The sequence below is a fragment of the Vibrio sp. 10N.222.54.E6 genome (genome assembly GCF_041473955.1).
In the GTDB taxonomy this organism is placed as follows: domain Bacteria; phylum Pseudomonadota; class Gammaproteobacteria; order Enterobacterales; family Vibrionaceae; genus Vibrio; species Vibrio tasmaniensis_A.
This window is the reverse complement of sequence record NZ_JBFRTD010000023.1, coordinates 107,829-165,499: the sequence shown is the minus strand read 5'-3', so window position 1 is coordinate 165,499 and position 57,671 is coordinate 107,829. Positions and strand designations below refer to the sequence as shown.

The following is a 57,671-nucleotide window of genomic DNA, read 5'->3' as shown; positions in this document are numbered from 1 at the left end:
TCACATTGGTTTGGCCGTGACAGTGATTGGTATTGCGATGGTGCAAAACTACAGCATCGAACGTGACGTACGCTTAGCACCAGGTGAAAGCTACCAACTTGAAGAGTACAGCTTCCTGTTTACAGGAGTTCGTGACAAAGATGGCCCTAACTACGATGGTTACATTGCTGACTTTGAAATTACCAAAGAAGGCAAATACATCAACACGCTTCACGCTGAAAAACGTTTCTACACAACCGCTAAGTCGATGATGACAGAAGCGGCGATTGATCGTGGCGTAACGCGCGACCTTTACATCGCAATGGGTGAGCGTTTAGACGACAATAAATCTTGGGCTGTGCGTATCTACTACAAACCATTTGTACGTTGGATCTGGGCTGGTTCTCTGATTATGTCGATTGGTGGTGTTATTGCTATCAGTGACCGTCGTTACCGCTTCCGTAAGCCAACGAAAAAGTCTACTAAAGAGCAGGAGGCTTAATTCGAATGAACAAGAAGATTTTATTCATTCCATTGATTGCGTTCATGGTTCTAGCTGGAATCTTTGCGACTCAATTGATGCGTAACCAGTCGGGTGATGACCCGACTAAACTTGAATCGGTATTGATTGGTAAGCCAGTACCTGAGTTCGGTTTAGAAGACTTAGAGCAACCGGGTAAGTTCCATGATCAAGCTATCTTTAAAGGTGAGCCACTGCTTCTAAATGTGTGGGCGACTTGGTGTCCTACTTGTTATGCAGAGCACTCTTACTTGAATAAGTTAGCGGGTCAAGGCGTTAAGATTATTGGCCTTAACTACAAAGATGATCGCAATAAAGCGGTAGGTTGGTTAAAAGAGCTGGGCAATCCATACTTGATCAGCCTGTTCGATGGTAACGGCATGCTAGGTCTTGACCTTGGTGTGTATGGCGCTCCAGAGACTTTCCTCATTGATGCTAACGGCGTAGTTCGTTATCGCCATGTTGGTGACGTGAACCCAACTAACTGGGCATCGACGCTTGAGCCGATGTACCAAGAGTTGTTGGAGGAAGCGAAATGATTAAGAAGACACTGATTGCTCTATTCGCTACATTTGCTATTTCGGCGACTGTTTCTGCTGCGCCTATCGAATTTCATGAATTTGATACCGTTGATCAAGAGCAGCAGTTCAAAGAGCTAAGCAACACGCTGCGTTGCCCTAAATGTCAGAACAACACCATTGGTGATTCGAACGCAGAGCTTGCGGTTGATTTACGCCAAAAAGTGTATGAAATGACAAAAGATGGCAAGTCGAAGCAAGACATCATTGATTACATGATTGCTCGCTACGGTAACTTTGTTACTTACAACCCACCACTCACATTAGCCACATCAATCCTTTGGGTTGGTCCGTTTGCGGTAGTCGTGTTTGGTTTCGGTTTGATCATTTTACGAAGCCGAAAGTCAAAGTCGAAAGCAGTAGAGTCAGATAAAGACTGGGATGCAGACAAAGAAGCTCGTTTAAAAGCGTTACTCGATGAAGAGAACGACGGAGATAAGAAGTAATGACTCTATTTTGGATTTCTACCATTATCCTTTCGCTAGCAGCTATTTTCTTAATTGTTCTGCCCTTCATAAATAAGAAGGCGAACAATGATGAAATGCTTCGCGACGAGTTGAACAAAGCATTCTATAAAGATCGTCTCGTTGAGCTCGAAGTAGAAGCAGAAGAAGGCCTTGTTGATAACCAACAAGAGCTGATCGCTGATTTGAAACAGTCTCTACTTGATGATGTACCTGCGCAGAAAGAGATGAAGAAGACCCAAATCTCAACATTGGGCGTCGTAGTACCATCTATTGTCCTAGTCGTGGTTGTTACATATGGTATGTACTTTCAGTTTGGTGCTTTGGATAAAGTCCAACACTGGCAAGAAGTGAGTTCAAACCTTCCTGAGTTGTCTAAAAAGCTAATGTCATCGGAAGGTGGTGCATTAACGGATGATGAATTAGAAGATTTGACTCTGGCACTTCGTACTCGTCTGCACTATCAACCAAAAGATTCGACAGGTTGGTTACTATTAGGTCGTATTGCATTGGCTAACCGCGACGCGGAAACTGCGAAAGATTCGATGCAAAGAGCTTACAAGCTTGAGCCAAAGAATGAAGATGTTCAGCTAGGTTATGCACAAGCATTGATGCTTTCACCTGATGATGCGGATCAAAACCAAGCTCGTTTAATTTTGAGCCGTTTGATTCAAAACGACTATGTTGATCTTCGTGTGTTCTCGTTGCTAGCGTTTGATGCGTTTGAGCGTCAAGACTACCCAGGTGCTGTTAAGTACTGGAGCATCATGCAACAGATGATTGGTCCACAAGACAGTCGCTATGAAATGTTGTCGCGCAGTATTGAAAGTGCACAGAAGAAAATGGGCAATGCTATGGGCGTTGACCAAGGTAAAACTGTTGCTGTAACGCTTGAGTTATCTGGTGATGTGAATGCTGCCCCTAGTTCAGTGTTAGTTGTATCAGTGCACAGTGCTGACGGCTCACCAATGCCGATTGCTGCGGCTCGTTATCCGCTAGGAACTTTCCCTCGTACTGTCGTTCTTGATGATGGCAACAGCATGTTGGAAGGGCAGAAGTTGTCCAGCCTTGAAACTCTAATGGTTAGAGCTAGGCTTGATACAGATGGTAACGTTTCAACTCGAGACGGTGATTGGTACGGTGAAAGTGAAGTGGTTGAACTGGGTGCCCCAGTTACCATTGATATCAATAAGCAATATTAATCATTACTTTGCATAGGTGTTAGCTATTCCGATTTATTAAAAAACGGTATAGACTTACGCAACCAATTGAGGCCAGCGATTGCTGGCCTTTTTTATTATTCCTTATGGAAAAGGTGATATGTCTATCAGTGTTTTAAGACTTTCGAGTTTACTCTTCATCGCAAGCTTAACGGTAGGTTGTTCGAGCGTACCAGATGAAAGCAATGGTGGTGATAACCTCGAAACCTCTGAATATGTCGAAGAGTCCCATCCGAACGACCCTTTTGAAGGTTTCAACCGAGCGATGTGGGATATCAACTACGAGTATCTCGACCCTTATTTGGTTCGACCTGTTTCTCTTGCCTATGTTGACTATACCCCTGTACCAATTCGCTCTGGTATTTCCAATTTTTTAGCCAACTTAGATGAGCCATCAAGTATGCTCAACAATCTCATTATGGGTAATGGTGGGAAAGCGCTTGATCATTTCAATCGTTTTTGGATTAACTCTACCTTTGGTCTTCTTGGTCTGATTGATATTGCTAGCGAAGCGGGGATCACCAAATATGACGAAAAGTCGTTTTCTGATGCGATTGGTCATTATGGGGTAGGGAATGGACCGTATTTTATGCTGCCGGGATATGGCCCTGTGACGACCCGACAAGTAACAGAGCAAGTGGATAGCTTATATGTACCTTTGTCTCTGTTTACCTTTTGGGCAAAGTTAGGGAAGTGGGCCTTTGAAGGTATGGAAACACGTGCTCAGTTGGCCTCGCAAGAAGCCTTATTAGATGACTCTCCAGATCCATATGCTTTGACTCGTGATATTTACATCCAACGTCAAGATTTTAAAGCTGAGATCGAGCCAGAAGAGGTTGATCTTGAGGAGGAAGATTTCATTGATGAGTATCTCGAAGATTACTAAATACAAAGCTTAGATAAGCAGATAAGAGAAAGGCTCGATGTTAATTCAACATCGAGCCTTTTTAATGTTTTCTACTTTTCTACTTTTCTACCTTTCGGTAAGAAGGTAAGTAGATAATTAGGTAACTAGCCTAGAAGCGGTAGTTAGCTTGGATACCGACTAACCAGATGCTGCCTGTCACTTCGCCTTCGAAGCTACCACCAAAGTAATCTGCTTTTGGATCTTTTTCATGCATTTTCGCGTCTTTCGCTAGAATGTAAGTGAAGCCTGCATCCAGAGTTAGCTGTTCAGACCATTGGTAGCCCGCACCAATACTTAACCAAGTGCGGTCTGTTTCTGGGATCGTCGCAGTACGGTGCTCTTCGCTTACCGCTGAAGTATCGTAGGCAATACCAGAACGTAGTGCTAGTTTAGGTGTCATTTGGTAAGTAGTACCGATTGCAAAGCGGTAGTTGTCTTCCCAGTTCTCTTGCTTGATCTCTACACTTTTTTCACCAGGGAAATCAGCAACAAGCTCTTTAAAGCTGCTCCAGTTTGTCCAGTTAATACTCGCGTGAACCGCTACAGTGTCTGTCAGCTGGTGGAAGCTAGCAAGTTCAGCTGTTGCCGGAAGAGCGAGATCCATTGAACCACTTTTGTGTGCTTCTGGGTTTTTAGGGTTGAAACCAAAACCTTTAGCGTAACCTTCTAGAGTTAGATCTACTTCTGATTTGTAGGTGAAGCCTAGGCGGTTGTCTTCATTAATATCCCAAGCGGTACCAACTTGCCAGCCCCATGCCTTGTCATCACCTTCCATGTATTTCAAAGAGGTACCAGACTTCACTGGAATAAGAGAGTTTTTAGTTGATACTGCGCCAAAGCTACCTTCAGCTATGATGTAACGTACGCCACCACCAATAGAAACACTCTCTAGCACTTGGTATGCAGCATTCAGGTTCAGCTCCATAGTAGTCACACTTGCTTCGTTACCATGGTTTGCACCGCCGAAGTCTTTACCTAGGTCCGTAGCCATGCCGTAGTTAGTACCAGCAGCAAAGCCTAACGCAAATTTTTCGTTGTACTTATGAGAAACATAAAAGTTTGGAATAAAAGCACTGTGCGCGAAGTCACTAGAGTTAGATGTTGTTTTTCCGCGAGGAGTTGTAGAAGTCCCTTCAATATCAATATTTGGGTCAACGTAGATACCACCCACAGAAACCTGTGTGCCCTCTAGGTAAGTCAGCATAGCAGGGTTACGCCATTGCGCGTCTGCACCGTCAGCCATTGCTGCTTCACCAGCGTAAGCACGACCTAAGCCTGTTGCTGAGTATTCTGCTAGTTGAAAACCTGCCGCGTTAGTGACGGTAGAAGTCGAAAGTAATCCTACTGCCACTGCAGCAGATAGAAGAGTTTTATTCATTTTCATTATTATGTTCACTGAATCATAAGTATTTAGTGGCGTGATTCTACTTTTAGAGTTATTACTTTAAAAATGAAATTCGAATAAAACAGTGTTTTAGGGATTAAATGAGCAAATGTGTTTAATTATTAGAGAAATCATCTAAATGTTTCGGCTGTGTTGCGAAGTTTGAGCGTACACCTGTAGCTGTATATTTGCTCTGCAGGCTACAGTTGTAAGCTTAAATTTAGGTTGGTCAGTGGTTTAGGAAAACAAAAAAGGGTCGCACAATGCGACCCTTTGGGATTATAGCTAACTTTATATTAGAAGCTGCGGCTGTACTGAAGACCTAATAGGATTGCATCAGCATGTGTCGTCGCTGTTAGTGGTGTACCTGAAGAGGTTTCTGAAACCTTCACATCGTCACCTAACAAGTATGTAAAGCCGAAGTCTACGTTTGAAGCAGTGTCAATGTGGTAAGTGAAACCAGCAGAGAACCACTGACGGTCTGAATCCGGAACAGAGATAGATGTCAGTTCGTCTTGCGCACTGGTGTCATACATGTAACCGGTACGCAGTGTCCACGTATCGTTTAGGTAGTAAGTACCACCAATTGCGTAGTGCCAACCATCTTGCCATTTGTATTCTTTATTGTAGCTACCATTTGCCCCACCAACTGGTGATGTTGCTAGATCTAAGTTTCTAAATTCGATCTGGTCGAAGTCACCCCAGCCGATCCATTGTACAGAGTAGTGAACTGCGAACTTAGTATCTTCAATTTTGTGGAAACCAGAGAATTCAGCGATGTCTGGTAGTGGTAGCGTGATTTCTTGGCCCTTGTCATCTTTAGCGGTGATTTCAGGGCTATAACGGTACGCTAGACCAAAACGGTTGTTTTCATCTAATTCGTAAACGGTACCAACATTAAAGCCAACAGCCCAACCATCAGCTTTGTCGACGTTTAATAAAGAGGTGCCTGCCGGTGGAATTCCCTTAGATGGATTTCCTTTACCAAAACCAGCACCAGCGGTACGTTTCATCGTACCTTGACCATAAATAAGGTCTAAACCTGCACCGAAGCTCCATTGGTCGTCTAGTCGGTAAGAACCAGCAAGACCAAAGTTAACGCTCTTAACATCAGTTAAGCCGCCGTACTCAGCTGCCGGATAGTTGTCGTCAAACTCTGTTTTAGTACCGAAGTTTGAGTAGGCATTGATACCCCAAGCAAATTTATCATTTACTGGAACGATAAGGTGGATGTTAGGCGCGATTGATGTGTCACCTACATCATCAGTATTATTTACTGGCACTTGACCACCAACGTAGTTAACGTCGTTGACTTCAATCATTGAAGTGATGCTTTCAAAACCAAGAGATAGCTCAGTTTTATCAAATAGTGCCATTGCTGCAGGGTTACGTGCCATTACTGACGCGTTATCTGCGATTACTGCATCACCAGCAAAAGCACGGCCGATGCCTGTTGCTGATTGTGCGTTAAGTTGGAAACCTGCTGCCATCGCTTGCGAAGACGCCAGTGTAATTGTTACTGCTAAAAGAGACTTTTTAAACAGACGCGTGTTGTTGGTAGTCATTCATTTATTCCTTTATATATCCGCCTCTACAGGGCGATTAATTTGAGCAATTGCTCAATGTTGGCTGATCCTATTCGGAAGTATACGATATACAAATCCGACCATTGGAAATTTTGAGGGTAAAATTATGGAAATGACGCCTATCTGGCACGAAAATGGAGAGAAATGCTGTTTTTTAGAGTTTTAACTCTAGAGGTATTGGTGTGGTGAATGGTTTTGCGATTTATTGATAAATAAAGCCCAGCAATATCAGTGGTATACTTGCTGGGCCTTTTGTTACGGGGCTTTGAGAGCAAATTAGCTCATTGGTTTGATCATTTTTGTCAGCTTTTCGGCGATTTTAGAGACATCCTCGCCATCTTCCCCTACAAGGATCAAACTGCTGCCATCGATCGGTGTTACCGAGCCTGACATGCCTTTTTCATCAAAGTCGATAGACTTGTCAGTCGGAATGCCAGTTAAAAACAGCGTGACTTTGCCTTTTTCGCCTTGGAAAACCATGTGCATTGCGTTGGATTTGCCAAAACCACAGTGGTTCAGGTAATAGACGTGGTAAGGGAAGGCTTCATCAAACTGAAAAGCAAACGGGTTCATTTTTGCGTTGATTTGTTGAGATGATACATTTTCATCAAGTGCACTAACGAAGCTCTTTTCATCAACAACATGTTTCATTGCAGTATCCGCCAAGCTTGCTTGAGCTGGAGATACCAACGCGTTGCTCCAGTTGACTTGACCAACCAATAAACCTGCAACGAATGCCACAGAAGCAGCCATTGCCATCGCTCGTCGAGCAAACGTAGGCCTTACTACTTTGCTCTCTTCGCTTGAGGTCTGATTGAATAGGATACGATCTGCCAGATCGTCTGGCACATCCACATTCAATGCTGAATGGATTTGCTTATCAAGTGATAGTACATCGTCTAAGAAATTACTATTGGCTTCACTATTCGCTGCTGCATCAATAATGTCTTGTGTACGTTGCTTAGGTTCCGACAATACACGACGACGAAATTCCAAATCATCCATTATGTTGCCCCCTCTCTGCCTCTTCTGTATCCAGCATCTCTTTCAACTGATTTCGAGCTCTGAATAAACGTGTCATCACCGTATTTTTGTTAAGATCGAGAATATCGGCGATCTCATCACCACTAAAACCACCAATCACTTGTAAGAAGAGGGGTTCACGGTATTCGATTTCAAGTTTCATGATCTGCGCTTGCAACCATTGGTGTTGATGATGTGGGTCATCACTGATGCTAGCATCGTTACCATGATCGTCGATATCAACCAGATCAAATTGTTTGCGTTCAAAACGTCGAGCATTCTCGCGGCGCAAGATAGTAATCAGCCATGACTTTGCGGCTTTTTCATCTTGTAGGCTATCGAGTGACTTCCATGCACGAAGGCAAGTTTCTTGAACTAAATCTTCGGCAATGCTTTTGTCTTTGCATAGCCAATAGGCATAGCGAAAGAGGTCACGATGATAGGCGCGCACGAGTGCTTCGTATTTTCTTTGTTTGTCCATATCAGAGTTGACCGGACGCTTGGCTGTTTTCTTTCCAAACATTTTTATTATTGACACACGAGCCTCCATAATTGCTCTGCGTATAGCTGTCTTCTATACGTTGTGCTTCGTTATATATGCTGTTTCGTTTTTAGGGCTAACGTCGGCAGGAAGTCGTAAAATCACATTAAAATTGATCTACTTCAAAATTTAAGCCCTCGAAAACGCTATAGTACACCTTGTCGTCTAGTTAGTCATTCGTGGCTAGCATGTTGAGCAAGACGACACTTCCTTTTGAAGGCTGACTTTACTTTCTCCTAATCAGGAAACTGATTATTTCAATTGGCGTTAAGTTAATTGCTTTATATACATTCCGACCACACAGTTTTGTGTGGTTTTTTTTGCCTTAAGAAAAACATCCCTTACATAGCGATAACAGCTTTGCTTGCAATAGTTTAGTATCTTACGACAACCTTTCCCCCAAAAAGGTTCGCCTGAATGTTCAGTTAGATTTTCAAGCAGTGGGATACTCGTATCACGTTTATTTAAACGCCCGTTTGATTTAATTAACAACTTGTTTACAATGCTTCAGGTCAGACCTCTTAACCTTAAGGAGAAACCATGGGCAAACAGGAAGTCAAAACGCGTTCTGGAGAACGTGTTGCCGTTGTCGCTGGACTACGAACCCCATTCGCTCGTCAGAGCACAGAATTTAGCCAAGTGCCTGCGGTTGACCTAGGCAAAATGGTGGTGAGCGAAATGCTTGCAAGAACTGATGTCGATCCTGCGCTTATCGAACAAGTCGTGTTCGGCCAAGTAGTGCAAATGCCAGAAGCTCCGAACATTGCACGTGAAATCGTGCTGGGTACAGGTATGGACATTAATACTGATGCCTACAGTGTGACGCGAGCATGTGCGACTAGCTTCCAAGCTGCAGTCAACGTGACCGAGAGCATTATGGCTGGCACGATTGATGTTGGTATTGCGGGCGGCGCGGATTCTTCTTCTGTATTGCCAATCGGTGTTTCGAAAAAGTTAGCGGCGAACTTATTAGCACTGAGTAAAACGAAAACCATAGGTCAAAAACTGAAGATTCTTAAAACATTTTCAGTCAAAGATTTGATGCCAGTACCACCAGCAGTCGCAGAATACTCGACAGGTTTGTCTATGGGACAAACTGCTGAGCAGATGGCTAAGACACATGGTATTACTCGCGAAGCTCAAGATGCACTTGCTCACCGTTCTCACTCTTTGGCTTCTCAAGCATGGAAAGAAGGCAAGATTAAAGACGAAGTGATGACGGCATTCCCCGCGCCTTATAAAAAGTACCTAGCAGAAGACAACAACATTCGCCACGACTCGACGGTTGAAGGTTACGCTAAATTGCGCCCTGCATTCGACAGACAATACGGCAGTGTAACGGCAGCCAATGCCACGCCTCTCACCGATGGCGGTGCCGCAGTGATGTTGATGCGCGAAGGAAAAGCGAAAGAGCTAGGCTTAGAAGTGCTTGGTTACATTCGTGGTTACGCGTTCTCAGCGATTGGTGTTGAAACGGATATGCTGATGGGGCCGACGTACGCGACCTCTCAAGTATTGAAGAACACAGGACTAGAATTGTCAGACCTAACACTTATCGAGATGCATGAAGCGTTTGCAGCTCAAGTTCTGGCTAACGTCAAAATGTTCGCAAGCGATGAATTTGCTCAGAAGAATCTTGGCCGTGACAAAGCGATCGGTGAGATTGATATGGAGAAATTCAACGTGCTGGGTAGCTCAATTGCTTACGGACACCCGTTTGCTGCGACTGGTGCACGCATGATGACTCAAACACTGCGTGAACTTAAACGTCGTGGTGGTGGCCTAGCATTGAATACTGCTTGTGCGGCTGGTGGCTTAGGTGCAGCAATGATCTTGGAGGTGGAATAATGTCTACGACTCTTGATGTGAAAAAAGAAAAGAAAGCAGTCAAAAAAACGGATTCAAAGCCAGTGACTGTATCTAAAAGTGACAAGACGGTTTCAAACGATGAAGCCGTAAAACTGGCGACCGCGTTTTCTTTAACTATCGATGACCAAGATATTGCATGGCTTGCGATCGATGTACCAAACGAAAAAATGAACACGCTACAAGCGGCGTTTGCCGAAGAAATGAAAGCAATCTTCGAGCAGTTGAAGGAAAAGCAAAGCCGAGTTAAAGGCTTAATCGTTCATTCATTGAAGCCAGATAATTTTATTGCTGGCGCTGACGTACGAATGCTTGATGCTTGCAAGACAGCAGATGAAGCGCAATCTCTTGCTCGCCAGGGGCAGGAGATGTTCCAAGCACTTTCTGATTTGCCTTATCCTGTTGTTGCAGCGATTCACGGCCCATGTTTAGGTGGTGGCTTAGAGCTGGCACTATCGTGTGATTACCGCGTATGTACTGATTCAGATAAGACTCGCTTAGGTCTGCCAGAAGTCCAGCTTGGTCTGTTACCCGGCTCTGGTGGTACGCAACGTCTTCCTCGTCTTATCGGTTTACTGCCTTCTCTTGACCTTATTCTTACGGGTAAGCAACTGCGCGCTAAAAAAGCGAAATCGCTAGGTGTCGTGGATGCTTGTGTGCCAGAAACTATCTTGCTGGAAGTTGCTAAGAGCTTTGTTGAAAAGAACTCAGGCGGGAAAAAAGGTAAGCGCTTGGCGTCTAAAAGCCAAGCTTCGGCCAAAGAAAAAATAATTTCACGTACGGGTCTTGGTCGCAAGGTTATTTTTGAACAGGCTTCAAAGAAGACCAATCAGAAAACACGCGGCAATTACCCTGCCGCTGATGCGATTCTTGATGTGATTCGTTATGGCTTAGAGAACGGCTTTGATAAAGGTCTTCAGTACGAAGCGAAGCGTTTCTCTGAATTGGTGATGACCGCAGAATCCAAAGCCCTTCGTTCGATTTTCTTTGCCACCACTGAAATGAAAAAAGAACATGGCGCAGACGCAGAACCAAAAGCGGTTAAGCGTGTTGGTGTACTGGGCGGTGGTCTTATGGGCGCTGGTATCAGCCACGTCAGTGTTGCTAAAGCGAAAGTACCGGTTCGTATTAAAGATGTGTCTAATGAAGGTGTGCTCAATGCGCTTAACTACAACTACAAGTTGTTCGATAAGCAGCGTAAACGTCGTATTCTGAGCCGAGCTGGCCTTGAAAGTAAGATGCTTCAGCTTTCTGGTGGTATCGACTTTACAAGCTTTAACCATACTGATGTTGTGATTGAAGCGGTATTTGAAGATCTCGGCCTTAAGCAATCAATGGTTGCAGACATTGAAGCCAATGCTAAGTCAGAGACTATCTTTGCGACCAACACGTCTTCACTGCCAATCCACAAAATTGCAGAGAAAGCGCAGCGACCAGAAAACGTGGTTGGTCTTCACTACTTCAGCCCGGCAGAAAAAATGCCGCTAGTAGAAGTCATCCCTCATGAAACAACGTCAGAAGAGACGATTTCGACGGTTGTTGCATTAGCGAAAAAGCAAGGTAAAACGCCGATTGTTGTTAAAGATACGGCTGGCTTCTATGTGAACCGTATTCTTGCTCCATACATGAATGAAGCGGCGCATCTGTTATTGGCAAATGAGCCGATTGAAAAGCTCGACAGCACATTGGTGGACTTCGGTTTCCCGGTTGGCCCAATTACTTTGTTAGACGAGGTGGGTGTTGATATTGGTGCGAAGATCATCCCGATTCTGGTTAATGAATTAGGCGAGCGTTTCCAAGGTCCTGATGTGTTCGACATTCTTTTGAATGACAACCGTAAAGGCCGTAAGAGTGGCAAAGGTTTTTACACTTACAAAGGTAAAAAGAAGGAAGTCGATAAGTCAGTATACAAACTGCTTAAGCTGCAACCTGAACCTAAGCTAAGCGATAACGACATCGCAATGCGTTGTGTGTTACCGATGCTCAACGAAGCGGTTCGTTGTTTGGATGATGGCATTATCCGTAGCCCGCGAGATGGCGATATTGGTGCTATTTTCGGTATCGGCTTCCCGCCATTCCTTGGTGGTCCGTTCCGTTATATGGATCAAATTGGTATTAAGTCACTGGTAGAGATGATGAACGACTTCGCTAAGAAGTACGGTGATCGTTTTGCGCCATGTGATGGCCTACTGACACGTGCTGGGTTGGATGAGTCTTTCTACAAGTAACTCTTTCTATTAGTAACTTTCTAGCACTTTGATTATAAAGCTCGTATCAAGCAATTGATGCGGGCTTCATTTTTATGGGAGTATGCAAAAGAAAGGAGATTCCCGATTCAGTCGTTCCTCCTTCTCGGGAATGACGATTGAGATGTAAAAAGTAAGCTATTGTGTTGATTAGGAAGGTGGTCAACACACCTCAATCAAAACTACCGTCATCTCCTAAAGCGACGAAGGAGCGTAATAGGAGATCTGCTCTTGTGTTGCACCCAATAAAAAAGGTTGATGCTTTCACATCAACCTTCTGATCTTTTTAATAACAACGACTAACCAAGCTCACAGTCTTTAGGACGCAACTGAAACTCATCAATTGAGCCAATCTCAACACCTGCCGACAACTTCTCTTCTTCATTATGAGCGTTGCCGTGCGCATGCATAATCAGACGATTCGCTGTACGAGGTTTTAGTTGGCTAACCACAAAGCGCATCATGTCTGAGCGAGTCAGACCTTTGAGCTCTTCTAACACGCGATCCCTCTGATTGAATTCCAAATCCTTATTGCCTATCGCAACCCATAAGCGTTGAGCACGACCACGCAAGGTGGTATCTGGCGTTGAAATTTGATTCCAAAGACCGCGTTTACTGCTGTGCCATTGATAGTCGTTAAGCTCTAGCAATACCATGTAAAAGGCATTGAGGAACTCGTCTATGGAAGCCAACAGATCTGCTGGGGCTGCATTAGGCGATTGCACATACAACACAATACCTGGGTGTCGGTTCAATGGCATATTACCAGTGCCGACCATATAGCCTAGCTGCTGCTTAGTACGAATCTCGTGGAAGAAAGTGGCTGACATCAAGTGGTTGGCCAATGAATACAGTGCAATATTTGTAGGTGATATATCTGAACATTGGTAGTAAACCACAATGGCTGAGTCATCTTGATTACAGACCACTTCGCGTTGGAAACTACCGTTATCACCCAGCATGATTAAAGGGCGCAGTGACTCTTCGTAAGCCTGATCTTGAACACGCAGGGCATCTTTTAGCGTTTCAGCCATCTTGTTCGCATCGGCTTTTTTCCAGTCACCATACACAAACATTTCGACATGCAGTTCGGCCAAAATAGCTTGAACAAAAGAAGAAAGTTCGTCGACTTCTATTGTTTCCAGCGCTTCAATTAAGACGGAATAGGGCGGGTTATTTGGCTGTAAGATTCCCGTCATCGCATTGAATAGCTGCGAGATAGGACGGTCTTGCGATGCGTTATTCCAGTTTCTGAGCAATTGATGCTTAATCGTTTCGAATCGTATTGAACTAAAGTCGCGTGCTTGGAAACGTTCAAGAATCATATTGAGCAGCTGTGGCTGTTTCTCGCTAAATCCAGATAGAGTAAGTGTGACACCACCTTGATGGGTATACATGTTGTAGCCCATGCCAGCAATCTCAGCTTGATACGTATCTTTTTCAAGCGAGTCTAAGAACATCTCTACACACAAGCGTGTTTTAACGATGTTTCTCGGGGTGGCAACTGAGTGTGGGCTATCTATAGCGATATACACCACACCTTTTGGAACTCGAAATTGATGGTCTTGGAGGTGCCATAACTTAAAGCCGTCCAGCTCTTCTAACAGTTGTGGGTGCTTAGCGTCACCTTCGAGCTCTGCAGGGTCTAAGTCGTAGCAAATAAATGGGTTTTTGCTTGGGAGCTCAAACTGCCAGCCGGGGTTAATGCATGTAAAGCATTGAACTTGCTCAGCGCTAAATGGTGTGAGCGAATAGGGCGTAAAGTACCATTTCGCTTCTCTGTCATATTCGAACCCTTGAGCAACAATGGTGACCCGCATGTTGTCGACGGTTAAGTAAGGAAGCAGAGAACGTTGTAACTCTTCGTCGAAATGCGACATTTTGTAATCGCCATACACTACATCTTGCTCTTGGTAATGCTGCATGTTGATAACGAGATGGCTGACGACATCAAGTGGTCTTGAGGGCTCTTGAAAGCGGAAGGCTGATTCCAAAACAGCCCGTTTTTCGAGGTAACGCCACTCTTCAATACCTTGTTGTTCAATCAACTTAATGTACTGGAACACCGCTTGGATGATGTTATCGGTTTTGGTTAAACCTTCGATGGTTAATGAGCAACTGACTGTGAAATCACGATAGTTACTGCCACTTGCGCCGCCACCTGCGGAGAGGGAAGTAATCCAGCCTTTCTCTTTGAGTTGCATCATCAAACTGCCTTCTCCTTCGTAACCGATAAGGTGTGCAAAGAACGATAATGGTTTAATACCGTAGTGTTCATCCATGCTTGGCATTGGGAAGGTTAAGATAAGTTTGCGCACTTCTTTGATCGGTTTAACGTGTACTTGTACCCCCGTGCTTAATTCGCCAACAATCGGTACTTCAACCTTCTTGCCTTGTAGTTGGTGGTTGGTAATCGAGCTAAAACGCTCCTCAACCCAACTTTGCATCTCGTCTAATGATTGATTACCAGACAGCGTCAGTGTCATTAAGTCTGAAGAGTACTGCTGCTGGTGGAAAGCCAAGATCTCTTGTCGAATCGTCTCGCCGTTTCGGTCACCCAACGTATCGATATTACCGACAGAAAACTTCGAGAATGGGTGACAGTGATTTACCAATTCTTTGGTCACTTGGTACAAGCGTCGCGAGTCGTCGTTGAGTTTCATTTTATACTCTGAATCAACGGCTTGGCGTTCTTTGTCTAAGGCTTCTTCGTTGAACAGGGGGGCGGTAAAAAATTGGCTGAAGCGATCGAGTGCATTTTCAAAGGCATTCAATTCAACATCAAAAAAGAAGCAGGTGTGTTCGGTTCCTGTCCAAGCGTTGTTGCTACCGCCATGCTGGCTGATAAAACTTTGGAACTCTCCGACCTTTGGATACTTTTCAGTTCCCAAAAATAGCATATGCTCTAAGTAGTGAGCTAAACCCTCTCGGTCTGTAGGGTCATCAAAATGCCCGACATTAACGGCGAGTGCGGCTGCAGCTTTTTGAGCGTTCTGATCGTGAACTAACAGTACTCTCAACCCGTTATCCAATGTTATGTAACGGTATTGATGTTCATCATTAGGGCTTAAATGCACAGATGCATCTCCAGAGCAGGTGGTTTTTAAATTATGTACGCGATGATTTAAGGTGCAAACCTCGCGATCATATTTTGGGATATGAAGTGCTTTTTGGCGACTTCTAAATCACTTTTATCGATTTTTATCAGTGATTTATTTTCTTTTAATAAGATTGTTAAGAAAGTCGAACTCTTTAGCAAGTGACTTGATATAATTATTTATATAGACTGCGGTTTCTCTAGTTTGAGAGCCAAACGCTAAGTAGCGTATCGCTGATATGGGATATATCGACTTTCGAAATGTTACGTAGACAGGACTGAACATGAAAATATTCATAATGCGCCACGGTGAAGCAGAACATTTTGCTAACTCGGATGCAGAACGTGCGTTAACGAAGCGCGGTAAAATGGCGTCTCTTGCGGTAGCTCAAGCTGCAAATGAGCAAGGGTTTAGCCAGTTCGATAAAGTGCTTGTGAGCCCATACTTGAGGGCACAAGAAACGTGGTTAGAAATCTCTCAAGCGTTTTCTGGAAAGAAAGTAGAAACCTGTGATGATATTACGCCTTACGGAATGTCTGACGATGTGTTTGATTTGACCATAGCAATGGCTGAAGTAGAAAAGCTAGAGACCATTTTATTTGTTTCTCATTTACCTCTAGTGGGCTATTTAACGGCTGAATTTGCGACGGGCATGGCGCCACCTATGTTCCCAACCTCAGGGCTCGCGTGTATTGAATTCGACCTTGAAAAACAAAAAGGCGAGTTGCTTTGGAACATTAATCCATAGCTGAGACCGTTTTCTCAAGATAAATTTAAGGGCACCTCATGATTATTGAGATGCCCTTTGTTGTTTCTAACGGATTATTTCGACCAAACGACAAGGTGCTGGACGTACTTTTTAGAATAAAGAGCAAGTCGATGGCTATTTATCTGGGATAGCAAGTAAAACCAGTAGCGCCCCATGGCCACCGAACTCTAAAGGTGCTTGGTGAAAAGCCATCACATCTGGGTGCTGTGCTAACCACAAAGGCACTTTCTGTTTAAGGATGTGTTTACCAATGCCGTGCTGTACACAGGCACAAGCTACGCTCTCTTTCACGCAGTGCGCAATCATAGCCCCAAGTTCACGTTTGGCTTCTTGTTGAGTCATACCGTGCATATCAAGATACACATCCGGTACATAGACACCACGACGTAAGCGCTTCACCTCATATTTAGAGACATCATCGCGCGCATAACGTGTAGGCCCCTCTTCGCTAAGATGTGGAATGAACTCATCCGAGAAATAAAACTCGCTGTCACTGGCTTGTCTTGCCGTTCGAGTAATTTCTTTTTGCTTGGCATTTCTTTTTGGCTGCTGGACTATGGTATCCTGTTGCAACTTTTTAACGCCCTTTACTGCATCGTTGAACAGGGCGAAATCGTCATCGAAGTCGGTGTCTTTTTTGCTCATCAGGTTATGAATTCTAATTAGAAACGTAATTAGCAGTATTGTAGCGCTTTTCGGAGACAATTTTGGATAAGATTTTTGTAGAAGAAGCGGTATCAGAACTACACACGCTTCAAGATGTGATTCGTTGGACTGTTAGTCGCTTTAACGCAGCGGGCCTATTTTATGGTCACGGCACTGATAACGCGTGGGATGAGGCGGTACAACTAATTTTACCTACTCTTTATCTACCGATTGATGTTCCTTCGCATGTGATGAACTCTCGTCTAACAAGTAGCGAACGTCTGCGTATTGTTGAGCGCGTAATCAAGCGTATCAATGAGCGTACACCAACGGCTTACTTAACTAATAAAGCTTGGTTCTGTGGCCTTGAGTTCTTCGTTGATGAGCGCGTTCTTGTGCCTCGCTCTCCAATTGGTGAGCTGATCGAAGCTCAATTCCAACCTTGGTTAATTGAAGAGCCAACTCGCATCATGGATATGTGTACGGGTAGTGGTTGTATTGCTATTGCTTGTGCTCATGCATTCCCTGACGCAGAAGTAGATGCGATTGATATCTCTACAGACGCACTGCAAGTTGCAGAGCAGAACGTTCAAGATCACGGCATGGAGCAGCAAGTGTTCCCAATCCGTTCAGATCTTTTCCGTGACTTGCCAAAAGAGAAATACAACCTGATCGTATCGAACCCACCTTACGTGGACGAAGAAGATATGAACAGCCTGCCAGATGAGTTTACTCACGAGCCAGAACTTGGCCTAGCAGCGGGAACTGACGGACTTAAATTGGTTCGCCGTATCTTGGCAAACGCACCAGACTACCTAACTGATGATGGTATTCTGATCTGTGAAGTGGGCAACTCAATGGTTCACATGATGGATCAGTACCCAGAGATTCCATTCACTTGGATTGAATTCTCTAACGGTGGTCATGGCGTATTCATGATCACTCGTGAGCAGCTTGTTGCTTGCGCGGATGAGTTCTCTATCTACAAAGACTAGGTTACTGTTAGTCGTTAGCTTAGGGATTTGGCTTAGAGATTTAGCTTAGAGATTAGGCTGGAAACTTAAGGTTAGAACCTGATAAGACGTTCTATTTGAAACGTTTGAATTTAAACGCCATGCAGTAATGCATGGCGTTTTTTATTGCCGAAATTTAATGGATAAGTAAGCAACACAGAGTGAACTTGCTCAATATTTAGTTGCTTAATATGAATAGCTATCACATATTGGTGCTCAATATTTAGTCGTTTTAGTGAGTTAAGGAGAATTCGCGATGACCTTTGATACATGGATTTATTATTTGCTAGCGGTGTTGATCTTAACGGCATCACCAGGGCCAAGCTCTTTGTTGTGCATGACTAAGGGGGTGCAATCTGGCTTTAAGTTATCGATATTTACCGCCTTGGGTAGCGTGACTGCCATTACCGGAATCCTTACGTTATCTTTTACCGGTTTAGGGGTGATCATTGCTTCGTCAGAAGTGGTGTTTAATATCATTAAGTGGACGGGGGCTGCTTACCTTATTTATCTCGGTTGGAAGTCGTTACGATCGAGTCAGCAAGATTACGACAAGTTATCGAATCAACAAGCAGGCTCTCAACCAGTTAAAGAAAGCGCTGCACAGCATTATGTCAGTGGCTTTATTGTTGGTGCGAGTAACCCAAAAGCTATCCTGTTTTTTACCGCACTTTTTCCTCAGTTTATTGACCCATCGATAGCGCTATTTCCTCAATTTTTGGTGTTCGCTTTGACCTTCGTTGTGATGGAATTGTCTTGGTTACTGGTTTATGCCTACCTAGGTGCGAAATCATCAAATTGGTTGTTTGCTAAAGGTAGAGCCAAGGTTTTTAATCGTGTGACTGGTGGTGTCTTTATCGGTGCTGGGGCGCTGCTTTCTACTACAAGCAGAGCGTAATTTTCAATTTATTAAAGGCCTGAATAGTTACAGAAAATTATTCAGGCTGTAATAAAAGGTTAATATTAATGTGCTTGCTGATATCGGCATAAAGTCGATATATTGGTGTTACACCATCACATTCTCAGGAGAGATATATGCAGCATCAAGAAATGATTCAACACAGTAATTTTGGCGTAATCAGTCGTACTTGGATTTTCTCTACCCTTTCTCTTCTGGGTATTCTTGCTCTAATGTAGTCAGCTTCATGGCTCTATATTTTCAGTTTTATTATGAATATACTTTTCAAAAAGTCTTCAAAGTTAGAACTCTTACACTCGTAAATGTGGCTTTTCTCATCAGGCTAGCCACTTAACCTTCCTCTCAGTAACCTTTTCTCTGAATAATCTCTTTGTCTGATTAACCCCCTTTATCTCAATAGACTCACTGCATAACCTGATCTGAAGTTGTTATCAAACTGTGATAATCTTAAGTTATCTTTTATCTACAGTGTATCTCTCATGTCTGTCTGGGATTCTATTTCATTTAACAATCGATTTACTGCATTACCTCGATTGTTCTATACCCCAATTCAACCTACACCGCTCAGCAATGTTCAATGGCTCGCATGGAACCATAACCTTGCGAATGAACTAGGCTTTCCGTCATTTGAATGCACTTCCGAGGAGTTGCTTGAGACGTTATCAGGCAATGTTGAACCTGAGCAATTTTCGCCAGTAGCAATGAAATACGCAGGCCACCAGTTTGGCTCTTATAACCCTGATTTAGGTGATGGAAGAGGGCTGTTATTAGCTCAAGTTGTCGCGAAAAGTGGTGAAACGTTCGACTTACACCTTAAAGGTGCGGGTAAAACTCCCTATTCTCGTATGGGCGATGGTCGTGCTGTTATTCGATCAACGGTTCGTGAGTATCTATGTAGCGAAGCGATGGCGGGGCTTAATATCCCAACTACTCGCGCATTGGCGATGATGACTAGCGACACACCCGTTTATCGAGAGAAGCAAGAGTGGGGCGCATTGCTGGTGCGTGCTGCTGAGTCACACATCCGTTTCGGTCACTTTGAACATCTGTTTTATACCAATCAGTTGGCAGAACATAAATTATTGGCCGATAAAGTCATCGAATGGCACTTCCCGGAATGCCTCGATGACGACAAACCCTACGCTGCTATGTTTAATCAGGTTGTTGATCGCACTGCGGAAATGGTCGCGCTGTGGCAAGCGAATGGTTTTGCTCATGGGGTGATGAACACCGATAACATGTCGATCATAGGGCAAACCTTCGATTATGGCCCGTTCGCCTTCTTAGATGAATATGACCCTCGCTTGATCTGTAATCACTCGGATTACCAAGGTCGTTATGCTTTCAATCAACAGCCTAGAATTGGATTGTGGAACCTATCGGCACTGGCGCACTCACTTTCGCCGCTGGTGGATAAAGCCGAACTTGAGGGTGCGTTAGAACAGTACGAGCCACAAATGAATGGCTATTTCAGTCAGATGATGCGTCGTAAGTTGGGGCTGCTTTCGAAACAAGAAGGTGACAGCCGTTTGTTTGAATCTATGTTTGAGTTGATGTCGCAAAACAAAGTCGACTACCCAAGATTCTTTAGAACGTTGTCGAACCTAGATACATTGCTGCCGCAAGACGTGATTGATTTGGTTATCGACCGCGAGGCCGCAAAGCTATGGGTGGATAACTACTTGCAACGCTGCGAATTAGAAGACAGTTCAGTGGCAGATCGCTGTGAAAAGATGAGACAGGTGAACCCTAAATACATCCTCAGAAATTACCTAGCCCAGCTTGCGATAGATAAAGCTGAGCGCGGTGATAGCAGCGATATTGATGCACTAATGGTGGTGCTGGCAGACCCTTATGCGGAACATCCTGACTACGAACATCTTGCTGCCTTGCCGCCTGAGTGGGGCAAAGCAATGGAAATCAGCTGTTCCTCTTAACCTCCTATGATTCTTTGAGTCGCTAAGTACAGGTAGAGGTCACTAAGATGTGATCTTTATCTGTTTGTTCGTCTAACTTTACAAACATGTTAATAATCAAATAATCGGCCAGCCTATACACTATGTGAATAAGTTGTAAATTTAATAGGTTTGGGCGATGCCAACAAATACTCGAATTCTCGTGGTGGATGATGATCAAGAAATCTGCGAGCTGCTGGAAGAGTACCTCACAAAATCAGGTTTCGATGTCTCTTCTGTGGGAGACGGTGTTGAATTAGAAAACCACCTGCAAAACCAAGGTTATCCCGACCTGATTCTGCTCGATGTGATGCTCCCCGGTGACGACGGTTTTACCTTGTGTCAGCGAGTACGAAAGCAATCCAATGTGCCTATCATTATGCTGACAGCGGTATCGGATGAAACCGATCAGATTATCGGCTTAGAAATTGGTGCAGATGATTACATCGCGAAGCCGTTTAGTCCTCGTCAGTTAATGGCTCGAATCAAAGCGCTATTACGCCGTGTACAAGTGGTGGACGACAAGCCAAGTGATGCATTGCCAAAGCAGATTATTTTTGGTGATTGGACGCTCGATACGCTCGCGCACCGAATCTATCACAACGAAAACTCAGAAGAGATGGACTTGTCGGGCAGTGACTTTTCTTTGTTGATGTTGTTCTTAACTCGTCCTAACGAAGTTCTCGACCGTGACACCATCTCTTTCGCTACCAGAGGCCGTGAAGCGCTGCCTTTTGAACGTGGCATTGACGTACAGCTTAGCCGCCTGAGAAGCCGATTGGGCGACAGTGGTAAATATCCTCACTACATCAAAACCATGCGCGGTAATGGCTACATTCTTGCTGTGCCGGTTCAGTATGAACATTGATAATCAAGTGCTGTTAATGAACACCTTGCCAATGAAGTATTTCCTATGAACTGGTTGAGTCGATTAAAACCAAACTCTTTGGTCGCAAGAACCTTATTGTTGACGTTGTTAGCCGTTGTGATTGCTCAAGGCATCGCAACGTCTATATGGTATAGCGAATCAAAACACAAAGAGCTGGAAGGAATTCGTTCTGCCTCGTCGAGCATGGCGAACATGTTTGCTTCAACGGTGACTTTTTTCCAATCTCTACCCGTTAAATATCGTCATATCGTGCTGGATCAAATACGGAATATGGGCGGTACGCGCTTCTTCGTTTCTTTCAATAAAGAGGCTTTGATTGTCGAACCGATCCCCGATACCCGTTTAAAAACAGCCTCGATTGAAGCGATAGAAAGTGTTTTGAGTAGCAAACTCAATAAAGTGGCGTCAGTGCGGGTAGATTTTTCTCGACCTGAACACCTTCGCTTGCTTAAAAACGACATCTACTTAAGCGATCTCCCGCGATCTTGGGCACATCATACTTTAACGTTAGAACCGCTGAATCCACCCATTCTGGTTGTACAAATCGAATTGACCAGTCACGAATGGGTATACATTGCGGCATTGTTGCCTGCTCCATATGTGAAACTCGACGATACGATTCTTGGCAGAGAGCAGGTGATCTTCTTAGTTTCTTCAACGCTTATTCTGCTGGTTCTAACTTACTTGATGATTCGTCGCCAAGTGCGTCCTCTGAAAAAGTTAGCAAGGGCGGCCAATGAGATGAGTATGGATATTCAGCAGCCTCCGCTAAACGAAGAAGGGGCGACTGAACTGGTCACCGCAACCCGAGCCTTTAATCGCATGCAGCAACGGATTCGTCGCTATGTTGCCGACCGAGAGCACCTTTTTTCTGCGATCTCCCATGACTTAAAGACACCAATAACACGTCTAAGATTGCGTGCAGAGTTGTTGGAGAGTGAAGTAAAGAAAGACAAATTTAATAAAGATCTCGATGAGCTTGAGATGATGGTTAAAGGTGCTTTGCAAGCAGTAAGAGACACCGATCTACACGAGAACAATGCCATTATTGACCTCAACGAAATGGTACTTTCTGTTATTGAATCTCATAACCAGTATCAGAAAAAAGTTGAGTTTGAGCCGGTCGTCATTGAGCCACTGGTCGCGAAACCACTGGCGATTAAGCGTGTACTGACCAACTTAATTGACAACGCGGTTAAGTATGGTTCATCAGCTGTCGTGGAAGTTAGTGGTGATGAGCTTTGGGTTGTCGTGACTATTCAAGACCGTGGGAATGGCATTCCTGAAGACAAGTTAGAGATGGTTTTTGAACCCTATTTTAGGCTAGCAACGGATGATCAAGGACACGGACTTGGCCTCGGGATCTGCCGAAATATCCTGCACGGACACGGTGGAGATCTCATTATTCGCAACTCCTCTCAAGGTGGCTTGGAAGTCAAAGTCTATATCCCAACAGGCTTAGAAGTGTAGTGTAACAATCTTGTTACATTGGGCTTACCTTTTGTTTCAATCTTACCAGTCAGAATAAGTAGACTCTTTAATGAACCGGACGTCGAGTCCGCTAAACATGGAAGATAATAATGAAAATCAATAAAACCCTACTTACTCTATCTCTTCTTGCTGCCTCAACATTTTCTCAAGCTGGTGAAGTGGAAGTGCTCCACTGGTGGACTGCCGGTGGCGAAGCGAAATCCGCTGCCGTACTGAAAGAGATGATTGAACAACAAGGCCATACTTGGAAAGACTTCGCAGTTGCTGGTGGCGGCGGTGAAAGTGCGATGACTGTTTTGAAAACGCGAGCAGTATCGGGCAATCCACCTTCTGCAGCGCAGATTAAAGGTCATGATATTCAGGAGTGGGGTGGTTTAGGTTTTCTAACGTCTCTCGATGCGACTGCTAAACAAGAACAATGGGATGAACTACTACCAGAAGTAGTGACTAAAGTGATGAAGTGGGATGGTGAATATGTGGCAGTTCCTGTCAACGTTCACCGTGTTAACTGGCTTTGGGCAAACCCTGTTGTTTTAGAAAAATCGGGTGTGACAGTTCCAACGACATTAGATGAGTTCTTTGTTGCTGCAGACAAGATTAAAGCGGCTGGCTTCATTCCATTAGCTCACGGTGGTCAGCCTTGGCAAGACGCGACCGTATTCGAAGCCGTGGCACTTGATGTACTAGGCAGTGAAGACTACAACAAAGCGTTCGTTGATCTTGATATGGACGTATTATCTGGCGACAAAATGGTGGAAGTGTTCACCAAGTTCAAAAAGATGCGTGATTACATCGACAGCAACTCTCCTGGTCGTGATTGGAATGTAGCAACCTCAATGGTTATCAATGGTGAAGCAGCGATGCAGATCATGGGTGACTGGGCGAAAGGTGAATTTACTGCGGCAGGCAAAGTGCCGGGTAAAGATTACATCTGTGCACCAGCTCCAGGTACTGCCGGCCAATTTACTTTCAATATCGATAGCTTTGCGTTCTTTGAGTTAAGCGACCAAGAGAACCAAAAAGCGCAGCAAGACCTAGCGAAAACCATTCTTACCAAAGATTTCCAAGAAGTCTTCAACCTTAACAAAGGTTCTATCCCTGTACGTCTAGATATGGACATGTCTAAATTCGACCAATGTGCGTTGGATTCAATGGCTACTTTCAAAGCGAGTGCTGAATCGGGCGATCTTGTTCCGAGTATGGCTCACGGCCTAGCGACAACAAGCTATGCTCAAGGCGCTATCTATGACGTAGTGACCAACTTCTTCAACGAGAAAGATGCCGATCCTAAACAAGCGGCAGCTAAGTTAGCAAAAGCAGTGAAAGCGGCTATCTAATCTAACTTGATAAGTGACACACAACGCACGTGAGTGACGGGCTGTGTTGCTTTATCGAACCCCCAGGGTGGGTAGGCTCGTAGGGAGCCTATCTGCTCTTCACTCCCAATTCTGATATGCGTGATGCTGATGTGGTGCCGAAAGGTAAGCCATTGGCTCGATTGTGCAACAAGGATAAGTTATGGAGCATGTTTTGACTGAGTCGACTCCAAAACCCACAAGGAGCCAGCCTGCACCGAAACCGAGTTTTGCTGACAGGTTGCAACATTGGTTACCTAAAATTGTACTGGCGCCGACTGCGTTAGTGACCGTGGTGTGTATCTACGGCTACATATTTTGGACGGCAGCGTTGTCGTTCACCAACTCTCGATTTCTGCCGAGCTTTAATTTCGTTGGTTTAACCCAATATGAAAAGCTGATGGATAACGATCGCTGGATTACCTCAATCACCAACCTCGGTGTGTTTGGTTTTCTATTTATGGCGATTGCCATCTTGCTTGGTGTTGGTTTAGCGGTATTGCTTGACCAGAACATCCGTCAAGAAGGGGCGATTCGTACCATCTATCTCTACCCAATGGCGTTGTCATTCATTGTGACGGGTACGGCGTGGAAATGGATTCTTAATCCGGGTCTTGGCATTGAAAAACTGATGCAAGATTGGGGATTTACTGACTTCAAATTTGACTGGCTAGTCGACTCCGAAATGTCGGTGTATACCTTGGTTATCGCAGCACTTTGGCAGTCTTCAGGGTTTGTGATGGCGATGTTCTTAGCAGGTCTGCGTGGCATCGATTCTTCAATCATCAAAGCGGCGCAAATTGATGGGGCAAGCTTACCTACCATCTATCTCAAAATCATTCTGCCTTGTTTGCGCCCTGTGGTCTTCAGTGCGGTGATCATTACTTCTCACATTGCGATTAAGAGCTTCGACCTTGTGACGGCAATGACAGCGGGTGGCCCCGGTTATTCATCGGATCTTCCTGCGCTATTCATGTACGCACACTCTTTTACTCGCGGACAAATTGGCCTTGGTGCTGCCAGTGCCATGATGATGCTTGCCGGTATCTTAGCGATTCTCGTGCCTTATCTTTACTCTGAACTTAGGGAGAAAAAGTCATGATGAATAACATCAATTTTGCTCGAATCTTTATTTATTCAGCACTGCTTTTCTTCTGTTTAGTGTATCTAATGCCATTGTTCGTGATGGCGCTGACGTCATTCAAAACTCTGCCTGACATCAAAGCGGGTAACTTAATGAGCTTGCCGAAAGAGTGGGTGTTCGATGCTTGGTATAAAGCGTGGGATACCGCCTGTACGGGCGTGAAATGTGAAGGTATTAAAGGTTACTTCTGGAACTCGTTCCAAATGGTGATTCCTGCGGTTGCGATCTCAACATTGCTCGGTGCATTCAATGGTTATGTCGTGACGAAATGGCAATTTAGAGGTTCAAACCTGTTCTTTAGCTTGTTGTTGTTTGGTTGCTTCATCCCATTCCAAGTGGTGTTGCTGCCAATGGCAACCATGCTTGGCAAGATGGGTTTAGCAAACACAACCATCGGTTTGGTGATTGTGCACGTTATCTACGGCATGGCGTTTACGACTCTATTTTTCCGTAACTTCTACATCTCGATTCCTGATGAATTGATCAAAGCAGCAAAACTGGATGGCGCAGGCTTCTTTACCATTTTCTTTAAGATCTTATTACCGATCTCTACACCTATCATCATGGTGACAGTGATCTGGCAGTTCACCGCAATCTGGAACGATTTCTTATTCGGGGTGGTGTATTCGGGCTCAGAGACACAGCCGATTACCGTGGCATTAAACAACCTAGTCAACACCAGCACAGGCGTTAAAGAATATAACGTCGATATGGCTGCCGCGATCATCGCTGCCTTGCCAACGCTGTTGGTGTACGTCTTCGCAGGAAAATATTTTGTTCGTGGCCTAACGGCAGGATCAGTAAAAGGATAATTACCCATGGCAACATTAGATTTAAAACAGATCCGTAAAACCTATCGCAACGCGGACAACGAAACGTTAAAGGGCATCGACATTAGTATCGATTCGGGGGAATTTTTGATACTTGTCGGCCCTTCGGGGTGTGGGAAATCCACCTTGATGAACACCATCGCTGGGCTAGAGAATATTAGCTCGGGTGAGATTGTAATTGATGGCATAGACGTGGCGCAGGTTGAACCTAAAGATCGCGATATCGCGATGGTATTCCAGTCGTACGCCTTGTATCCAAACATGACGGTGCGTGGCAATATCGCTTTCGGTTTGAAGATTCGCAAGATGCCGCAGCAAGAGATTGATGCTGAAGTAAATCGAGTGGCAGAAATGCTGCAAATCGAACAGTTGCTTGATCGTAAACCGTCGCAACTTTCTGGTGGTCAGCGTCAACGTGTCGCGATGGGACGCGCTCTAGCTCGTCGTCCTAAGCTGTATCTGTTTGATGAGCCGCTTTCTAACTTGGATGCCAAGCTGCGTGTTGAGATGCGCCATCAGATTAAACGTCTGCACCAGAAGCTGAATACCACGATTGTTTATGTAACCCATGATCAAATCGAAGCGATGACTCTGGCGGATCGCATCGCAGTAATGAAAGACGGTGAACTGCAGCAGTTAGGCACACCGCAAGAGATCTATACCAAGCCAAACAATATGTTCGTAGCGGGCTTTATGGGCTCACCATCAATGAACTTCATTAAGACCATGGTGGATTTGGACGACGATCAGAATCCGATCATCAAAGTAACTGGCACGGCGGAGCAAGAACACCACATTCGATTGCCTCAGAGTATGCGTGACCAAGATGGCAAAGAGTTGGTGATTGGGTTGCGTCCAGAACACATCACTGAGCAAGAAGGTGATGATGTGTCGGCAACTACAAAGCTAGATCTGCAATTGGAAGTGTTGGAGCCAACAGGGCCAGATACCATCGCAATGGTTAAAGTGAACGACCAAGAAGTCGCGTGTCGTTTGTCACCAGAGTTTGAAGTGTCGGTTGGGCAAATGGCACCGCTTCATTTTGACTTATCAAAGGCGGTATTCTTCGATGCTCAGACTGAAGCGAGAATCGACTTCTAACTTCTAACTTCTAGTTATTGAGTTAGTTTAACAATCAAAGTTCATGTCTAAATCAAAGGCAGTATCACCAACTACTAATAAGTAAGGTGATGCTGCCTTTTTCGTTGGCTATACTTGCTTTTTATCCCTTATAAAAACAGAGGGATAAACGATATATATGCTTCTACTGCAATAATATCGTGATTTAGTATCCCTTAGCTCTATAAAGCTGACGTAGAAACGCGTAGGATCACACTACTTTAGACCAGAAACTAGGCTGCACCTTGGTGCATAAACAGAAGAATACATGAAACTAACAGCAAAACCAGCGGCGAATAACGCTTTACTTATTTCTATTACGACACCGGATTTTAAAGGTGACGAAGCAAAAGAGTCTCTTGCCGAACTTGCTCGCTTAGTGACAACCCTAGGGTTTAAAGTCGTCGGTACGCAATCGCAACACCACAGTTCATCTCAAAGACAGAATGTGCTGGGTGCCGGTAAGCTTGCTGAAATTGCACACCTAACTGGTTATCAAGGCTCTATTGAAGAAGCAGAAGATGAAGATTTTATTGATGAGTCGTTTGATTTTAGTTCTGAAATCGATGAGCTAGATTTTGATGATCTTCCAACGGGCAACTTCCAATACGGTGCCGCTGATGTTGTGGTATTTGACTGTGATTTAAGTCCATCTCAAATGCGTACTGTTGAGGCGAGTTTGGGTGTGGAAGTATTTGACCGTACTGGCATCATCATCGAAATCTTCAGCCGCCACGCTCGTACTCGTACTGCTCGTCTGCAAGTTGATATCGCTCGTCTAAACTACTTAGTGCCACGACTTCGTGAAACGGCTGAGGGCGATAAAGAACGCCAAATGGGTCAGGGCGCCGGTGAAACTTCACTAGAGCTAGACCGTCGTAACGTACGTGACCAAATTGCTGCGCTTAAGCGTGAGCTAGTAAGCGTACAAGATGAAATGAAGACCCGACGCACAAGGCGCGCGGAGCTTTTCACTGTTGCTTTAGTTGGCTACACCAATGCCGGTAAGTCTTCGATGATGCGTGCAATGACCGCAACCGAAGTGGTCGGTGAAGATAAACTGTTCGCAACGCTAGATACGACGGTTCGTGCGCTTCAGCCGATTACTCAACCGCGTATTCTGGTTTCAGATACAGTGGGTTTCATCAAGAAATTGCCACACGATCTGGTTGCATCATTCCACTCAACGCTAGCAGAAGCGCATGATGCTTCATTGCTGCTTTATGTGGTTGATGCTTCTGACGTTTCATTCCGCGCACAACTTGATGTGGTACACGACGTATTAGCTCAAGTGGGTGTAGAAGGCAGCGAGAAACTATTAGTTCTGAATAAGTGCGATAGATTGACTGAAGAGCAGCAATTAGAGCTGATCGAAGAATTCCCAGATGCGATGCTAACGTCGACTCGAGATCCGCTAGATATCACGAAACTGCACAAGTACATCGTTGGTGTTGCTGAAGAAGGCATGATCGAAGAAGAGATCACCATCCCTTATTCAGGACAAGGCATCATCGGAGAGATTCGCTCAAACATGAGTGTGGTTAAAGAAGAGTACGATTACGAGTGCATTAAGTTGACCGTTCGCTCTAGTGAAATTGACTTAGCTCGACTGAAAAAGCGTATGCAGAATTCTTAATATTTTATAGCGTTTAGACACAAGTTAAAATACCAAAAAAGAGAGCCTAGGCTCTCTTTTTTATTGAATCGTGATAAGCACCGCTCGAGCTCTGCTTATCGGTCTTCTTCTGGAAGTTTGACGTTCAGCTCTAATACTGAGATGTCGTCATCTTTGTGTTCGAAAGTCAGATCAACCATTGATGGATCGACGTCAACGTACTTCGCAATACACTTCAAGATGTCTTCTTTTAGTTGCGGCAGATAAGACGGCGCTGGGTCGTCATGGCTGCGTCGCTCGGCAACAATGATCTGCAAACGCTCTTTAGCTAGGTTTGCGGTTGTCTTTTTTTGTGGTCTAAAAAACTCTAGTAATGACATTGCGAATTAGCCCCCGAACAGTCTTTTGAAGATGCCTTTCTTCTGTTCCGTTAAGAAACGGAAGTCCACTTGGCTACCCAGTAGTCGTTCTACAGTATCATTGTAAGCCATACCTGCATCGGTTGCTTCGTCAAAAATAACTGGAACACCTTTGTTCGACGCGTTCAGTACTGCTTGGCTCTCTGGGATGACACCCAGTAGAGAGATGTGAAGAATCTCTTCAACGTCTTCAACACTTAGCATCTCACCTTGAGTTACACGTGCTGGGTTGTAGCGAGTCAGTAAAAGGTGCGTTTTCACTGGTTCTAAGCCATCTTCTGAGCGACGAGATTTAGAATCAAGAATACCGAGAATACGGTCTGAATCGCGTACAGAAGAAACTTCTGGGTTAGTCGTAACAATCGCTTCATCAGCAAAGTAAAGCGCCATCAGAGCGCCTTGCTCGATACCTGCAGGAGAATCACAGATGATGAAATCAAAGCCCATTTCATCTAGTTCATCAAATACACGACGAACACCATCTTTTGTTAGTGCATCTTTATCACGAGTTTGAGAAGCCGGAAGAATGAATAGATTCTCTGTGCGCTTGTCTTTGATCATCGCTTGGTTCAGTGTCGCTTCGCCATTGATAACGTTAACGAAGTCGTACACAACACGACGCTCACAACCCATGATTAAATCTAGGTTACGCAGACCGATATCAAAGTCGATAACTGCGGTTTTCTTCCCTTTTAAAGCTAAGCCTGAGGCAATAGCTGCACTGGAGGTCGTTTTGCCTACCCCGCCTTTACCTGACGTTACAACGATAATGCGTGCCATTTTGTTTTCCTTTTTATTTCTCTTATATTGCGAGGACATCAACGTGTAATACATCGTTTGCCATACTGAACATGGTTTTCTTCTGCCAGTACTCGCTTTCAATTTGATCGCTGAGCCAGTAATTTCCAGCAATGGAAACCAGCTCGGCTTGTAAATCATTACAAATTATTTTTGCTTCAGTTTGACCACTCGCGCCTGCAATCGCACGACCGCGTAAAGTACCATGGATATGGATGCTGCCATCGGCTATGACTTCTGCGCCAGCACTCACATGGCTGAGGATCAATAGATCGCCATCTTTTGCATACACTTGCTGACCAGAACGAATAGGCGTTCTCACCACTTTTATCGGAGCCATCTTCGCTGGAGCTTGAGAAGGCGATTTACTGGCTGTCATCACTGCAAAACCAGCTTCTTTCGCTAGGTTCTGCATACGTTTATCCGAACAACCAGCCACACCTACTGGGATCATGCCCGCTTGAGATATACCCTCTTTCAGTTGCACAAAATCGATATCACCCGCGACTTTGCTAATATTGATAACAACAGGCGCAGCAGCGAAAAAAGTGGGAGCTTGGTTTACTTTTTCTTGAAGAAAAGACACCGCATTTTCGACTTGATCATCGGATAAGTGCAAAACAGATAGCGTAAAACTGCTACCTTTTAGATCTGGATTACTAGACATCGAAAACTACAGGACCTCAATAGCGGATTGGTACAATTTCTTTATCAATAAAATAAAGGGCGTTGCCTGAAACTTGGTTTATCATGTTATATTCCCAAACCAAGCACAGCAAGTAATCTTGTTGTCAAATGAACGTTTTGTTCCCAATATTTCCCTTAACATAAACTATTGATCTCGTAAGTGAGAGTTTTGTAGTCATAAACAATAAAAAGGTTTGTCATGCTGTGTTCTATATATAAAAGTTCAAAGAAAGAAGGAACATACCTTTATATCCCTAAGAAGGATGATTTCTCACAAGTTCCTGACGCATTGATGCAAATGTTTGGTAAACCTAGTTTTGTAATGGTAATTAAAATGGATGGCCGTAAACTGGCGCAAGTGAACATCGATAAAGTGAGAGAATCACTGAACACCGATGGTTTCTTTTTGCAGGTTCCGCCACCACCGGTTAATGAACTTGAACTTCATAAAGAGCGTAAAGCTCAGCAAAACGTTCAAGACGAAGAGTGATAGCTACCTTAATTCAGGGAGGAGTGATCGTTGAGTAAATTTTCGAAAACCATATTGGCTGTGTCGGCATTACTATTGGGTAATAGCCTGACGATTGGTTCAGTTCAGGCTGAAGAGCTGAGCTTTGAGCAATATGTAGAGAAACTAAAGCAGCAAGGCCGTGCAGAAGGCATCTCTGAAACGATCATTGATCAGGCCTTTGATGGTGTGACGTTTAAGCCAAGAGCGGTGAAAGCCGATAAGAATCAACCTGAGAAAAAACTGACTCTGGATGAATACATTCCACGCGCGGTTCCAGATTGGAAAGTGAAGCAGGCGAGATCGCTTTATAAGAAGCATTATTCAGCGTTGAAGCGCATTGGTGATGAATATGGTGTTCAACCAAGATTCATTGTCGCGCTATGGGGTGTTGAGAGTAACTTTGGTAAGTTCACGGGTAACTACAGTGTTATTGATGCTCTCACAACTATGGCCTATGAAGGACGTAGAGAAGCCTTCTTCCGTAGCGAAGCGATGGCGGCGTTGAAGATTCTTGATCAAGGCCATATTGCACCACAAGAGATGAAAGGCTCTTGGGCTGGTGCGATGGGACAACCTCAGTTTATGCCAAGCTCATTCTTAGCTTATGCCGCTGACGGTAACGGCGATGGCAAGAAAGATATTTGGGGTACTGAAGAAGATGTATTTGCTTCAGCGGCGAATTATCTCAGCCAATCGGGTTGGGATGACAAATATACTTGGGGCCGTCAGGTTCACGTACCGTCGACTGTGTCTATTGAAATGCAAGGCCGAGGCGAAGACAAAGCGAAATACTTAAAAGAGTGGTCTGAACTCGGTATTAAGCGCTTTGACGATCGCCCACTACCAACGCTTGATGAAGATATTAAAGCTTGGCTAATTATGCCAGACGATGAAACTGGCCGTTCTTACCTCATTTACAACAACTACAATGTGTTAATGAAGTGGAATCGTTCTTACTACTTTGCGTTGGCAGTTAGCCACCTAGCAGACAGAATTAAGTTTGATTAATCGACCTAATTTGATTAATGGCCTTAATTTGGTTATTAGAGCTAATTTGGTTAACAGATTTAGGTCGCTTTGAATAGCATTTGGCCTACCATAGGCAGAACGAACTAAAGGACTCTTCGGAGTCCTTTTTCTTTTATATTTCAGAGATTTTTAAAGGTGGCCTTGTGCTAACAGATAGAGCCGCACAGATGGTGATATTCCATGCGTTAATCAAGCATGAAGGCTTTACCAGTGCAGCAAAAAGTTTGAATGTGTCGGTGTCTCACATCAGTAAGCAAGTTGCTTTGCTCGAGGATTCGATAGGTATCAAGCTGGTGCAAAGAACCACACGCAGCCTGACACTAACTGAAGCAGGGGAAGTGTTCTATCAGCATTGTGAGCAGCTGTTCAATACGGTGAAAGCGGCTCAAATGGATATGGATAGCCAGCGTGACGACATTTCTGGAATATTCCGCATAGGCTTGTCTCAGTCATTTGGCACACTGCATATCATTCCAGCGATTGATCAGCTCAGACAGCTCTATCCGCAGCTGAGAATTGAAGTGCATTTGTTCGATTACAAAGTGGATATGATTGAGGAGCGCTTGGATCTTTGGATCACCAATAATGAAGACCTGCCAGAAGGTTATATAGCGCAGCGTTTAGCCGACAGCCAATTTGTGGTAGCCGCATCACCGGATTATCTGATTAAAGCTGGCACTCCTCATGTGCCATCTGATCTGATTGACCATAATTGTCTTATCTATCGCAGCCGTGAACGAGACTACACGTCATGGGCGTTTGATAACGGGCAAGAAAACCTCAGTGTCAAAGTGGCGGGCGATTACTCGGTGGATTTAGCTGAAGCGGTACGAGACGCAGCTGTATCTGGGTGGGGTGTTGCTTATTTGGCGACTTATTTAGTCAAAGAGGAGTTTAGAACAGGCAAGTTAATCCAAGTATTACCAGAATGGAGAGCCAGTCAGTTGATGCCATTCTATGCCGTCTATCCGAGTCGAAAGAACATGCCAAAGAAGCTTTCAGCAGTGATTGAGTTCATCAAACAGCATGTTGGTTCGCCGACGTATTGGGACAAAAACCTCAAAACTTGCGTTGAGCTGCATCGTTAATTGTTTCCTAATTCATAAATATAATTTCCATATGGAAAAAGTATGCTTTTTGAACAAGTTAATCCATTAAAATTCAATGCTTTAATCTAACCTTGGGCAAGTTGCTGATAATCCCAACATCACATTAACAACCGCACCTTGCCGCAAACGATTTCCTCTATACAATGCGTCGCCTTTCCTACCTACAACTTTTAGGTTGACGCATATGGCTTCCCTACTTGGAATTATCACTATTTTAGTAGCCGCTTGGTTACTATCTACGGACAGAAAAAATATCCCGCTAAGAACTGTCTCTTTGGCTTTCTTACTGCAAATCTCATTCGCGCTATTGGTTCTTTATGTGCCAATGGGTAAAGAAGCGCTGAATGCAGCTACTGGTGCGGTGTCTAGCTTGATCAACTACGGTCAAGAGGGGATTAACTTCCTATTCGGTGGCCTAACGAATAACGGATTTGTTTTCGCTATTAACGTTCTCGGCATCATTATCTTTTTCTCTGCATTGATTTCAGGTTTGTATCACATCGGCTTTATGCCAAAGGTGATCAACATAATCGGCGGTGCTTTGCAGAAGTTTCTAGGCACAGGTCGTGCGGAGTCACTATCTGCAACGGCAAACATTTTTGTTGGCATGATCGAAGCGCCATTGGTGGTTAAGCCTTACCTAAAACATATGACGGACTCACAACTGTTTGCTGTGATGGTATGTGGTTTGGCTTCTGTTGCTGGCGGCACGCTAGTGGGTTATGCATCGCTGGGTGTTGACCTAAACTATCTGATCGCTGCGGCATTTATGTCGGCACCAGCCGGTCTATTGATGGCTAAAATCTTAGTACCAGGCAGCCCAGAGGATGTTCAAGAAAATATTGAGTCTGGTGTAGAGATTCCACGAGCAACAAACGTAGTTGAGGCAATGGCAGATGGGGCTATGTCTGGACTTCGTATTGCCGTTGCGGTGGGTGCGACACTTCTAGCCTTTATCAGTGTGATTGCGATGCTGAATGGCTTGTTAGGTATTGTTGGTGGCTGGTTTGGCGTAAACCTAAGCTTCGAACTTATCCTAGGTTATGTGTTCGCACCCGTTGCATGGCTGATCGGTGTACCGTGGTCTGAAGCTGTGGTTGCAGGTTCGCTGATCGGTAATAAGATTGTTGTGAACGAATTTGTAGCTTTCATCCAGTTAATGGACGTAAAAGATGCACTGAGTGAGCACTCAAAAGCGATCGTTACTTTTGCACTATGTGGTTTTGCTAACATCTCTACCATGGCGATTCTGATTGGTGGTTTGGGTAGCTTAGTTCCAGAGCGTCGCTCTTTCATCTCACAATATGGCTTCAAAGCGATTTGTGCGGGTGTGCTTGCCAACTTAATGAGCGCTGCGATCGCTGGCGTGGTGCTTTCTCTGTAGCTAGATGATAAGTACAGAGTGGATGAGTCAGTCACTTTATTTCCCCTATAGTAAAGTGACTGATTAATCACACTAATATTCGGTTAGCATGAAAAAGAGAGCCTATAGTTTAATGACATAGGCTTTCTTGTTTCAGCAAATAGGTTTGTATCACAAGGTGTGGTGCAAATTTTTTAGGGGCACAAATGGATTTGTCGATTACTTCTTCTTTGGCGTTAATTGGACTGCTGTCTTTAACGTGTCAATTGTTAGGCTGGCGCTTACGTCTTCCAGCTATTCTTCCTCTTCTTATTGTCGGCCTACTTTTAGGTCCCGGTCTTAACATCCTTAATCCCGATGCCATTTTTGGTGACGTGCTATTTCCGCTGATTTCATTAGGTGTCGCCATCATTTTGTTTGAAGGTGCATTGACCCTGAATTTCAAGGAAATAAGAGGTCATGGTCGCATGGTGACGCACCTAGTGAGTATCGGCATGTTGATTACATGGGCGTGCATTGTCGTTGGTGCTTATTACTTTGTGGACTTCAGTTGGCCATTAGCCGCGCTGTTTGCTGCCTTAGTGGTGGTGACGGGTCCAACCGTTATTGTTCCCATGCTGCGCAGCATTCAGCCCAAATCTTCGTTAGGGAGTATCTTGCGCTGGGAGGGGATAGTGATTGATCCGATTGGCGCCCTGTTTGCTGTTCTTGTTTACGAATACATTGTCTCTTCAGCCGATCCTACCAGCCATGTACTGTCGGCCTTGGGGCTGACTCTAGCCATCGGTTTAGGCTTAGGGATCATCGGCGGCTATTTGATTGCCAAGATGCTGAAAGGGCATTGGGTTCCGCACTATTTGCGTAACGTGGCTGTTCTAACGTTGATGTTGGCGGCGTTCTCTTTTTCTAATGATCTGAGTGAAGAGTCTGGCCTATTAACCGTGACCATCATGGGTATCTGGCTCGCCAACGTGAAAGGGTTGGATCTTGAAGATATTATAGAGTTCAAAGAGACCCTAACCGTGTTACTCATTTCCGCCTTGTTTATCTTACTGGCGAGTCGACTCGATTCTGGGACTTTCCTCTCGATAGGTTGGGGCGGAATTGGCTTATTAGCGGTCGTCATGCTGGTGGCTCGTCCTCTGAGTGTGTGGATCAGCGGGATCGGCACGGATCTTACCTCAGCAGATAAATGGTTTTTGAGCTGGATGGCGCCTCGCGGGATCGTTGCTGCCGCAGTTTCTTCTCTGTTTGCTATCAAACTTCAAGAGAAGCAATTGATTGAAGGGGCTGATTTACTGGTTCCCATGGTGTTCTTGGTCATCATAGGCACGGTTGTGATTCAGAGCCTAACCGCGAGTTGGTGGGCGAGAAGGTTGGGTGTGACTCAAGAGAAGGCACAAGGGGTTATCTTCTTTGGTGCGACTCATTTTTCACGCCAGTTTGCCAAAGTGCTGGCGACACACAACATCAACAGTGTACTTGCCGATACCAACTGGGAGAGCATTCGCTTAGCGCGTATGGATAATCTGAATGTTTATTTTGGTAACCCAGCCTCAAATCACGCGGAAAATAATCTGGAATTGGATGGGATAGGGCGCGCCATGATCGTCTCGCCTTATCGTCAAACCAACCCATTAGTCAGTATGCATTATCAAGATGAGTTTGGTGAAAACAAGGTGTTTGAGCTTGAATCGACAGAAACTAAACACGAAAGGCATTCAGTGAGTCGAGATGGCAACAGAAGTCTGTTTTCGGAAGGAATTACCTATTCCAAGCTTAACTCCTTGATGGCTCAAGGCTGCCAAGTAAAGAGTACAGGTTTGACCGAAGCGTTTGACCTTAATGAGTTTAACGCCCTGTATCCTAAAGCGATTCCACTCGGTGTGATTACTGGCGGTGATTTCCGTTTAGTGACACAAGGTTCTGATTTGGAAAAACTGGTATCAACGGAGTGTGCGATCATTAGTTTATCGCCGCCTTCTGAACAGACGGAAAAAGTCGAGATATCAGATAAGTAGCAACGAGCACTGCATCAAAAGCGAGTTGCCCTGATTCAAAAACGAATAGCTAAGTATCAAAAAAGCCGCAACGTTTTCACGCTGCGGCTTTCTAATTTTGCTCTAGCTTGTTTTACTCTAGGGCGAGGCAATTCATGCCAACGGTATTACTATCGAAGCTGTCATTGCGGACTATTTCGAGTGAAACTGCTCACAAGCAATCATTGTGTTCTCAATTAGGCTTGCTACAGTCATTGGACCAACACCACCCGGAACTGGTGTGATGAAGCTTGCGCTCTCTTTCGCGACATCGTATTCAACGTCGCCAACGAGTTTGCCAGATTCCAAACGGTTGATGCCTACATCGACCACAACAGCCCCTTTCTTAATCCAAGCACCAGGAATGAAGTTAGGCTTACCAACGGCTACCACAACAACATCTGCTTGACGTACATGACCCTCAAGGTCTTTGGTGAAGCGGTGACATGTTGTCGTCGTACAACCGGCTAGAAGAAGCTCTAACGTCATTGGGCGACCTACGATGTTTGATGCGCCAACCACAACCGCGTGTTTGCCACGTAAGTCGATGTTATAACGGTCAAGCAGCGTAATGATGCCTTTAGGCGTACAAGAGCGAAGCTTAGGCATACGCTGAGCCAAACGACCTACGTTGTATGGGTGGAAGCCATCAACGTCTTTTTCCGGCGTGATGCGCTCAAGAACTTGAGTGCTATCAATACCAGCTGGTAGAGGAAGTTGAACAAGAATACCGTCAATCTCCGGGTCTTCGTTCAGTTGGTCTACCAGTGTTAATAATTCGTCTTCTGTCGCAGTGGCTGGCAAGTCGTAAGATTTAGATACGAAGCCAACTTCTTCACATGCTTTACGTTTACTTCCTACGTAAACCTGAGAAGCAGGGTCTTCACCCACTAAAACAACCGCTAGGCCCGGAGCGCGTAATCCAGCTTGAGTGCGAGCTTTTACACGAGCCGCAACTTCAGAGCGAACCGTTTGAGAAATTAGCTTTCCATCAATATTTTGAGCAGTCATGAATTTCCTTAGTATTGATATTCAAGTTAGTGGCTGATGTTTTTGGCGCATTATTCCAGAAAATCTTTTTGATTACCATCAAGCAAACGTTTGCTTTGTTCTATTTTCCAACACTTATAATCCTATTGCACTTTTTTTACTCACTTGGATCCGAATGTTACATAAAGCCGTTGCTTTACTGATTCGAATTCGTATAATCCTTCCCTGTAGCGCGCCCTTAGCTCAGCTGGATAGAGCACCTCCCTTCTAAGGAGGTGGTCGAAGGTTCGAATCCTTCAGGGCGTACCACTATTTAAAGAAACCCGATAACTCTCTGAGTTGTCGGGTTTTTTGCATTTCAGAACGACTTAATCTATCAAAACCATGTTTTGTATTTCGATGCCTCTGTCTTTTGTCTTTTGCTAAACGGCCACTAGCTGTGGGGTATATCTAAGACCTAACATACTGCACCCATCTTCCAAATAACCGTCGGTGACAACGTTGAAGCCGAATTTACCATAGTAGTTTTTGAGGTGTGCTTGTGCCGAAATAAAAATTGAACAGTCAGGATACACCTCGCGGGTCGTATCAAAGCTTACTTGCATCAGCTGGTTACCAATCTGTTTACCGCGATAACCCTTTGCTACGATCACTCGCCCGATACAAACATCATCCGCATCAGAATCAAGCAGAGGGAGAACATCTACTGGGTATCCAAGCTTCTGAGCCATAATTCGACTGTAAGCTACTAGTTGCCCGTTCTCATAACCCATGACGTGATAGGTTTCTGGATGGCTATCTTTGCCGTCTAGATCACTATAGGGTGTGTTCATATCGACGATAAAAATATCGACTCTTTGCTGTAAGAAATCATAGAGCTCTTGAACAGACAGCTCCGAAAATTTTTTAACTCTCCACTCGATCATCACTTTTCTCCTTATTATTTTGGGCTACAACATAGAGAGTATTCAAACCGAGTTCATTAACCTTTGTTAACTGGCCATGAAACTATTCAAAATCACCACTTTAAAGCACCACTCATTTCCCCTCGTTATTCATTTCATTCGGCTCATGTAATAGAAAGTTAAAATTGTTGGTTTTTTGGGGTTTACATCATTTGGTAATAAAGCCAATATGAATTCACGAAGAATAGACAAGTAAAGCTGTTAGCCCGTAGGTTTAGGAATCAAACCTTCTGCTCAATGGCTGATTTAGAGGAAGTAATGGCAGGAAACAGTATCGGACAACATTTCCGCGTGACTACGTTCGGAGAAAGTCACGGTATCGCACTAGGATGTATCGTAGATGGGTGCCCACCAGGATTAGAAATTACCGAAGCAGACCTTCAAAGAGATTTGGATCGTCGTCGCCCAGGTACTTCTCGTTATACAACGGCTCGCCGTGAAGCGGATGAAGTAAAGATTTTATCCGGTGTATTTGAAGGCCAGACTACGGGTACTTCTATTGGTCTATTGATTGAAAATACAGACCAACGCTCTAAAGACTATTCCGAAATTAAAGACAAGTTCCGCCCTGGCCATGCTGATTATACCTACCATCAAAAATACGGTGTGCGTGATTACCGAGGTGGCGGTCGCTCTTCTGCTCGTGAAACTGCAATGCGTGTTGCGGCAGGTGCGATTGCGAAGAAATACCTTAAGCAAGAATTTGGTGTTGAAATCCAAGCTTATCTTTCTCAAATGGGTGATATCTCAATTGATAAAGTGGATTGGAACGAGATCGAAAACAACGCTTTCTTCTGTCCTGATGCCGACAAAGTACCTGAATTTGATCAACTGATTCGTGATTTGCTAAAAGAAGGCAACTCGATCGGTGCGAAGATTCAAGTAGTTGCGACTAAAGTGCCTGTAGGCCTTGGTGAGCCAATCTTTGATCGTCTAGATGCAGACATCGCGCACGCTCTAATGAGCATCAATGCGGTGAAAGGTGTTGAGATTGGTGATGGCTTCGATGTCGTTAATCAACGCGGTAGTGAACACCGTGATCCATTAACTCCGGAAGGTTTCAGCAGCAACCATGCTGGCGGTATCTTAGGTGGTATTTCTACTGGCCAAGATATTGTGGCAAGCATTGCGCTTAAACCAACATCAAGCATTACCGTTCCTGGTGACACGATCACTAAAGACGGTGAAGCAACGCAGTTAATCACTAAAGGCCGTCACGATCCATGTGTTGGTATCCGTGCAGTGCCTATTGCTGAAGCGATGCTGGCTATCGTGTTGCTTGACCACTTACTGCGTCACCGTGGTCAAAACTTTGGTGTGACAACAGAAACGCCAAAAATCTAGTTCTGCTTCGTTTTATTCAGAACAGATTTGAAACTGATTTGAGAGAAACCAAAAAGGGTTGCTTCGTAATGAAGCAACCCTTTTTATATTCTGCGTCATTGAGAATATATTATCTAATGCACAGAGCTTTCCGGATCAAGCTGGAACGAAGGCAAGCGCCATTTGAATCTCACTGCTGCCATGCGCAGTAAATAGCCTACAACCAATGTCACGATCGTCGCGGTCACATCGTTTATGCCTAGTTCAAGAAGACCTAAGTACAAGCCTGAAGCGACAAGGGCGACAGATGCATACAACTCTTCATGCAAGACTAGTGGCGTTTGACGACAGATAAGATCGCGCAGTAGGCCACCAAACACGCCAGTCACTAATGCAGACACCATACAAATCATTGGGTGCAGACCCATGGTCATCGCTACTTTAGTACCAATGATACTAAATACGATAAGCCCCAGCGCATCCAAACGAATGAACAAGCCTTTTAGCTTGATTACCCATTTGGCTAATCCCGTTGTGATAACACCAGCAATACAAGTGATCGCCAGGTACTGGGGGTTTTCAACCCAGCCTAAAGGGTAATGGCCGAGTAAAATATCTCTTACTGTACCTCCGCCAATTGCCGTTGCACTCGCAACCAGCATTACACCAAACCAATCCATTTTTTGTTTGCCAGCACTGAGAGCACCGGTCATGGCTTCTGCCGTGATGCCAATGATATACAAAACACTTAGTAGCATTGCTGTAACTCTATAATTTAGGTCTATAAATTGGAGTCTTATAGGCCATAGGGATATAAAAATGAAGCGCGAGTGTAGTAGTAAAAACACTGATTGACGAATGAATATTTGTACCGTGAATAGGCATTTCAGATTAGCTAAACTAATCATTCACCTCAAAGTGGTGTAATCTGGGAGCAGCAATCGATTGTCATCGTAAAGTATTATGATCAACCTAATGTCATTGCCAGTGATAGGGCTTTACCGAGCGCTTAAAAAAACGCAAAATGCCCCAGTTCTTTTTACTTAAATTTGATCTTATGACACACGAATACCCAGACATCATCGACATTTTCAATCAAACCTTTTTCGAGAGCTTCAATACTAAGCTAGAACTGGGAGCGGACGAGCCTATATACCTGCCAGCCGATGAGGAGATTCCTCATCACCGTATCGTTTTTGCTCGTGGCTTTTATGCTTCAGCACTTCACGAGATAGCGCACTGGTGTGTGGCTGGTCCTGAGCGTCGCTTATTGGAAGATTTTGGTTACTGGTATGAGCCTGATGGCCGAACTGAGTCGGTTCAAGCTGAGTTTGAAAAAGTGGAAATTCGCCCACAAGCGTATGAATGGATCATTGCGACCAGCGCAGGCTTTCCTTTTAATGTTAGCTGTGACAATCTACACGGCGATTTTGAGCCAGATCGTTTGGCCTTTATGAATAAAGTACACAGCGAAGTCATGGGTATCTTTGAAGCTGGTCTGCCGCCTCGCGTGAAAATGCTCTCTGAAGCATTACGCAGCTTCTACGATGTAGAACCTTTATGTACTAGCCAATTTATTGTGAAATAAGAGAATATTATGATTATCGAATTTGAAGAAAAACTACTTGAATTAATTGATGCTCGCATTGAAAACGCATCAGATGATGAACTGTTTGCTGGTGGTTACTTACGTGGTCATATTTCTCTTTCAGTAGCTTCATGTGAAGAAGACGGCATTGAAGACGTAGCAGAAGTTAAGTTGCGTATTGAGAAGAGCCTAGAAGACGCACGTTCTGAATTGACGCCAGCCGATCGTACGATCGTTAATGACCTTTGGGTTGAGCTGCAAAACCAAGCTTAATTTTAGTCGTTTAGCATTATTCGTCTAGCGCTATTCGCTCACAATTCTCCCTCCTCATTTTTGAGCGAACCAATAATTTGAGACTCATTCGAATTTTTTGAATGAGTCCGTTCAATCCTTGTGATGGTTCCATTTTCTGACTACGTTATTCTAATCCCACTTAACGGAATCACAGAAAAGGTCACATCATGAAAGTTATCGCATTTGGCGCAAGCACCAGCTCTACCTCTATCAACAAAACTCTAGCAACTTACGCAGCTAACTTGATTGAAGGTGCTGAAGTCAAAGTTCTAAACATCAACGATTACAACGTTCCTATGTTCAGTGAAGACACTGAAAAAGAGATTGGCCAAGCGGAAGGTGCTCAAGCATTCTTACGTGACCTAGCAGAAGCTGACGCATTTGTTATCTCTTTCGCTGAGCACAACGGCCACTACCCAGCGGCGTACAAAAACCTATTTGACTGGGCGACACGCATTGAGCGTTCAGTATTTGGCGAGAAACCTGCGGTTTACTTAGCGACATCACCAGGCCCTGGTGGCGCACAAACAGTACTTGGCGCAGCAACTGGTTCGGCTCCGTACTTTGGTGGTAACGTTAAAGCATCGCTTTCAGTGCCTAGCTTCTACGATAACTTTGATTTTGAGTCTGGCGCTATCAGCAACGAAGAGATTGCTCAGCAGATCAAAGATGCGGTTGCTAAGCTGTAAACATCGTTCAATTTAGAACATCAGTTTAGATCAACACGAACAACAAAAAGCCCGAGTGACATAATGTCGCTCGGGCTTTCTAGCTTTTAGCCTTAGATATTTCTGATATTCAGAAACTTCAGAAACTTCAGAATAGCTGAACTAGAAACTATGAATTTGATTTAGAGTGCTTGTCTGCAACCCATCCAGCCGTTAATGCCTTACCTTTACGCAGTCTGCGCACCCACATTCTGCTTGGGTGAATCGCTTCAAGCACATCGACAGGTAAGGGAAGCGGTTCGCCACAAATTTGCGATGCTAACACTTCAGCTAATAATGGCGCAGAGCTCAAGCCACGTGAGCCTAGCCCGATAAAGCAGTATAGGTTAGGGAAGCTTGCTACCGTTTGAACATCATCAACAGAGTGACGTTGCGGGTTGAAGTTGTGCAGGTCTTGGTACTGTTCTTTGATTGATTCAAAATCGCCAACGTTTCCGACAAACGGAAGGTGGTCACGGCTTACGCTGCGGATGCCTTGGCGCGCTAGGTTGCCACTGGTGTCGACATCTTTTGTCCACTTTTGGTCTGGCAGCGACCCATGTAGGCGATCGCCATTGTGCTGCTGAACCTCAATATCAAATTCTTGGTCTATATTGGTTTTGTCATAGTTGGCACCAATACAGTGATGAGCATTGTTTGGATTCTGCGGCGTAAGATAGCCATCAAAGCACAACACGGTTTTTAGCTGGCTGAGACTTTCCGTGGTCGGAATATGGCTCACTTGGCCTTTAACTGGAGTTAGAGGTACAGGCTGAGTCTGCTCAAACTGAGTGAACTTGTGTCCGTTCGCGACAACTACTTGGTCGTGCTTGGTTTGAATCTCACCTTGTGGTGTCTCAATGGTGAGTTGCCATTGTTGTTCAACTTCGAGCCACTCAAGTTGAGTCACTTGATGTTGATAGTGCGCGCTCACTTGGTTGGTCTCTTCTAACCTGCCAATCAAACCTTGAGTCAGTTGGAGAGGGCTTAACCAACCTCCCAGTGGAAAGTAGACACTCTCTTTATCGACTGGTAAGCCAATCTTTTCGTTGGCTTGCTCTGGCGTTAAACGCTGAATCAGATCTGTGTGGAAATTGCCTTCTAACATGCGATTGAGCTTTTTAGTGGAGCCTTCATCCCACATCAAAATGTTCACGCCACACCAATTGTGATCGAAGTTTACTGATTGTGCTGCTTGATTAATAAATTGGCGGGCAAACAATAAGCCCGGACCAAATATTCTTGAAACATTAGATGTCGCTTCGCTGAGTAGCGGATAAATGGCGCCTTGGTTGTTACCTGAGGCATTGCCCGCAGCTTGTGGGTGTTCACAATAAAGGGTGATGTTTTTACCACGTCGGCTTAGCGTTTTGGCTAATGCAGCACTGGCGACACCACCACCGATAATGGCTATATCTTGTGAATTACTGTGTTGAGCTAGGCCATACCAAGGTTTGATGTTGGTGTGAGCGCGCTTTTCGCCAAGTCGGCCTGCAATCATTTCTCGCTTAGTACCAAAGCCTTTAACCTTTTTCATTTCAAAGCCGGCTTCAATCAGCCCACGGCGAACGAAGCCTGCTGCGGTGAAGGTGGCGCAGCTGCAATCTTGCTTTGCCAGTTTGGCCATGCCGTTGAATAGGTTTTGATTCCACATTTCAGGGTTTTTGCTTGGAGCAAAGCCATCTAAGAACCACGCATCGACTAAACCTTTGCGAGGGGTCGGCACGTTTGGCATACAATCCTTAATATCACCAAACCACAAATCAAGCGTGATAGCACCATCGCCTAACACAATGCGGTGACATTCGGGCAGGGCAATCGGGTAGTGTTCTTGGAGTTGTGTCGCATACTCCGCTAATTCTGGCCACGATTGGTGCGCTTTGATTAGATCATCTTTATTTAAAGGATATTTTTCAAAACTGATGAAATGTAACTCTTTGGTCGTAGCTTGTGGGTTATCTTTAAGAAAAGCATCGAACCATTGCCAGACTGCGAGAAAGTTTAAACCTGTACCAAAACCGGTTTCAGCAATCACAAAACGGCGTTGTTGATGTTCAACCCAACGCTCTGGAAGGTGGTTTTGTTTTAAAAAGACGTAGCGAGTTTCTTCTAAACCGTTAACATTAGAGAAGTAAACGTCGTCAAATTGGTCTGAAACTGGCGTGCCAGACTCATTCCATTCCAGCTCTGCATTAGTAATTGAAGTCATAAAATCTATCATTTTGTGATTTGAAGCGATATGTTGGTAGGGATTGTACGAATTTCTAGGAAAGCTGACCACTTTTGTTAGGCTTCTTAGTTATCATCTAGCTGAATTTAGAATTATAGGAATGTCACATGAAACGAGTCGTAATCACCGGTATGGGTATTGTTTCAAGTATCGGTAACAACGTCGAAGAAGTTTTAGCATCACTGAAAGAGGGTAAATCAGGTATTACCGCTTCAGAGCAGTTCAAGGAAAATGGCTTGCGCTCTCAAGTTTGGGGTAACCTAAAAATGAACCCTGCTGACCATATCGATCGCAAAAAAATGCGCTTTATGGGTGATGCAGCGGCATTCGCTTATCTTTCAATGGAGCAAGCAATTGCTGACTCTGGTTTAACTGAAGATCAAGTATCTAATGACCGCACGGGTATCGTAGCGGGTTCAGGTGGTGCTTCATCTCTAAACCAAGTAAACGCAGTAGACATCATCCGTGAAAAAGGCGTGAAGCGCGTTGGCCCATACATGGTTCCACGTACAATGGCTTCTACGGTTTCTGCTTGTCTAGCAACACCTTTCAAAATCCGCGGTGTGAACTACTCTATGAGTTCTGCATGTGCAACATCTGCACACTGTATCGGTCACGCAATGGAGCTTATCCAACTTGGTAAGCAAGACGTAGTATTCGCTGGTGGCGGTGAAGAACTAGATTGGTCTCTGACTATGATGTTCGACGCAATGGGCGCACTTTCTACTAAGTACAACGACACTCCAGAATTGGCTTCTCGTACTTATGATGCTGACCGTGACGGTTTCGTTATCTCTGGTGGCGGCGGTATGCTAGTTATCGAAGAACTTGAGCACGCTGTTGCTCGTGGCGCAAAAATTTACGGTGAGATCGTGGGTTACGGCGCAACTTCAGATGGCTACGACATGGTTGCTCCTTCTGGTGAAGGCGCGGTTCGTTGTATGAAGATGGCAATGCAAAACGTTGATGGCGTTGACTACGTGAACACTCACGGTACTTCAACTCCTGTAGGTGACGTTAAAGAACTTGGCGCAATCCAAGAAGTCTTTGGCGGCAACAGCCCTGCAATCTCAGCAACTAAAGCGATGACAGGTCACGCTCTAGGTGCGGCTGGTGTACACGAAGCAATTTACTCAACGCTAATGCTTGATAACGGCTTCATCGCACCAAGCATTAACGTTGCAAACCTAGACGAAGCGGGCGAAGGCCTAGACATCGTAACCGAAGCTCGTGAACAAGAGCTAACAACGGTTATGTCTAACAGCTTTGGTTTCGGCGGTACGAACGCAACGCTAGTAATCAAAAAATACCAAGGCTAATTGAAGCTAAGGTTAAATTAATAAAAGGTTAATCGTTAATGGGTGACGTGAGTGCTGATTCAACACGCACAGGTCACCCAGTAATCATGACCATCAGAACATAGCTTTTATAAATATGGTTTTAAGCGTGTTTTTTAACCCTAGCTTTGTAAGCTTCGCTTTAGAAAATAGCTTTTTAAATCAAGATTTAGAAGTTGAAAGGTTTCCAGAGCTTGATCAGTACTGGCTTTGGTTAGTACTGGTTGAACAGACGCAAGACTCTGTCTCCTGGAGAGCGAGATAGGATCCTTTTGTTCTGGATGTTTGCCCGATTGTTTATTCAATCGGGCATTTTTCGTTTTAGTCTTCTGACTTTTGCTTTTTGATTTTAGGTCTTGGTTCTTATTTCTGTTCTTGTTTGTGCAGACTAGGCGATTCAGCCCTTTATTTATAATGTATTCCAATTGCTACTCGACACCGTGTGTGGAATTTTGCACAATCATTTCAATTCACATTTAGGTCGATAGACCCCAACAAAAGTACTCGCCAAATGAAAATCTTAATCGACGAAAATATGCCTTATGCTGAAGCGCTTTTTAGCCAGCTAGGGGAAGTGACAATGAAGTCTGGTCGCACATTAACGGCTGACGACCTAGTTGACGTAGACGCTTTGATGATTCGCTCTGTCACCAAGGTGAACGAGTCATTGATCAGCAAAGCCAACAAGCTGAAGTTTGTCGGCACAGCGACGGCAGGTATGGATCATGTCGACCAAGAATTGATGAAAGAACGTGGCATTTTCTTTACTGCAGCCCCAGGCTGTAACAAGGTGGGTGTGGCTGAGTACGCGTTCAGCGCGATGATGGTGTTGGCTCAGCAGCAAGGTTTCTCTGTATTCGAAAAAACGGTCGGTATTATCGGCTGTGGCCAAGTGGGTAGCTATTTAGCAAAGTGCCTTGAAGGTATTGGTATTAAAGTTCTGCTGAACGATCCTCTAAAACAGCAAGAGGGTGATACTCGCGAATTTACTGAGCTAGATACTCTGCTTGAGCAGTCAGACGTCATCACTCTGCATACGCCAATCACTAAGACAGGTGAGTTCCCAACGCATCATTTGATCAATGAGCAAGTACTGAACAATTTACGTGCTGATCAAATTCTGATTAATGCGGCTCGTGGCCCAGTTGTTGATAACCAAGCGTTAAAAGCTCGCTTGCAAAAAGCCGATGGTTTCACTGCCGTTCTTGATGTATTTGAGTTTGAACCTGAAGTCGACTTTGAACTTCTTCCGTTGCTCGCTTTTGCAACACCTCACGTAGCGGGCTACGGTTTAGAGGGTAAAGCGCGTGGTACCACCATGATCTTCAACAGTTATTGTGAGTTTTTAGGTACTGAACAGCGTGCTTATGCAAGCGACCTTCTGCCGACAGCGCCAGTGCCTCAAATGAAATTAGATAGAGCTTGGGATGAAGCAACACTGCACAATTTGACTCAGTTGATCTATGATGTGCGCAAAGACGACGCCTTATTCCGTCGCAATATCTCTACGCCGGGTTCTTTTGACAAGATGCGTAAAGAATATTGGGACCGCAGAGAGTACAGTGCAGTCGAGTTAACGGGCGACGAATCTTGTAATTTAACGCCGTTATCTAAACTCGGTTTTATGGTAAAGCCAACTTTATAAAAGAGAGAAACAATGAGCCAAGAATTTAATATTGCTATTTTAGGTGCGACTGGTGCGGTTGGTGAAACCATTCTTGAAGTACTTAAAGAGCGTAAATTCCCTGTCGGTGAAATGCACTTACTAGCAAGTGAACGTAGTGAAGGCAAAACTTCCCGTTTTAACGGCAAAACAATACAAGTACAAAACGTAGAAGACTTCGATTGGTCTCAAGTACATATTGCGTTTTTCTCTGCAGGTAGCGAGCTTTCAGAACGTTGGGCTCCAATCGCCGCTGACGAAGGTGTGGTTGTTATCGATAACACCTCACGTTTCCGTTACGAATACGATGTTCCTCTAGTTGTGCCTGAAGTGAACCCTGAAGCGATTGCTGAGTTCCGTAACCGCAACATCATTGCGAACCCGAACTGTTCTACTATTCAGATGGTAGTAGCACTTAAACCGATTCACGATGAAGTGGGTCTTGAGCGTATTAACGTTTCAACTTACCAATCTGTGTCTGGTGCAGGTAAGCCGGGTATCGATGAGCTAGCAGGTCAAACGGCTAAGCTTCTTAACGGTATGCCAGCTGACAAGTCAGCGTTCTCACAGCAGATCGCGTTCAACTGTATTCCTCAAATTGATGAATTTACAGAGAACGGCTACACACGTGAAGAAATGAAGATGGTTTGGGAAACTCAAAAGATCTTTGCTGATTCATCAATCACGGTTAACCCGACTTGTGTTCGCGTACCAGTATTCTACGGTCACGCAGAGTCTCTACACATTGAAACTCGCGCGCCAATCGGTGCAGAGCAAGTGGTTCAGCTTCTAGAGAACACGGAAGGCGTAGAAGTTTTCCAAGCTCTAGATTTCCCAACTCAGGTTCGTGATGCTGGTGGTAAAGACCACGTAATGGTTGGTCGTATTCGTAACGACATCAGCCATCACAGCGGTGTGAACATGTGGGTTGTCGCTGATAACGTTCGTAAAGGCGCAGCAACAAACGCAGTTCAAATCGCTGAAGTTCTGATTCGCGATTACTTCTAAGCTTCACTGCTTTGATAAACAAGCCTCACTCTTTTAGTGGGGCTTTTTTAATCGATTGAAAATATTGTTAGTCAAATTGTGTGAAATTGCTGCGAATATTGTCGCTGCAACACATTTTTTGTTTTCATCTCTATAGCTTTACGTCGTTTATCCGATATATTTAACAGTTCATCAATTTATTCGAATTTAAGCACCTAGCTGAGCCTTTTATGTTTCAATTTTTCAAGCCGTGGTTAATGCCTTTTGCCATTCTCATGGCGACTCAGATTTCCGTTGTTCGTGCAGATTCCATTCGAGTTGTAGGGCCTAATGGCCAGATACAATCAGCGCCTACGTTTTCCGAACCTCTTCAAAGAGCACAATTGAATCGTGCTGGGCCTTCTCGTTTTTACGGCCCAACTTTGGGGTCGGAAACATTGTGGTCAATTGCCTCAAAGTTACGCCCTGATAATTCCGTTTCAGTTCAGCAAACCTTGTTGGCTATTTATCGTCTAAATCCACAAGCGTTTGAAAACCAGAATATCCACAGCTTGCTGCCTGCCAGTAATTTACGAGTGCCTTCTTTAGAGCAAGCACGTGCAAGTTCTACACAGCAAGCCGTTAACATCATGAATACGCACCTTGCTAAGCTCGATGCTCCTGCAAGTAAGCCTGTCGCTTCAAAACCAAAAGCGTCGAGTTCTGATGCAAAAAATGTTGCTCTTGCTAAGCAAGTAAGCACTACTGAAGCCGCTAAAAAGCCATTGTCTCCAACTCAATCATCTCAAGCTCAATCGGCTCCAACCCGAGAGGTGAATAAGTTAGAGAAACAGCTAGAGCTTTCAGAAACTGAGCTATTGTCACTTGAAGAGAAAAACCATCAACTTCGTCTGATGTTGTCGAATGTTCAATTGGAAGTGGATGAGCTAAAAACAGAACTTAGTGATGAAGACCGCATTCGTAGCGAAGTGGAAAAGCTGCTTGATGAAGAGCGTAGAAAGAACGCTGAGATTGCAAAAATGGCTCCAAGTGCCATGGATCAATTGTTATCAAATGGCTGGTTAGTTACTGCTCTTGCGGTTATTCCAGGCCTTCTACTTGGTCTTATCATAGTGATTTTGTTGGGGCGCAGTTCTAAAAATGATGAGCAGCAGCCGACACAAGACCAACCAATTCAATCAGATGCAAGTAGCGTCGCGCCTATCGCTTTAGGCGACGAGATGGACGACTTTGATAATGAATTGTCTTTAGACGATGAACAATTTGGCAATGAAGATGATGCTGATAAGTTATTTGATGACCAAGCATCGCCTGAAGAAGATGTATTTGCAGGTTTAGATGATTCTGATCTCGATTTTAATCTCGATGATGACGATGATGACCCATTTGCGAGTATTGGCGAAAATGGTGACTTAGACACTAACTTCGATGATCTGGAGTTAGACAGCAGCAACGGCATTAGTGTCAATGGCGATGACAAGGCGCTTGGTCTTGAAGAGATGGAGCGTGCACTCGATAAAACATCAGAAAGCGAACTCGGTTCTGATGAGGCCGATTTTGATCTTTCAGATGATAACTCAATGTCGAATGAAGATATTGAATCGCTACTATCACAGGATTCTGAGACTGAAGATCTAGGCTCTAACGAACTAGACCAATCTCTATTAGATGATCTATTTGCGCTTGATGATGAAGATGATGATAGCTTCGATATTGATGCTTTAATCTCAGAAGAGCAAAGTGATTCGATTTCTAATACCGACACATCAGCAACCGATGATTTTGACATTGATGCGCTTATCTCTGAACAACAGAGCGATACTGCACCTGCGGGCGTGAGCAACGATGAATTTGATATTGATGACATCTTCGCTCAGGTTGCGGCTCAGAACGATCAAGTCAATGAGCCTGTGAATCTCGATAATGATGACGAGGTTGCTGAGAATCTAAACAGCGCTTTGGCGTCTGATGATGATATCGATAACATCCTTTCTCAGTTTGATCTGCCAACCGAAAGTGAAGAAACTCAAGGCAGTGTCGACCTGCTCGATGAGCAATTGACAGGGGATGATGTTGATCTCAGTAATTCAACAGATCTCCTAGATGATATGTTGGAAGATGAATCGGATGATGATTCTGAGAGTGATCCTCTAGGTTTTGACTCATTATCTGAACTCGAAGAACTCTCAGGCTTGTCGACCGATGATGAGCTAGATATTTCGGAAGACAGTACTGAAACCTTGGATGAGTTGATTGATGATTCTGATGATGACTTTGAACTCGATGCCGAGAGCACAGACTTACTAGATGATTTTCTAGACGAAGACGCCAATGATGCTCAAGTTGCCGTCGAAGGTGACGAGACGTTAGATGAACTGCTAGGTAATGATCTATCAGTCGGTGAAACCGATGAACAAGATTCAGACTCTTTAGACCCATTTGATGATCTACTGACAAGTGGCATTGAAGACGAACTTGAACCTGAAGAGAAGGCGTTTGATAAAGAGTTAGACGAAGCCTTTGGTTTTGACAACGCCAGCGATGAGTCCGAAAAGGATTCAGACGTCGAACTTACTCCGTTAACCTCAGAAACACCTGAAGCTGAGTCTGAGCAAGCATCGGACATTAGTGCAACACCACAAGCTGAAGTCATTAGTGATGAATCGTTAGATTCGGAAGTGATTCAAGACAGTGCAGACGTTAAGCCAGAAAATAATGAAGCCTTTAATCGTGATGACTTTATCGATGATTTGTTCGGTGTCGCACCGGCAACAGATGCTTTACTTGATGACTCGCTAGAAACAACAGACGAAGCATTGATTGATGAGTTAATGACTTCTGATGACAATGATTTATTGCCAGCGACAGAAGAGCCTGTTGAGTCATTAATTGAAAATGCGGTTGAACCAGAGCAAGCGTCTCTTTCAGACAGCAACGAAGTGTCAGCGGAAAAAATAGTATCCGCTGAAGAAACCGCATCATCGGTTGAAGATGATGAACTGGATATCGACTCACTGCTCTCTGAGAATTCTGATTTTGACAAACCAGTTTTTGAAGAGCGAGTTCAAGAAGAAACTGTACAACAAGAAGCAGAACCAGAGCCGAAAGAAGCCGACGCCCAAGAACAGCGTGAAGACATCGCTGCTAGTTATGAAGAGCAAGTATCGCCATCGTCTTTAAATGATCTCTCTGAAGATGATGAAGAGACGGTTGAAGACTGGTTAGCCGAAGCTATAGACGATGTAGAGTCGCCTGCGAATGTTGCCTCTGATTTTGACTTTGAACCGAAAATCCAAGGTAGCGATCAGTTTGAAGATGTCGTTGAATCCTTGCCAGAGCCAGAGCCAGAGCCAGAGCCAGAGCCAGAGCCAGAGCCAGTTCGTGCTGCACATATGCCAGAGATCGTTCCAAATGAATTCGGTGTGCCAGAAGACGATGATTGGCTGATTGAAGATGATACGGCTCAACAAGAAACATTGGCACAAGTTGATGAAGTAGCGGAAGAGCCTGTGGTTCCTGCTGTTGAACCTCAGTTAGACCATGAACCGCAAGTTGAAGCTGCACAACAAGTTGAAACCGAACTTCAAGTAGAAGCAACGGAACAAGCTGAAGCGGTAGATCAAGAAGGCGAAGATGAGTTCTCGATTGATGATTTTGATCTTCCAGAGTTTGGTGAAGAAGATGCCTTGGCAGAAGCGGATGCTGAAGTAACAACGGAGTCAGAAGTCCCTATTGTTGATGCTCAATTAGACCCAGAATCAGAATCAACACCTGAGCCTCAAGCTGAAACGGCTCCTCAAGTTGAAGAAACGAAACAAGCAGAAATTTTAGGGCAAGAAGGCGAAGACGAGTTCTCGTTTGATGATTTAGAGCTTCCAGAGTTTGGCGAAGAAGATGCGTTGGCGGAAGTGGTTAGCGAACCGGATGAAGCGCAGTTAGAGCAAGATCTTGCTCCAGAGTCCGAAAAGTTTGAGTTCGATGACCTTGACCTGCCTGAATACGATGAAGAGAGCGCAAAAGCGGATTCAGTCTTAGATGACATCGAACAAAGCAGTGGTGAGCCTGTAGCGGAAGAGCAAGGCGTAGAGCTCGATGAGTTTGATTTGCCGGAATACGGTGAAGACGAAGCTATCTCCGATGCGTTTGCTGAGAAACCAACGCCACTGACTTCTTTCAGCCCACAGGGTGAAGAACAAGATGCGCTGCATGATTTATTTTCAAACCCGCAGAGTTTTAGTCATGGTGATGACTTCTCGGATACAGAAGATTTCTCAGACGCAGAAGGCTTCCCAGGTGCAGAAGAGTCTGATTTGACTAGTTTCACACAACCTGATGAATCACTCGATTCTCCGTCAGAATTAAGCCCGGTACCTTCTGAGTTAAGCTCAGTGCCTACAACAGTTCAAGACGATCTGTTAGAAGGTTTTGAGGATTTTGATGAGACAGCATTAGCTGAATTACTTTCTGAAGATGTTCAAGACTCTGTCGACAGCATGTTCGACAAGCCACTGGATGCTACATCGATTGATAGTGCAGGGCTCGATATTGACGCCATGCTTGAAGTTGGCGGCGAAGACTGGAAAGGCTTCAACCTAGCTCCTGAGCAGCAATCTAGCATGCATAATGATGTGCCTGATGATCAACAGGAGATTTGGGCGTCGGCAGATCAACAAGCTGAACCAAAAATCAAACAAGAGAATTGGGCTCAACAAGACAACTTAACCGAGTCAGATAAAGGTCGTGATAAGCAATACATGACGATTGATGAGCTGATGGCTCAAGTTGAGCAAGAAGGCGAAGACGCGATTAATCCAGATGACGAAGAGTTGAAGCTAGATGTTGGCCTAAATGAATTCCCAGACGTTATCGGTGACATTGGTAATTACGATGTCGATAGCAACGCAGAAGCCGCTGGTAAGCTCGATTTGGCTAAAATCTACATCGAGATGAGTGACTCACAAGGTGCAATTAAGCTTCTAGAAGAGGCTATCGTTGACGGCAGTGATGATATTCGTCGAGAGGCAAAGAATCTTATCGATACGTTAAACGGTCGATAAATTCAAAAAATTATAAAGGGTAGCGTTGGCTACCCTTTATTTTAGGGCGATACAGTTAGCGTCTATTTTATTTAGCTTGCTAAAACCACCGTCTAGGCGGTAGTGATTGTTTATTGAAGTTTTAGCCCCATCCTATTTGGGCTAGCACTCATTTCCGTATATACTTCTCGCCCATTTTCAAAGAGAACAAGAACATGAAAATTGCTTTAGGTATTGAATATAACGGTACCCACTACTTTGGTTGGCAGCGCCAACGAGACGTGAAAAGTGTCCAAGAAGAATTGGAAAAGGCTCTTTCAGTTGTCGCGAATCACCCTGTAGAAGTTATGTGTGCTGGTCGCACAGATGCCGGTGTCCACGGTACGGGACAAGTCGTTCACTTTGAAACTAATGTCGATCGTAAAATGGTTGCATGGACAATGGGCGCAAATGCCAACATGCCAAAAGATATTGCCGTTCGTTGGGCAACAGAAGTGAATGAGGATTTCCATGCTCGTTTTTCTGCAACAGCACGCCGTTATCGCTACATTATCTTTAACCATGCTCTACGTCCTGGCATTTTGAATTCAGGTGTGAGCCATTACCATGGTCACCTTGATGAGAAAAAGATGCATGAAGCGGGTCAGTACTTACTTGGTGAGAATGACTTTACTTCGTTCAGGGCAACACATTGTCAATCTCGTAGCCCATGGAGAAACATGATTCACTTAAACGTGACTCGTCATGGGCATTACATAGTGATCGATATTAAAGCGAATGCGTTTGTTCACCATATGGTGAGGAATATTACTGGTAGCCTAATTGCGGTAGGTAAAGGTGATCAAAAACCAGAGTGGATTCAGTGGCTTTTAGAGGCTAAAGATCGAAAAGTGGCAGGCGCGACAGCGAAAGCGGAAGGCTTATACTTAGTAGATGTTGATTATCCTGAACATTTTGGACTACCAAGAGAGCCTATTGGCCCTCTATTTTTGCCGGATAATTTGAACTAAATGTGAGACTTAGGTTCAAAAAATATTACGGTTTCGTGCGTAAAATAGTCACGGAAAATAGGTACAACCAGTTTTTTATCTACAGTCGCTGTTTTATGTGCTTTAATTCCCGGCATAATTCCCAAATTTATTTCTTTCGCAATCAAGCGGAGGAATCGAAACAAAAAGGTCTTCCATGAGTTGGCTTGAAAAGATTTTAGAAAAAAGCAACATCGTAACATCTCGTAAAGCGTCAATCCCTGAGGGTGTTTGGACTAAATGTACTTCTTGTGAGCAGGTTCTTTACCATGCTGAACTAGAGCGTAACCTAGAAGTATGTCCAAAATGTGACCATCACATGCGTATGAAAGCACGTCGCCGTCTGGATACATTCCTAGACAAAGGTGAGCGTGTTGAACTAGGTACTGATCTTGAGCCACAAGACAAGCTGAAGTTTAAAGACTCTAAGCGTTACAAAGAACGTATCTCTGTTGCTCAAAAGAACAGTGGTGAAACAGACGCATTAGTTGCAATGAAAGGCGAACTGCTTGGTTTACCTATCGTTGCGTGTGCTTTTGAGTTCTCATTTATGGGCGGCTCAATGGGTTCTGTTGTTGGTGCTCGTTTTGTGAAAGCGGTAGATGCAGCTATTGAGAACAACTGTGGTTTAGTTTGTTTCTCGGCAAGTGGTGGTGCTCGTATGCAAGAGGCATTGATGTCTCTCATGCAAATGGCAAAAACCAGTGCTGCTCTAGAGCGTCTATCTGCGAAAGGCCTACCGTTTGTTTCAGTAATGACTGATCCAACAATGGGTGGCGTTTCTGCAAGTTTAGCAATGCTTGGCGATATCAATATCGGTGAACCAAAAGCGCTTATCGGTTTTGCTGGACGTCGTGTAATCGAGCAAACTGTACGTGAAGACCTTCCTGAAGGTTTCCAACGCAGTGAGTTCCTACTAGACCACGGTGCTATCGACATGATCGTTGACCGTCGTGAGATGCGTCAGCGCGTTGCAAGCCTTGTTGCTAAAATGACCAATCAGCCTTCACCATTAGTAGTTTCTGTGAACGATTCACCGAATGAAGCTGCTTATGAAGTACCAGAAGCGCCAGAAAAAGGGTAAAGTACCTTCTAACAAACCTACTTAATTATGGTTATGAGTTAGATGAGTCAACAACCTATTCCTCAAGCCACATCCTCTTTGGAGATGTGGCTTGATTATTTATCAAACATCCACACAAGCGCTATTGATCTTGGTTTAGACCGAGTTCAAGCTGTCGCCTCTAAGGCAAACCTCACCAAACCTGCTCAACATGTTATTACTGTTGCTGGAACCAACGGCAAGGGCTCAACATGTGCACTCATGGAAGCTATTCTATTGGATGCTGGTTACTCTGTTGGTGTCTACAGCTCCCCTCACTTAATTCGCTACAACGAACGTGTTCGTATCAATGGCAAAGATCTGTCTGATCAAAAAATGGTTCAGTCTTTCGATTTCATTGAGAAAGAACGTGGTGAAATCAGCCTTAGCTTTTTTGAATATGGCACTTTAGCAGCGTTACGTGCTTTTCAAACCGAAGCGGTTGACGTTGTATTGTTAGAAGTGGGTCTAGGCGGACGTTTAGACGCGACCAATATCGTTGAGCATGACGTTTCTGTGATTACTAGCTTGGCTGTCGACCATGTTGACTGGCTAGGTGATGACATTAATGTGATCGGTTTTGAGAAAGCGGGCATTTATCGTAGCGGTAAACCAGCTATCTGTGGTCAACCCAAACCACCAGCTACGGTTGCGGCACACGCTGATGATATTAACGCTGAGTTCTACCAAGTAGGGATTCAATACACCTATGATGTAGATGGTGATACTTGGAACTGGCGCAGTGGTGCATTCCAGTTAGAATCGCTACCTATCCCGAGCTTACCGCTGCCGAACGCAGCCACCGCGCTGATGGCATTAGGTACTTCAGAACTAAGCATTAGTGATGTGAACGTTGTTAACGGTATGAAGAATGCGCAGCTTCCTGGGCGTATGCAGCAAATTAGCGAACAACCGGTGATTGTGCTTGATGTAGCACACAACCCGCATTCTGCTGAGTACTTTGCGCAGCAAGTCGCGAAGAAGTACGCAGGCAAAAATTTACACGTTGTAGTCGCCATGCTTCATGACAAAGATATCCCCGCGACATTGGAAGTATTAGCTCCAATAACAACACATTGGTACCCAGCTTCGCTGAACGGCCCACGAGCCGCAACAGCCGCTGAATTGTGTCAAAGCTTACCTGAAGGTGTAGAGCAGTATTCAAACCCTGTTGTAGCGTTTGAAGCGGCTTTAGCTTCTGTTATAGATGACGATGTTGTGTTGGTTGTCGGTTCTTTCCATACCGTGGGTGAAGTGTTGGAGCATTGGCAGAAAAAAGGAAACTAAATGGCAAGTAAATTCCAAAGCCG

Annotated in this window: 49 protein-coding genes and 1 tRNA gene (2 of these 50 cut by a window edge); 36 read left to right on the top strand and 14 right to left on the bottom strand. The window is 44.5% G+C overall.

Going from position 1 to position 57,671, the window contains the following annotated elements; all coding sequences use genetic code 11:
* From AB4513_RS14395 to AB4513_RS14375, 5 genes are all read left to right on the top strand, one after another.
* A protein-coding gene (locus AB4513_RS14395; protein ID WP_009848523.1) for a heme lyase CcmF/NrfE family subunit crosses the window boundary here: on the top strand, positions 1 to 481 show its end. 1,490 nt of this gene lie to the left of the window's left edge; only the last 481 of its 1,971 coding nucleotides appear in the window; the start codon falls outside the window, past its left edge; its stop codon occupies positions 479 to 481.
* A 5-nt stretch (positions 482 to 486) separates the two neighbouring features.
* Positions 487 to 1,038 (top strand): DsbE family thiol:disulfide interchange protein, encoded by a 552-nt coding sequence (locus AB4513_RS14390; RefSeq protein ID WP_009848522.1) that lies wholly within the window; start codon positions 487 to 489, stop codon positions 1,036 to 1,038.
* The gene (locus AB4513_RS14385) at positions 1,035 to 1,523 is read left to right on the top strand and encodes a cytochrome c-type biogenesis protein (protein WP_009848521.1); all 489 of its coding nucleotides are present in this window, start codon (positions 1,035 to 1,037) and stop codon (positions 1,521 to 1,523) included. Before AB4513_RS14390 ends, AB4513_RS14385 begins: the two co-directional genes overlap by 4 nt.
* Positions 1,523 to 2,743, top strand: coding sequence for a c-type cytochrome biogenesis protein CcmI (gene ccmI, locus AB4513_RS14380; protein ID WP_009848520.1), 1,221 nt, complete (start codon positions 1,523 to 1,525; stop codon positions 2,741 to 2,743). Before AB4513_RS14385 ends, ccmI begins: the two co-directional genes overlap by 1 nt.
* 118 nt (positions 2,744 to 2,861) lie before the next feature.
* Positions 2,862 to 3,647 (top strand): VacJ family lipoprotein, encoded by a 786-nt coding sequence (locus AB4513_RS14375; RefSeq protein WP_009848519.1) that lies wholly within the window; start codon positions 2,862 to 2,864, stop codon positions 3,645 to 3,647.
* A gap of 130 nt (positions 3,648 to 3,777) precedes the next feature.
* Here the strand turns inward: AB4513_RS14375 and AB4513_RS14370 are convergent, their stop codons facing one another.
* The 4 genes from AB4513_RS14370 to AB4513_RS14355 all read right to left on the bottom strand — a co-directional run bounded on the left by AB4513_RS14370 (position 3,778) and on the right by AB4513_RS14355 (position 8,184).
* Positions 3,778 to 5,052, bottom strand: a complete 1,275-nt coding sequence (locus tag AB4513_RS14370) for an outer membrane protein transport protein (protein WP_009848518.1) — start codon at positions 5,050 to 5,052, stop codon at positions 3,778 to 3,780.
* A gap of 296 nt (positions 5,053 to 5,348) precedes the next feature.
* Positions 5,349 to 6,617 (bottom strand): outer membrane protein transport protein, encoded by a 1,269-nt coding sequence (locus AB4513_RS14365; RefSeq protein ID WP_009848517.1) that lies wholly within the window; start codon positions 6,615 to 6,617, stop codon positions 5,349 to 5,351.
* Between the two features lie 297 nt (positions 6,618 to 6,914).
* Complete coding sequence (locus AB4513_RS14360; RefSeq protein ID WP_009848516.1) at positions 6,915 to 7,643, bottom strand: DUF3379 domain-containing protein; 729 nt, start codon at positions 7,641 to 7,643, stop codon at positions 6,915 to 6,917.
* The gene (locus tag AB4513_RS14355) at positions 7,636 to 8,184 is read right to left on the bottom strand and encodes a sigma-70 family RNA polymerase sigma factor (RefSeq protein WP_009848515.1); all 549 of its coding nucleotides are present in this window, start codon (positions 8,182 to 8,184) and stop codon (positions 7,636 to 7,638) included. Before AB4513_RS14355 ends, AB4513_RS14360 begins: the two co-directional genes overlap by 8 nt.
* A 558-nt stretch (positions 8,185 to 8,742) precedes the next feature.
* On the opposite strand from AB4513_RS14355, the gene fadI reads away from it, so the two are divergent.
* Both fadI and fadJ read left to right on the top strand, forming a co-directional pair.
* Positions 8,743 to 10,050 carry an acetyl-CoA C-acyltransferase FadI gene (gene fadI / locus AB4513_RS14350; RefSeq protein WP_009848514.1) on the top strand — a complete coding sequence of 436 codons (1,308 nt, stop codon included), beginning with the start codon at positions 8,743 to 8,745 and terminating at the stop codon, positions 10,048 to 10,050.
* Positions 10,050 to 12,296, top strand: coding sequence for a fatty acid oxidation complex subunit alpha FadJ (fadJ, locus tag AB4513_RS14345; protein ID WP_009848513.1), 2,247 nt, complete (start codon positions 10,050 to 10,052; stop codon positions 12,294 to 12,296). The genes fadI and fadJ overlap by 1 nt, the downstream gene beginning before the upstream one ends.
* Before the next feature lie 317 nt (positions 12,297 to 12,613).
* On the opposite strand, the gene AB4513_RS14340 is transcribed toward fadJ, so the two are convergent.
* Entirely contained in the window at positions 12,614 to 15,391 is a 2,778-nt protein-coding gene (locus tag AB4513_RS14340; RefSeq protein WP_009848512.1) for an insulinase family protein, read from the bottom strand.
* A gap of 304 nt (positions 15,392 to 15,695) precedes the next feature.
* Between AB4513_RS14340 and sixA the strand changes: the two genes are divergently transcribed.
* Positions 15,696 to 16,160, top strand: a complete 465-nt coding sequence (gene sixA, locus AB4513_RS14335) for a phosphohistidine phosphatase SixA (protein ID WP_012603460.1) — start codon at positions 15,696 to 15,698, stop codon at positions 16,158 to 16,160.
* A 135-nt stretch (positions 16,161 to 16,295) separates the two neighbouring features.
* Here the strand turns inward: sixA and smrB are convergent, their stop codons facing one another.
* Positions 16,296 to 16,826, bottom strand: coding sequence for an endonuclease SmrB (gene smrB, locus AB4513_RS14330; protein ID WP_009848510.1), 531 nt, complete (start codon positions 16,824 to 16,826; stop codon positions 16,296 to 16,298).
* A 62-nt stretch (positions 16,827 to 16,888) separates the two neighbouring features.
* On the opposite strand from smrB, the gene prmB reads away from it, so the two are divergent.
* The 10 genes from prmB to hflX all read left to right on the top strand — a co-directional run bounded on the left by prmB (position 16,889) and on the right by hflX (position 29,177).
* On the top strand, positions 16,889 to 17,821 hold the full coding sequence (gene prmB / locus AB4513_RS14325; RefSeq protein WP_009848509.1) for a 50S ribosomal protein L3 N(5)-glutamine methyltransferase: 933 nt from the start codon (positions 16,889 to 16,891) through the stop codon (positions 17,819 to 17,821).
* 274 nt (positions 17,822 to 18,095) lie between these two features.
* Positions 18,096 to 18,737 carry a LysE family translocator gene (locus AB4513_RS14320; RefSeq protein WP_009848508.1) on the top strand — a complete coding sequence of 214 codons (642 nt, stop codon included), beginning with the start codon at positions 18,096 to 18,098 and terminating at the stop codon, positions 18,735 to 18,737.
* Positions 18,738 to 19,237: 500 nt separating this feature from the next.
* Positions 19,238 to 20,695 (top strand): protein adenylyltransferase SelO, encoded by a 1,458-nt coding sequence (locus tag AB4513_RS14315; RefSeq protein ID WP_009848507.1) that lies wholly within the window; start codon positions 19,238 to 19,240, stop codon positions 20,693 to 20,695.
* 157 nt (positions 20,696 to 20,852) lie between these two features.
* Positions 20,853 to 21,581, top strand: a complete 729-nt coding sequence (locus tag AB4513_RS14310; protein ID WP_009848506.1) for a response regulator — start codon at positions 20,853 to 20,855, stop codon at positions 21,579 to 21,581.
* Between the two features lie 45 nt (positions 21,582 to 21,626).
* On the top strand, positions 21,627 to 23,072 hold the full coding sequence (locus tag AB4513_RS14305) for an ATP-binding protein (protein WP_009848505.1): 1,446 nt from the start codon (positions 21,627 to 21,629) through the stop codon (positions 23,070 to 23,072).
* 110 nt (positions 23,073 to 23,182) lie between these two features.
* Positions 23,183 to 24,430, top strand: coding sequence for an ABC transporter substrate-binding protein (locus AB4513_RS14300; RefSeq protein WP_009848504.1), 1,248 nt, complete (start codon positions 23,183 to 23,185; stop codon positions 24,428 to 24,430).
* Positions 24,431 to 24,611: 181 nt separating this feature from the next.
* Complete coding sequence (locus tag AB4513_RS14295; RefSeq protein ID WP_009848503.1) at positions 24,612 to 25,550, top strand: carbohydrate ABC transporter permease; 939 nt, start codon at positions 24,612 to 24,614, stop codon at positions 25,548 to 25,550.
* Positions 25,547 to 26,404: a carbohydrate ABC transporter permease gene (locus AB4513_RS14290; RefSeq protein WP_009848502.1), complete on the top strand. Its 858-nt coding sequence runs from the start codon at positions 25,547 to 25,549 to the stop codon at positions 26,402 to 26,404. Before AB4513_RS14295 ends, AB4513_RS14290 begins: the two co-directional genes overlap by 4 nt.
* 6 nt (positions 26,405 to 26,410) lie before the next feature.
* Complete coding sequence (locus AB4513_RS14285; protein ID WP_009848501.1) at positions 26,411 to 27,523, top strand: ABC transporter ATP-binding protein; 1,113 nt, start codon at positions 26,411 to 26,413, stop codon at positions 27,521 to 27,523.
* A gap of 286 nt (positions 27,524 to 27,809) precedes the next feature.
* Positions 27,810 to 29,177, top strand: a complete 1,368-nt coding sequence (hflX, locus tag AB4513_RS14280; protein ID WP_009848500.1) for a GTPase HflX — start codon at positions 27,810 to 27,812, stop codon at positions 29,175 to 29,177.
* Between the two features lie 95 nt (positions 29,178 to 29,272).
* Here hflX and minE read toward each other — a convergent pair whose 3' ends face one another.
* From minE to minC, 3 genes are read right to left on the bottom strand one after another with little or no spacing between them, the layout of a single operon-like run.
* Positions 29,273 to 29,536, bottom strand: a complete 264-nt coding sequence (gene minE, locus AB4513_RS14275; RefSeq protein WP_009848499.1) for a cell division topological specificity factor MinE — start codon at positions 29,534 to 29,536, stop codon at positions 29,273 to 29,275.
* 6 nt (positions 29,537 to 29,542) lie between these two features.
* The gene (minD, locus tag AB4513_RS14270) at positions 29,543 to 30,355 is read right to left on the bottom strand and encodes a septum site-determining protein MinD (RefSeq protein ID WP_009848498.1); all 813 of its coding nucleotides are present in this window, start codon (positions 30,353 to 30,355) and stop codon (positions 29,543 to 29,545) included.
* Positions 30,356 to 30,377: 22 nt separating this feature from the next.
* Positions 30,378 to 31,040 (bottom strand): septum site-determining protein MinC, encoded by a 663-nt coding sequence (gene minC, locus AB4513_RS14265; protein WP_009848497.1) that lies wholly within the window; start codon positions 31,038 to 31,040, stop codon positions 30,378 to 30,380.
* A 219-nt stretch (positions 31,041 to 31,259) separates the two neighbouring features.
* Between minC and AB4513_RS14260 the strand changes: the two genes are divergently transcribed.
* The 5 genes from AB4513_RS14260 to AB4513_RS14240 all read left to right on the top strand — a co-directional run bounded on the left by AB4513_RS14260 (position 31,260) and on the right by AB4513_RS14240 (position 37,093).
* Positions 31,260 to 31,550 (top strand): YcgL domain-containing protein, encoded by a 291-nt coding sequence (locus AB4513_RS14260; protein WP_009848496.1) that lies wholly within the window; start codon positions 31,260 to 31,262, stop codon positions 31,548 to 31,550.
* Positions 31,551 to 31,580: 30 nt separating this feature from the next.
* On the top strand, positions 31,581 to 32,579 hold the full coding sequence (locus tag AB4513_RS14255) for a lytic transglycosylase domain-containing protein (protein WP_009848495.1): 999 nt from the start codon (positions 31,581 to 31,583) through the stop codon (positions 32,577 to 32,579).
* A 188-nt stretch (positions 32,580 to 32,767) separates the two neighbouring features.
* Complete coding sequence (locus AB4513_RS14250) at positions 32,768 to 33,688, top strand: LysR family transcriptional regulator (RefSeq protein ID WP_009848494.1); 921 nt, start codon at positions 32,768 to 32,770, stop codon at positions 33,686 to 33,688.
* Positions 33,689 to 33,893: 205 nt separating this feature from the next.
* The gene (locus AB4513_RS14245) at positions 33,894 to 35,093 is read left to right on the top strand and encodes a NupC/NupG family nucleoside CNT transporter (protein WP_009848493.1); all 1,200 of its coding nucleotides are present in this window, start codon (positions 33,894 to 33,896) and stop codon (positions 35,091 to 35,093) included.
* A gap of 185 nt (positions 35,094 to 35,278) precedes the next feature.
* On the top strand, positions 35,279 to 37,093 hold the full coding sequence (locus tag AB4513_RS14240; protein ID WP_009848492.1) for a sodium:proton antiporter: 1,815 nt from the start codon (positions 35,279 to 35,281) through the stop codon (positions 37,091 to 37,093).
* 171 nt (positions 37,094 to 37,264) lie between these two features.
* Here AB4513_RS14240 and folD read toward each other — a convergent pair whose 3' ends face one another.
* Positions 37,265 to 38,122 (bottom strand): bifunctional methylenetetrahydrofolate dehydrogenase/methenyltetrahydrofolate cyclohydrolase FolD, encoded by an 858-nt coding sequence (gene folD / locus AB4513_RS14235; protein WP_012603477.1) that lies wholly within the window; start codon positions 38,120 to 38,122, stop codon positions 37,265 to 37,267.
* A gap of 211 nt (positions 38,123 to 38,333) precedes the next feature.
* Here folD and AB4513_RS14230 point away from each other — a divergent pair.
* Positions 38,334 to 38,410, top strand: a tRNA-Arg gene (locus AB4513_RS14230).
* A gap of 113 nt (positions 38,411 to 38,523) precedes the next feature.
* Here AB4513_RS14230 and AB4513_RS14225 read toward each other — a convergent pair.
* On the bottom strand, positions 38,524 to 39,027 hold the full coding sequence (locus AB4513_RS14225; RefSeq protein WP_009848740.1) for a GNAT family N-acetyltransferase: 504 nt from the start codon (positions 39,025 to 39,027) through the stop codon (positions 38,524 to 38,526).
* Between the two features lie 297 nt (positions 39,028 to 39,324).
* On the opposite strand from AB4513_RS14225, the gene aroC reads away from it, so the two are divergent.
* Complete coding sequence (aroC, locus tag AB4513_RS14220; protein WP_004734182.1) at positions 39,325 to 40,410, top strand: chorismate synthase; 1,086 nt, start codon at positions 39,325 to 39,327, stop codon at positions 40,408 to 40,410.
* 113 nt (positions 40,411 to 40,523) lie between these two features.
* On the opposite strand, the gene AB4513_RS14215 is transcribed toward aroC, so the two are convergent.
* A complete protein-coding gene (locus AB4513_RS14215; protein ID WP_004734183.1) occupies positions 40,524 to 41,147 on the bottom strand; it encodes a trimeric intracellular cation channel family protein in 624 nt (207 codons plus the stop codon).
* 299 nt (positions 41,148 to 41,446) lie between these two features.
* Here AB4513_RS14215 and AB4513_RS14210 point away from each other — a divergent pair, with 299 nt between their 5' ends.
* From AB4513_RS14210 to AB4513_RS14200, 3 genes are all read left to right on the top strand, one after another.
* Complete coding sequence (locus AB4513_RS14210; protein WP_032555337.1) at positions 41,447 to 41,977, top strand: elongation factor P hydroxylase; 531 nt, start codon at positions 41,447 to 41,449, stop codon at positions 41,975 to 41,977.
* A gap of 9 nt (positions 41,978 to 41,986) precedes the next feature.
* The gene (locus AB4513_RS14205) at positions 41,987 to 42,250 is read left to right on the top strand and encodes a YfcL family protein (RefSeq protein ID WP_009848738.1); all 264 of its coding nucleotides are present in this window, start codon (positions 41,987 to 41,989) and stop codon (positions 42,248 to 42,250) included.
* Positions 42,251 to 42,438: 188 nt separating this feature from the next.
* Positions 42,439 to 42,960 (top strand): NADPH-dependent FMN reductase, encoded by a 522-nt coding sequence (locus AB4513_RS14200; protein WP_009848737.1) that lies wholly within the window; start codon positions 42,439 to 42,441, stop codon positions 42,958 to 42,960.
* A 148-nt stretch (positions 42,961 to 43,108) separates the two neighbouring features.
* On the opposite strand, the gene mnmC is transcribed toward AB4513_RS14200, so the two are convergent.
* Positions 43,109 to 45,187 carry a bifunctional tRNA (5-methylaminomethyl-2-thiouridine)(34)-methyltransferase MnmD/FAD-dependent 5-carboxymethylaminomethyl-2-thiouridine(34) oxidoreductase MnmC gene (gene mnmC, locus AB4513_RS14195; RefSeq protein ID WP_009848736.1) on the bottom strand — a complete coding sequence of 693 codons (2,079 nt, stop codon included), beginning with the start codon at positions 45,185 to 45,187 and terminating at the stop codon, positions 43,109 to 43,111.
* 128 nt (positions 45,188 to 45,315) lie between these two features.
* Here mnmC and fabB point away from each other — a divergent pair, with 128 nt between their 5' ends.
* Positions 45,316 to 46,527: a beta-ketoacyl-ACP synthase I gene (fabB, locus tag AB4513_RS14190; RefSeq protein ID WP_009848735.1), complete on the top strand. Its 1,212-nt coding sequence runs from the start codon at positions 45,316 to 45,318 to the stop codon at positions 46,525 to 46,527.
* A gap of 140 nt (positions 46,528 to 46,667) precedes the next feature.
* Here fabB and AB4513_RS14185 read toward each other — a convergent pair whose 3' ends face one another.
* Complete coding sequence (locus AB4513_RS14185) at positions 46,668 to 46,970, bottom strand: hypothetical protein (RefSeq protein ID WP_009848734.1); 303 nt, start codon at positions 46,968 to 46,970, stop codon at positions 46,668 to 46,670.
* An 86-nt stretch (positions 46,971 to 47,056) separates the two neighbouring features.
* Here AB4513_RS14185 and AB4513_RS14180 point away from each other — a divergent pair, with 86 nt between their 5' ends.
* From AB4513_RS14180 to AB4513_RS14150, 7 genes are all read left to right on the top strand, one after another.
* The gene (locus tag AB4513_RS14180) at positions 47,057 to 48,190 is read left to right on the top strand and encodes a 4-phosphoerythronate dehydrogenase (protein ID WP_102257949.1); all 1,134 of its coding nucleotides are present in this window, start codon (positions 47,057 to 47,059) and stop codon (positions 48,188 to 48,190) included.
* A gap of 12 nt (positions 48,191 to 48,202) precedes the next feature.
* On the top strand, positions 48,203 to 49,216 hold the full coding sequence (locus AB4513_RS14175; protein WP_102249272.1) for an aspartate-semialdehyde dehydrogenase: 1,014 nt from the start codon (positions 48,203 to 48,205) through the stop codon (positions 49,214 to 49,216).
* 209 nt (positions 49,217 to 49,425) lie between these two features.
* Positions 49,426 to 54,252 (top strand): FimV/HubP family polar landmark protein, encoded by a 4,827-nt coding sequence (locus AB4513_RS14170; RefSeq protein WP_102257948.1) that lies wholly within the window; start codon positions 49,426 to 49,428, stop codon positions 54,250 to 54,252.
* Positions 54,253 to 54,446: 194 nt separating this feature from the next.
* The gene (gene truA, locus AB4513_RS14165; RefSeq protein WP_009848683.1) at positions 54,447 to 55,241 is read left to right on the top strand and encodes a tRNA pseudouridine(38-40) synthase TruA; all 795 of its coding nucleotides are present in this window, start codon (positions 54,447 to 54,449) and stop codon (positions 55,239 to 55,241) included.
* A gap of 175 nt (positions 55,242 to 55,416) precedes the next feature.
* Complete coding sequence (gene accD / locus AB4513_RS14160; RefSeq protein ID WP_009848681.1) at positions 55,417 to 56,343, top strand: acetyl-CoA carboxylase, carboxyltransferase subunit beta; 927 nt, start codon at positions 55,417 to 55,419, stop codon at positions 56,341 to 56,343.
* A gap of 42 nt (positions 56,344 to 56,385) precedes the next feature.
* Positions 56,386 to 57,648 carry a bifunctional tetrahydrofolate synthase/dihydrofolate synthase gene (gene folC, locus AB4513_RS14155; protein WP_009848680.1) on the top strand — a complete coding sequence of 421 codons (1,263 nt, stop codon included), beginning with the start codon at positions 56,386 to 56,388 and terminating at the stop codon, positions 57,646 to 57,648.
* Positions 57,649 to 57,671, top strand: the 5' end (the start) of a protein-coding gene (locus AB4513_RS14150) for an SPOR domain-containing protein (protein WP_009848679.1). It continues 553 nt past the right edge of the window; 23 of the gene's 576 nt are visible here — the first part of the coding sequence; it begins with the start codon at positions 57,649 to 57,651; its stop codon lies off the right edge, out of view.

Coding starts and splice junctions, on each gene's coding strand:
- AB4513_RS14200 (WP_009848737.1), top strand. CDS start 42,439: ATGAAAGTTATCGCATTTGGCGCAAGCACCAGCTCTACCTCTATCAAC.
- AB4513_RS14290 (WP_009848502.1), top strand. CDS start 25,547: ATGATGAATAACATCAATTTTGCTCGAATCTTTATTTATTCAGCACTG.
- ccmI (WP_009848520.1), top strand. CDS start 1,523: ATGACTCTATTTTGGATTTCTACCATTATCCTTTCGCTAGCAGCTATT.
- hflX (WP_009848500.1), top strand. CDS start 27,810: ATGAAACTAACAGCAAAACCAGCGGCGAATAACGCTTTACTTATTTCT.
- AB4513_RS14180 (WP_102257949.1), top strand. CDS start 47,057: ATGAAAATCTTAATCGACGAAAATATGCCTTATGCTGAAGCGCTTTTT.
- minE (WP_009848499.1), bottom strand. CDS start 29,536: ATGTCATTACTAGAGTTTTTTAGACCACAAAAAAAGACAACCGCAAAC.
- AB4513_RS14365 (WP_009848517.1), bottom strand. CDS start 6,617: ATGACTACCAACAACACGCGTCTGTTTAAAAAGTCTCTTTTAGCAGTA.
- folC (WP_009848680.1), top strand. CDS start 56,386: ATGAGTCAACAACCTATTCCTCAAGCCACATCCTCTTTGGAGATGTGG.
- AB4513_RS14170 (WP_102257948.1), top strand. CDS start 49,426: ATGTTTCAATTTTTCAAGCCGTGGTTAATGCCTTTTGCCATTCTCATG.
- AB4513_RS14390 (WP_009848522.1), top strand. CDS start 487: ATGAACAAGAAGATTTTATTCATTCCATTGATTGCGTTCATGGTTCTA.
- AB4513_RS14300 (WP_009848504.1), top strand. CDS start 23,183: ATGAAAATCAATAAAACCCTACTTACTCTATCTCTTCTTGCTGCCTCA.
- mnmC (WP_009848736.1), bottom strand. CDS start 45,187: ATGACTTCAATTACTAATGCAGAGCTGGAATGGAATGAGTCTGGCACG.
- AB4513_RS14385 (WP_009848521.1), top strand. CDS start 1,035: ATGATTAAGAAGACACTGATTGCTCTATTCGCTACATTTGCTATTTCG.
- truA (WP_009848683.1), top strand. CDS start 54,447: ATGAAAATTGCTTTAGGTATTGAATATAACGGTACCCACTACTTTGGT.
- smrB (WP_009848510.1), bottom strand. CDS start 16,826: ATGAGCAAAAAAGACACCGACTTCGATGACGATTTCGCCCTGTTCAAC.
- AB4513_RS14250 (WP_009848494.1), top strand. CDS start 32,768: ATGGTGATATTCCATGCGTTAATCAAGCATGAAGGCTTTACCAGTGCA.
- accD (WP_009848681.1), top strand. CDS start 55,417: ATGAGTTGGCTTGAAAAGATTTTAGAAAAAAGCAACATCGTAACATCT.
- AB4513_RS14310 (WP_009848506.1), top strand. CDS start 20,853: ATGCCAACAAATACTCGAATTCTCGTGGTGGATGATGATCAAGAAATC.
- AB4513_RS14260 (WP_009848496.1), top strand. CDS start 31,260: ATGCTGTGTTCTATATATAAAAGTTCAAAGAAAGAAGGAACATACCTT.
- AB4513_RS14215 (WP_004734183.1), bottom strand. CDS start 41,147: ATGCTACTAAGTGTTTTGTATATCATTGGCATCACGGCAGAAGCCATG.
- fabB (WP_009848735.1), top strand. CDS start 45,316: ATGAAACGAGTCGTAATCACCGGTATGGGTATTGTTTCAAGTATCGGT.
- AB4513_RS14210 (WP_032555337.1), top strand. CDS start 41,447: ATGACACACGAATACCCAGACATCATCGACATTTTCAATCAAACCTTT.
- sixA (WP_012603460.1), top strand. CDS start 15,696: ATGAAAATATTCATAATGCGCCACGGTGAAGCAGAACATTTTGCTAAC.
- fadI (WP_009848514.1), top strand. CDS start 8,743: ATGGGCAAACAGGAAGTCAAAACGCGTTCTGGAGAACGTGTTGCCGTT.
- AB4513_RS14285 (WP_009848501.1), top strand. CDS start 26,411: ATGGCAACATTAGATTTAAAACAGATCCGTAAAACCTATCGCAACGCG.
- AB4513_RS14375 (WP_009848519.1), top strand. CDS start 2,862: ATGTCTATCAGTGTTTTAAGACTTTCGAGTTTACTCTTCATCGCAAGC.
- AB4513_RS14355 (WP_009848515.1), bottom strand. CDS start 8,184: ATGTTTGGAAAGAAAACAGCCAAGCGTCCGGTCAACTCTGATATGGAC.
- fadJ (WP_009848513.1), top strand. CDS start 10,050: ATGTCTACGACTCTTGATGTGAAAAAAGAAAAGAAAGCAGTCAAAAAA.
- AB4513_RS14360 (WP_009848516.1), bottom strand. CDS start 7,643: ATGGATGATTTGGAATTTCGTCGTCGTGTATTGTCGGAACCTAAGCAA.
- AB4513_RS14240 (WP_009848492.1), top strand. CDS start 35,279: ATGGATTTGTCGATTACTTCTTCTTTGGCGTTAATTGGACTGCTGTCT.
- AB4513_RS14315 (WP_009848507.1), top strand. CDS start 19,238: ATGTCTGTCTGGGATTCTATTTCATTTAACAATCGATTTACTGCATTA.
- AB4513_RS14305 (WP_009848505.1), top strand. CDS start 21,627: ATGAACTGGTTGAGTCGATTAAAACCAAACTCTTTGGTCGCAAGAACC.
- AB4513_RS14245 (WP_009848493.1), top strand. CDS start 33,894: ATGGCTTCCCTACTTGGAATTATCACTATTTTAGTAGCCGCTTGGTTA.
- AB4513_RS14225 (WP_009848740.1), bottom strand. CDS start 39,027: ATGATCGAGTGGAGAGTTAAAAAATTTTCGGAGCTGTCTGTTCAAGAG.
- AB4513_RS14370 (WP_009848518.1), bottom strand. CDS start 5,052: ATGAAAATGAATAAAACTCTTCTATCTGCTGCAGTGGCAGTAGGATTA.
- AB4513_RS14295 (WP_009848503.1), top strand. CDS start 24,612: ATGGAGCATGTTTTGACTGAGTCGACTCCAAAACCCACAAGGAGCCAG.
- folD (WP_012603477.1), bottom strand. CDS start 38,122: ATGACTGCTCAAAATATTGATGGAAAGCTAATTTCTCAAACGGTTCGC.
- AB4513_RS14175 (WP_102249272.1), top strand. CDS start 48,203: ATGAGCCAAGAATTTAATATTGCTATTTTAGGTGCGACTGGTGCGGTT.
- aroC (WP_004734182.1), top strand. CDS start 39,325: ATGGCAGGAAACAGTATCGGACAACATTTCCGCGTGACTACGTTCGGA.
- AB4513_RS14320 (WP_009848508.1), top strand. CDS start 18,096: ATGACCTTTGATACATGGATTTATTATTTGCTAGCGGTGTTGATCTTA.
- minC (WP_009848497.1), bottom strand. CDS start 31,040: ATGTCTAGTAATCCAGATCTAAAAGGTAGCAGTTTTACGCTATCTGTT.
- AB4513_RS14205 (WP_009848738.1), top strand. CDS start 41,987: ATGATTATCGAATTTGAAGAAAAACTACTTGAATTAATTGATGCTCGC.
- minD (WP_009848498.1), bottom strand. CDS start 30,355: ATGGCACGCATTATCGTTGTAACGTCAGGTAAAGGCGGGGTAGGCAAA.